This is a genomic window from Flavobacterium sp. FlaQc-49, assembly GCF_044005985.1.
Lineage (GTDB): Bacteria > Bacteroidota > Bacteroidia > Flavobacteriales > Flavobacteriaceae > Flavobacterium > Flavobacterium cupriresistens.
Window position 1 is genome coordinate 57,672 of record NZ_JBIPCS010000004.1, and the last position, 56,275, is coordinate 113,946.

The 56,275-nt window shown below is 34.6% G+C and carries 66 protein-coding genes (2 of these 66 only partly in view); 56 read left to right on the top strand and 10 right to left on the bottom strand.

Features of this window, described 5'->3' with window-relative positions:
- Positions 1-536, bottom strand: the 5' portion of a protein-coding gene (locus ACHRV3_RS09720) for a carboxypeptidase-like regulatory domain-containing protein (RefSeq protein WP_395434491.1). 5,965 nt of this gene lie to the left of the window's left edge; only the first 536 of its 6,501 coding nucleotides appear in the window; the start codon lies at positions 534-536; the stop codon falls past the left edge of the window.
- 130 nt (positions 537-666) lie between these two features.
- Here ACHRV3_RS09720 and ACHRV3_RS09725 point away from each other — a divergent pair, with 130 nt between their 5' ends.
- Together ACHRV3_RS09725 and murC are read left to right on the top strand one after the other, a co-directional pair.
- Entirely contained in the window at positions 667-1,353 is a 687-nt protein-coding gene (locus tag ACHRV3_RS09725; protein WP_395434493.1) for a tetratricopeptide repeat protein, read from the top strand.
- A 56-nt stretch (positions 1,354-1,409) separates the two neighbouring features.
- Positions 1,410-2,765: a UDP-N-acetylmuramate--L-alanine ligase gene (gene murC / locus ACHRV3_RS09730; RefSeq protein WP_395434494.1), complete on the top strand. Its 1,356-nt coding sequence runs from the start codon at positions 1,410-1,412 to the stop codon at positions 2,763-2,765.
- A 53-nt stretch (positions 2,766-2,818) separates the two neighbouring features.
- On the opposite strand, the gene ACHRV3_RS09735 is transcribed toward murC, so the two are convergent.
- On the bottom strand, positions 2,819-3,445 hold the full coding sequence (locus tag ACHRV3_RS09735) for a DUF1287 domain-containing protein (protein ID WP_395434495.1): 627 nt from the start codon (positions 3,443-3,445) through the stop codon (positions 2,819-2,821).
- A gap of 115 nt (positions 3,446-3,560) precedes the next feature.
- Between ACHRV3_RS09735 and radC the strand changes: the two genes are divergently transcribed.
- The 3 genes from radC to ACHRV3_RS09750 are packed head-to-tail and all read left to right on the top strand — an operon-like array spanning position 3,561 to position 5,710.
- The gene (gene radC, locus ACHRV3_RS09740; RefSeq protein WP_047774337.1) at positions 3,561-4,250 is read left to right on the top strand and encodes a DNA repair protein RadC; all 690 of its coding nucleotides are present in this window, start codon (positions 3,561-3,563) and stop codon (positions 4,248-4,250) included.
- A gap of 3 nt (positions 4,251-4,253) precedes the next feature.
- Positions 4,254-4,940, top strand: a complete 687-nt coding sequence (locus ACHRV3_RS09745; RefSeq protein WP_230003397.1) for a YjjG family noncanonical pyrimidine nucleotidase — start codon at positions 4,254-4,256, stop codon at positions 4,938-4,940.
- A 2-nt stretch (positions 4,941-4,942) separates the two neighbouring features.
- Positions 4,943-5,710 carry a hypothetical protein gene (locus ACHRV3_RS09750; protein WP_395434496.1) on the top strand — a complete coding sequence of 256 codons (768 nt, stop codon included), beginning with the start codon at positions 4,943-4,945 and terminating at the stop codon, positions 5,708-5,710.
- A 15-nt stretch (positions 5,711-5,725) separates the two neighbouring features.
- Here ACHRV3_RS09750 and ACHRV3_RS09755 read toward each other — a convergent pair whose 3' ends face one another.
- Positions 5,726-7,003, bottom strand: coding sequence for a replication-associated recombination protein A (locus ACHRV3_RS09755; protein WP_395434497.1), 1,278 nt, complete (start codon positions 7,001-7,003; stop codon positions 5,726-5,728).
- Positions 7,004-7,174: 171 nt separating this feature from the next.
- Here ACHRV3_RS09755 and ACHRV3_RS09760 point away from each other — a divergent pair, with 171 nt between their 5' ends.
- Together ACHRV3_RS09760 and ACHRV3_RS09765 are read left to right on the top strand one after the other, a co-directional pair.
- Complete coding sequence (locus ACHRV3_RS09760) at positions 7,175-7,936, top strand: rhomboid family intramembrane serine protease (protein WP_395434498.1); 762 nt, start codon at positions 7,175-7,177, stop codon at positions 7,934-7,936.
- 74 nt (positions 7,937-8,010) lie between these two features.
- Positions 8,011-8,508 (top strand): hypothetical protein, encoded by a 498-nt coding sequence (locus ACHRV3_RS09765; protein ID WP_230003391.1) that lies wholly within the window; start codon positions 8,011-8,013, stop codon positions 8,506-8,508.
- A gap of 4 nt (positions 8,509-8,512) precedes the next feature.
- Here ACHRV3_RS09765 and ACHRV3_RS09770 read toward each other — a convergent pair whose 3' ends face one another.
- From ACHRV3_RS09770 to ACHRV3_RS09790, 5 genes are all read right to left on the bottom strand, one after another.
- A complete protein-coding gene (locus tag ACHRV3_RS09770) occupies positions 8,513-9,322 on the bottom strand; it encodes a DUF2490 domain-containing protein (RefSeq protein WP_395434499.1) in 810 nt (269 codons plus the stop codon).
- Positions 9,323-9,378: 56 nt separating this feature from the next.
- A complete protein-coding gene (gene rlmB, locus ACHRV3_RS09775) occupies positions 9,379-10,113 on the bottom strand; it encodes a 23S rRNA (guanosine(2251)-2'-O)-methyltransferase RlmB (RefSeq protein WP_047774328.1) in 735 nt (244 codons plus the stop codon).
- 85 nt (positions 10,114-10,198) lie between these two features.
- Complete coding sequence (locus ACHRV3_RS09780; protein ID WP_395427732.1) at positions 10,199-11,650, bottom strand: SusD/RagB family nutrient-binding outer membrane lipoprotein; 1,452 nt, start codon at positions 11,648-11,650, stop codon at positions 10,199-10,201.
- An 11-nt stretch (positions 11,651-11,661) separates the two neighbouring features.
- Positions 11,662-14,907 (bottom strand): SusC/RagA family TonB-linked outer membrane protein, encoded by a 3,246-nt coding sequence (locus tag ACHRV3_RS09785; RefSeq protein ID WP_395434500.1) that lies wholly within the window; start codon positions 14,905-14,907, stop codon positions 11,662-11,664.
- Positions 14,908-14,991: 84 nt separating this feature from the next.
- Positions 14,992-16,692, bottom strand: coding sequence for a hypothetical protein (locus ACHRV3_RS09790; protein ID WP_395434501.1), 1,701 nt, complete (start codon positions 16,690-16,692; stop codon positions 14,992-14,994).
- A 182-nt stretch (positions 16,693-16,874) separates the two neighbouring features.
- Here ACHRV3_RS09790 and rpsL point away from each other — a divergent pair, with 182 nt between their 5' ends.
- The 37 genes from rpsL to ctlX all read left to right on the top strand — a co-directional run bounded on the left by rpsL (position 16,875) and on the right by ctlX (position 40,533).
- Positions 16,875-17,258 carry a 30S ribosomal protein S12 gene (gene rpsL / locus ACHRV3_RS09795; RefSeq protein WP_007136570.1) on the top strand — a complete coding sequence of 128 codons (384 nt, stop codon included), beginning with the start codon at positions 16,875-16,877 and terminating at the stop codon, positions 17,256-17,258.
- Between the two features lie 117 nt (positions 17,259-17,375).
- A complete protein-coding gene (gene rpsG, locus ACHRV3_RS09800) occupies positions 17,376-17,852 on the top strand; it encodes a 30S ribosomal protein S7 (protein WP_007803600.1) in 477 nt (158 codons plus the stop codon).
- A gap of 11 nt (positions 17,853-17,863) precedes the next feature.
- Complete coding sequence (gene fusA / locus ACHRV3_RS09805; RefSeq protein WP_047774322.1) at positions 17,864-20,020, top strand: elongation factor G; 2,157 nt, start codon at positions 17,864-17,866, stop codon at positions 20,018-20,020.
- An 11-nt stretch (positions 20,021-20,031) separates the two neighbouring features.
- A complete protein-coding gene (rpsJ, locus tag ACHRV3_RS09810) occupies positions 20,032-20,337 on the top strand; it encodes a 30S ribosomal protein S10 (protein WP_007803605.1) in 306 nt (101 codons plus the stop codon).
- Between the two features lie 404 nt (positions 20,338-20,741).
- A complete protein-coding gene (gene rplC / locus ACHRV3_RS09815; protein WP_007803612.1) occupies positions 20,742-21,359 on the top strand; it encodes a 50S ribosomal protein L3 in 618 nt (205 codons plus the stop codon).
- Complete coding sequence (rplD, locus tag ACHRV3_RS09820) at positions 21,359-21,988, top strand: 50S ribosomal protein L4 (protein ID WP_047774320.1); 630 nt, start codon at positions 21,359-21,361, stop codon at positions 21,986-21,988. Before rplC ends, rplD begins: the two co-directional genes overlap by 1 nt.
- A gap of 7 nt (positions 21,989-21,995) precedes the next feature.
- Positions 21,996-22,286 carry a 50S ribosomal protein L23 gene (gene rplW, locus ACHRV3_RS09825; protein ID WP_007803621.1) on the top strand — a complete coding sequence of 97 codons (291 nt, stop codon included), beginning with the start codon at positions 21,996-21,998 and terminating at the stop codon, positions 22,284-22,286.
- A gap of 9 nt (positions 22,287-22,295) precedes the next feature.
- Positions 22,296-23,120 carry a 50S ribosomal protein L2 gene (gene rplB / locus ACHRV3_RS09830; RefSeq protein WP_007803623.1) on the top strand — a complete coding sequence of 275 codons (825 nt, stop codon included), beginning with the start codon at positions 22,296-22,298 and terminating at the stop codon, positions 23,118-23,120.
- A gap of 6 nt (positions 23,121-23,126) precedes the next feature.
- Positions 23,127-23,405, top strand: a complete 279-nt coding sequence (rpsS, locus tag ACHRV3_RS09835; protein ID WP_031456039.1) for a 30S ribosomal protein S19 — start codon at positions 23,127-23,129, stop codon at positions 23,403-23,405.
- Positions 23,406-23,411: 6 nt separating this feature from the next.
- Positions 23,412-23,825: a 50S ribosomal protein L22 gene (gene rplV / locus ACHRV3_RS09840; protein ID WP_007803631.1), complete on the top strand. Its 414-nt coding sequence runs from the start codon at positions 23,412-23,414 to the stop codon at positions 23,823-23,825.
- A gap of 5 nt (positions 23,826-23,830) precedes the next feature.
- On the top strand, positions 23,831-24,592 hold the full coding sequence (gene rpsC, locus ACHRV3_RS09845) for a 30S ribosomal protein S3 (protein ID WP_007803635.1): 762 nt from the start codon (positions 23,831-23,833) through the stop codon (positions 24,590-24,592).
- 19 nt (positions 24,593-24,611) lie between these two features.
- Entirely contained in the window at positions 24,612-25,037 is a 426-nt protein-coding gene (gene rplP, locus ACHRV3_RS09850; protein WP_007803637.1) for a 50S ribosomal protein L16, read from the top strand.
- A gap of 13 nt (positions 25,038-25,050) precedes the next feature.
- The gene (gene rpmC, locus ACHRV3_RS09855) at positions 25,051-25,242 is read left to right on the top strand and encodes a 50S ribosomal protein L29 (RefSeq protein WP_047774317.1); all 192 of its coding nucleotides are present in this window, start codon (positions 25,051-25,053) and stop codon (positions 25,240-25,242) included.
- Between the two features lie 17 nt (positions 25,243-25,259).
- Positions 25,260-25,520, top strand: coding sequence for a 30S ribosomal protein S17 (gene rpsQ / locus ACHRV3_RS09860; protein ID WP_047774311.1), 261 nt, complete (start codon positions 25,260-25,262; stop codon positions 25,518-25,520).
- A gap of 2 nt (positions 25,521-25,522) precedes the next feature.
- A complete protein-coding gene (gene rplN, locus ACHRV3_RS09865) occupies positions 25,523-25,891 on the top strand; it encodes a 50S ribosomal protein L14 (protein WP_007803649.1) in 369 nt (122 codons plus the stop codon).
- 11 nt (positions 25,892-25,902) lie between these two features.
- On the top strand, positions 25,903-26,217 hold the full coding sequence (gene rplX / locus ACHRV3_RS09870) for a 50S ribosomal protein L24 (protein WP_047774310.1): 315 nt from the start codon (positions 25,903-25,905) through the stop codon (positions 26,215-26,217).
- 2 nt (positions 26,218-26,219) lie between these two features.
- Positions 26,220-26,771: a 50S ribosomal protein L5 gene (rplE, locus tag ACHRV3_RS09875; protein ID WP_047774308.1), complete on the top strand. Its 552-nt coding sequence runs from the start codon at positions 26,220-26,222 to the stop codon at positions 26,769-26,771.
- A 3-nt stretch (positions 26,772-26,774) separates the two neighbouring features.
- Positions 26,775-27,044: a 30S ribosomal protein S14 gene (gene rpsN, locus ACHRV3_RS09880; RefSeq protein WP_007803655.1), complete on the top strand. Its 270-nt coding sequence runs from the start codon at positions 26,775-26,777 to the stop codon at positions 27,042-27,044.
- A 77-nt stretch (positions 27,045-27,121) separates the two neighbouring features.
- Positions 27,122-27,520 (top strand): 30S ribosomal protein S8, encoded by a 399-nt coding sequence (rpsH, locus tag ACHRV3_RS09885; protein ID WP_017495014.1) that lies wholly within the window; start codon positions 27,122-27,124, stop codon positions 27,518-27,520.
- 19 nt (positions 27,521-27,539) lie between these two features.
- Positions 27,540-28,082: a 50S ribosomal protein L6 gene (rplF, locus tag ACHRV3_RS09890; RefSeq protein WP_395427729.1), complete on the top strand. Its 543-nt coding sequence runs from the start codon at positions 27,540-27,542 to the stop codon at positions 28,080-28,082.
- An 11-nt stretch (positions 28,083-28,093) separates the two neighbouring features.
- Positions 28,094-28,444: a 50S ribosomal protein L18 gene (rplR, locus tag ACHRV3_RS09895; RefSeq protein WP_047774303.1), complete on the top strand. Its 351-nt coding sequence runs from the start codon at positions 28,094-28,096 to the stop codon at positions 28,442-28,444.
- 3 nt (positions 28,445-28,447) lie between these two features.
- Entirely contained in the window at positions 28,448-28,972 is a 525-nt protein-coding gene (gene rpsE, locus ACHRV3_RS09900; protein WP_085950271.1) for a 30S ribosomal protein S5, read from the top strand.
- A 12-nt stretch (positions 28,973-28,984) separates the two neighbouring features.
- Positions 28,985-29,167, top strand: a complete 183-nt coding sequence (gene rpmD / locus ACHRV3_RS09905) for a 50S ribosomal protein L30 (protein WP_017495010.1) — start codon at positions 28,985-28,987, stop codon at positions 29,165-29,167.
- Between the two features lie 11 nt (positions 29,168-29,178).
- The gene (gene rplO / locus ACHRV3_RS09910) at positions 29,179-29,631 is read left to right on the top strand and encodes a 50S ribosomal protein L15 (protein ID WP_047774299.1); all 453 of its coding nucleotides are present in this window, start codon (positions 29,179-29,181) and stop codon (positions 29,629-29,631) included.
- A gap of 13 nt (positions 29,632-29,644) precedes the next feature.
- Positions 29,645-30,991: a preprotein translocase subunit SecY gene (secY, locus tag ACHRV3_RS09915; RefSeq protein ID WP_047774297.1), complete on the top strand. Its 1,347-nt coding sequence runs from the start codon at positions 29,645-29,647 to the stop codon at positions 30,989-30,991.
- A 7-nt stretch (positions 30,992-30,998) separates the two neighbouring features.
- The gene (gene infA, locus ACHRV3_RS09920) at positions 30,999-31,214 is read left to right on the top strand and encodes a translation initiation factor IF-1 (protein ID WP_007136545.1); all 216 of its coding nucleotides are present in this window, start codon (positions 30,999-31,001) and stop codon (positions 31,212-31,214) included.
- 12 nt (positions 31,215-31,226) lie between these two features.
- Positions 31,227-31,343 (top strand): type B 50S ribosomal protein L36, encoded by a 117-nt coding sequence (ykgO, locus tag ACHRV3_RS09925; RefSeq protein WP_072945378.1) that lies wholly within the window; start codon positions 31,227-31,229, stop codon positions 31,341-31,343.
- A 2-nt stretch (positions 31,344-31,345) separates the two neighbouring features.
- Positions 31,346-31,720, top strand: coding sequence for a 30S ribosomal protein S13 (gene rpsM / locus ACHRV3_RS09930; protein ID WP_012022478.1), 375 nt, complete (start codon positions 31,346-31,348; stop codon positions 31,718-31,720).
- Positions 31,721-31,728: 8 nt separating this feature from the next.
- Positions 31,729-32,112: a 30S ribosomal protein S11 gene (gene rpsK, locus ACHRV3_RS09935; protein ID WP_007803677.1), complete on the top strand. Its 384-nt coding sequence runs from the start codon at positions 31,729-31,731 to the stop codon at positions 32,110-32,112.
- Positions 32,113-32,205: 93 nt separating this feature from the next.
- A complete protein-coding gene (rpsD, locus tag ACHRV3_RS09940) occupies positions 32,206-32,811 on the top strand; it encodes a 30S ribosomal protein S4 (RefSeq protein WP_035619621.1) in 606 nt (201 codons plus the stop codon).
- Positions 32,812-32,832: 21 nt separating this feature from the next.
- Entirely contained in the window at positions 32,833-33,825 is a 993-nt protein-coding gene (locus tag ACHRV3_RS09945) for a DNA-directed RNA polymerase subunit alpha (RefSeq protein ID WP_026109818.1), read from the top strand.
- Between the two features lie 36 nt (positions 33,826-33,861).
- The gene (gene rplQ, locus ACHRV3_RS09950; protein ID WP_047774292.1) at positions 33,862-34,350 is read left to right on the top strand and encodes a 50S ribosomal protein L17; all 489 of its coding nucleotides are present in this window, start codon (positions 33,862-33,864) and stop codon (positions 34,348-34,350) included.
- 242 nt (positions 34,351-34,592) lie between these two features.
- Positions 34,593-35,711: a glutamine-hydrolyzing carbamoyl-phosphate synthase small subunit gene (gene carA, locus ACHRV3_RS09955; protein WP_395434502.1), complete on the top strand. Its 1,119-nt coding sequence runs from the start codon at positions 34,593-34,595 to the stop codon at positions 35,709-35,711.
- A 102-nt stretch (positions 35,712-35,813) separates the two neighbouring features.
- Positions 35,814-37,106, top strand: a complete 1,293-nt coding sequence (eno, locus tag ACHRV3_RS09960; RefSeq protein WP_047774288.1) for a phosphopyruvate hydratase — start codon at positions 35,814-35,816, stop codon at positions 37,104-37,106.
- A 156-nt stretch (positions 37,107-37,262) separates the two neighbouring features.
- The gene (locus ACHRV3_RS09965) at positions 37,263-38,540 is read left to right on the top strand and encodes a citrate synthase (RefSeq protein WP_047774286.1); all 1,278 of its coding nucleotides are present in this window, start codon (positions 37,263-37,265) and stop codon (positions 38,538-38,540) included.
- Positions 38,541-38,605: 65 nt separating this feature from the next.
- Positions 38,606-39,520, top strand: a complete 915-nt coding sequence (locus ACHRV3_RS09970) for a dimethylarginine dimethylaminohydrolase family protein (protein WP_395434503.1) — start codon at positions 38,606-38,608, stop codon at positions 39,518-39,520.
- 77 nt (positions 39,521-39,597) lie between these two features.
- Positions 39,598-40,533, top strand: coding sequence for a citrulline utilization hydrolase CtlX (gene ctlX, locus ACHRV3_RS09975; protein WP_395434504.1), 936 nt, complete (start codon positions 39,598-39,600; stop codon positions 40,531-40,533).
- Between the two features lie 95 nt (positions 40,534-40,628).
- On the opposite strand, the gene ACHRV3_RS09980 is transcribed toward ctlX, so the two are convergent.
- Together ACHRV3_RS09980 and ACHRV3_RS09985 are read right to left on the bottom strand one after the other, a co-directional pair.
- A complete protein-coding gene (locus ACHRV3_RS09980; protein ID WP_395434505.1) occupies positions 40,629-41,078 on the bottom strand; it encodes a GNAT family N-acetyltransferase in 450 nt (149 codons plus the stop codon).
- A 34-nt stretch (positions 41,079-41,112) separates the two neighbouring features.
- Positions 41,113-41,742 carry a MarC family NAAT transporter gene (locus ACHRV3_RS09985; RefSeq protein ID WP_047774278.1) on the bottom strand — a complete coding sequence of 210 codons (630 nt, stop codon included), beginning with the start codon at positions 41,740-41,742 and terminating at the stop codon, positions 41,113-41,115.
- A gap of 154 nt (positions 41,743-41,896) precedes the next feature.
- On the opposite strand from ACHRV3_RS09985, the gene ACHRV3_RS09990 reads away from it, so the two are divergent.
- From ACHRV3_RS09990 to ACHRV3_RS10045, 12 genes are all read left to right on the top strand, one after another.
- Positions 41,897-42,262, top strand: coding sequence for a CoA-binding protein (locus tag ACHRV3_RS09990; protein WP_047774276.1), 366 nt, complete (start codon positions 41,897-41,899; stop codon positions 42,260-42,262).
- 74 nt (positions 42,263-42,336) lie between these two features.
- Positions 42,337-42,957: a recombination mediator RecR gene (gene recR, locus ACHRV3_RS09995; RefSeq protein WP_395434506.1), complete on the top strand. Its 621-nt coding sequence runs from the start codon at positions 42,337-42,339 to the stop codon at positions 42,955-42,957.
- Positions 42,958-43,028: 71 nt separating this feature from the next.
- On the top strand, positions 43,029-43,823 hold the full coding sequence (locus ACHRV3_RS10000) for a polysaccharide biosynthesis/export family protein (RefSeq protein WP_395434508.1): 795 nt from the start codon (positions 43,029-43,031) through the stop codon (positions 43,821-43,823).
- A gap of 15 nt (positions 43,824-43,838) precedes the next feature.
- Positions 43,839-46,274, top strand: coding sequence for a polysaccharide biosynthesis tyrosine autokinase (locus ACHRV3_RS10005; RefSeq protein WP_395434509.1), 2,436 nt, complete (start codon positions 43,839-43,841; stop codon positions 46,272-46,274).
- Positions 46,275-46,284: 10 nt separating this feature from the next.
- Complete coding sequence (locus ACHRV3_RS10010) at positions 46,285-47,268, top strand: SDR family oxidoreductase (protein ID WP_395434510.1); 984 nt, start codon at positions 46,285-46,287, stop codon at positions 47,266-47,268.
- Positions 47,269-47,299: 31 nt separating this feature from the next.
- The gene (locus tag ACHRV3_RS10015) at positions 47,300-48,691 is read left to right on the top strand and encodes a UDP-glucose 6-dehydrogenase (protein ID WP_395434512.1); all 1,392 of its coding nucleotides are present in this window, start codon (positions 47,300-47,302) and stop codon (positions 48,689-48,691) included.
- Positions 48,692-48,774: 83 nt separating this feature from the next.
- The gene (locus tag ACHRV3_RS10020) at positions 48,775-49,239 is read left to right on the top strand and encodes a UpxY family transcription antiterminator (RefSeq protein WP_395427721.1); all 465 of its coding nucleotides are present in this window, start codon (positions 48,775-48,777) and stop codon (positions 49,237-49,239) included.
- A 286-nt stretch (positions 49,240-49,525) separates the two neighbouring features.
- Positions 49,526-50,809, top strand: coding sequence for a nucleotide sugar dehydrogenase (locus ACHRV3_RS10025; RefSeq protein ID WP_230003367.1), 1,284 nt, complete (start codon positions 49,526-49,528; stop codon positions 50,807-50,809).
- A gap of 31 nt (positions 50,810-50,840) precedes the next feature.
- Complete coding sequence (locus ACHRV3_RS10030) at positions 50,841-51,848, top strand: mannose-1-phosphate guanylyltransferase (RefSeq protein WP_395434514.1); 1,008 nt, start codon at positions 50,841-50,843, stop codon at positions 51,846-51,848.
- A 12-nt stretch (positions 51,849-51,860) separates the two neighbouring features.
- Positions 51,861-52,907, top strand: a complete 1,047-nt coding sequence (rfbB, locus tag ACHRV3_RS10035; protein WP_395434516.1) for a dTDP-glucose 4,6-dehydratase — start codon at positions 51,861-51,863, stop codon at positions 52,905-52,907.
- Between the two features lie 40 nt (positions 52,908-52,947).
- Positions 52,948-55,374: an SLBB domain-containing protein gene (locus ACHRV3_RS10040; protein WP_395427718.1), complete on the top strand. Its 2,427-nt coding sequence runs from the start codon at positions 52,948-52,950 to the stop codon at positions 55,372-55,374.
- 16 nt (positions 55,375-55,390) lie between these two features.
- On the top strand, positions 55,391-56,275 hold the 5' portion of the coding sequence (locus ACHRV3_RS10045; protein ID WP_395434517.1) for a Wzz/FepE/Etk N-terminal domain-containing protein. Its footprint extends 195 nt past the window's final position; only the first 885 of its 1,080 coding nucleotides appear in the window; it begins with the start codon at positions 55,391-55,393; its stop codon lies off the right edge, out of view.

Consider the following 56,275-nt stretch of genomic DNA (forward strand, 5'->3'; position numbering starts at 1 on the left):
TTAAAATTTTCTTCCGTGGAGTAGTCAAAAATCGATTCGTATTTTGTTAAAGTGACTTTTTTTAGTAAAGATTCATTTTCAAGCGTCTCTTTCATCGCTTTATCGATTTGATCATCAAAGTTTTTCTGAGTCCAAGTCAGAAAATCATCATCGAGTGTTTTAATGGTGGTTCGCTGTCTTATTTTATACTCGTTTCGTACAGCATAGTCAATCAAACATTTAGCATAAACTAAATTCAGAATAGCTTTAGAAGATGCTGTACTCTGATTGATTTCTGTTTTTAGATTGTTTATAATCTTTGTCTGCGCATTTTCTTCGAGAATCTGGAGGTATTTGGATTGATAAAAGAAACATCTTATTATTTGTACTTCATCTTTGTTGTCTACCGCTTTTTTATAGAGTTTAGCAACTTTTTCATTGGCTGATTTTATTTTGCTTTCATTTTCATAAGTTATCACATCATCCCAATCTTTCTCTGTTTGTTGTGCAAAAAGCGTTGTTGAAAACAATAAGAATACAAATAATATATTTTTCATAAGAGAGTTTTAATAGAGAGATGCTGATTTTGATGAATAGGTTGGGAGACTATTAAAATATTTTTCTCACAAATTAGTAATTTATATCTAAAAGCAAATGATACATTTTATATTTCCTTATTTTTGAAACATGAAACAACTGCTACTTCTATTTTTGCTTTCGCCATTAGTAATGTGCTCGCAATCTAATTTCGAAAAGGGAGAAAAATTGTTTCACGCAAAAAAATACGATGAAGCGCAAAATCTGTTCGAAGAGGTTTTGAAAAGTAAACCATCAGATACAAAAGTTATAGAGTATTTAGGTGACATTGCTTCTTATAATAAATCATGGGAAGAAGCAGTTGGATATTACAAAAAACTGAAAGAGTTAAAACCAACGGAAGCTAATTATTATTTTAAATATGGCGGTGCTCTTGGAATGCGGGCTTCAGAAGTAAATAAATTTAAGGCTTTAGGAATGGCAACCGAAGTGCGGGAATCATTTGAAAAAGCGATAGAACTTAATCCAAAACACCTTCAGGCTCGTTGGGGGTTAATCGAATATTATTTGCATTTGCCCGGTATTTTTGGAGGAAGTGAGACTAAGGCAATTTCTTATTCAGTAGAATTAATGCAATTGTCTGCGGTAGACGGATACTTGTCAAAAGGAAGGATTGAAGAATATTTTAAACGCTATAACTCGGCCGAAAAATATTATATGAAAGCGAATGAAATTGGTAAATCAAAAACTACGTTTCAAAAATTATATAATTTATATTTGAACAAATTAAAAGACCCAAAAAAAGCACGGGAATTAAAACAAAAATTTGAGGCCTAATAAATAGATCTTTAAAGTATTAGGATTCGGAATTTAAGATAAAATTGGAATTTAAAATGAAAACACATTTCATCGCTATAGGCGGAAGTGCCATGCATAATCTGGCATTAGCATTGCATAACAAAGGATATCAGGTGACGGGAAGCGATGATGCTATCTTTGAACCGTCAAAATCAAGGTTAGAGAACAAAGGAATTCTTCCTGCTGAATTAGGATGGTTCCCTGAAAAAATCACGGCGGATCTTGATGCGATAATTTTAGGAATGCATGCAAAGGCAGATAATCCGGAATTGCTAAAAGCACAGGAATTGGGTTTGAAAATATATTCTTATCCGGAATTTTTATACGAACAATCTAAAAATAAAACCCGTGTTGTAATCGGTGGTTCGCACGGAAAAACGACTATAACTTCGATGATTTTGCATGTTATGCATTATCATAATATAGAAGTGGATTATATGGTCGGAGCACAATTGGAAGGTTTTGACACCATGGTGCATCTTACTGAAGAGAATGATTTTGTGGTTTTAGAAGGTGATGAGTATTTGTCCTCTCCAATCGATAGAAGACCAAAATTTCATTTGTACCAACCTAATATCGCTTTGATTTCTGGAATTGCATGGGATCATATTAATGTTTTTCCAACCTATGAGAATTATGTGGAGCAATTTGAAATCTTCATTGGTAAAATTACAAATGGTGGAATTTTAGTTTACAACGAAAATGATCCTGAAGTAAAACGTGTTGCCGAAGCAGCAACAAATCCAATTCGTAAATTAGCTTATGAAACTCCCGAATATACCGTTAGTGATGGGGTTACTTTGCTAAAAACTCCCGAAGGAGATATGCCTATTGAAGTTTTTGGTGCGCATAATTTAAATAACCTTGCCGGAGCTAAATGGATTTGCCAGAATATGGGGGTTGATGAAGCCGATTTCTACGAAGCCATTGCCAGTTTTAAAGGGGCGTCTAAACGTCTGGAGAAAATTGCAGAAGGAAAAGGAAAGGTAGCTTACAAAGATTTTGCTCATTCGCCAAGTAAGGTAGCTGCAACTACCAAAGCGGTAAAAGAACAATATCCGAACAGAACTTTGGTGGCCTGCTTGGAATTGCATACCTACAGTAGCTTGAATGCTGAGTTTCTAAAGGAATATGAAGGAGCATTGGAATATGCCGATGTGGCAGTGGTGTTTTATTCTCCCGATGCTGTTAAGATTAAACAGCTTGAAGAAGTTACTTATGAGCAAATTGCAAGTTCATTCAATAGAAAAGATTTAATTATTTATACTAATCCTGTTGAATTTAAGGAATACCTGTTCAATTTAAATCTCGAGAATTCTGCATTGCTTTTGATGAGTTCAGGGAATTACGGAGGATTAAATTTTGATGATGTTAAAGGACTAATCGAATAGCCTTTATCCAAATATTTTTTAAGAGCCAATTGACAGTTTGTTAGTTGGCTTTTTTATTTTACATATTTATAATGTCCTACAATTTCATAATCAAATAAACAATCTTCCAAAACCTGGCCCCCGCCAACATTGTGTACAATCAGATTTCGTTTCCCGTCTTTTGATTTTTTGTTGGTAACAATTCCAATATGAGGAAGTTTGCCATTGATCATCCAGGTTACTATTTCACCTGTTTTATAAGCAGACGGATCTTGGTTTATGGCAAGTTTCTGCCCCTTTCGTTCAAAGAAAACCTCTAGATTTGGGACCCTTCTATGATCTATATTAGGGTCTGTTTTTGTCATTCCCCATTTTTCTAAATTGGGATAGGCAGAGAAGTTTGCAATCATATCTTCGTGTACTTCTTTTTGTAAATCGATACCCAGTTTTCTGTAGGAACGGATGATAACATCTGTACAGACGCCTTTATTTTTAGGAACATCTCCATTGGGATAGGGTATAGAAAAATAAGCAGGGTCATATTCTATTGTGGGATCAATGATCGAAATTGCGGCATCAGATAGTTTTTCTTCAAATGTTTTTATCGCCTGATTTGAAGTCAATGAAATTATTTTACTCTCTTTTTTTTGTTGACAGGAATAGGATATAATTAAAAGGAAAAGAATAGAAAAGTATTTCATTGTTTTTTATTTAAATGTAGGAATAATTTAAATGATAATTTATGTTTATTTTGAATGAATTTTCTTAGTTTTTACTTAAATTTGAAGGATAAGATATTTACCTAAATTTTTACAGATGGAAGCGATACATTTCCCTATAAGAAACTGGTCAGAAGACGACAGACCACGTGAAAAGTTAATGCTAAAAGGCAAAAGTGCTTTGAGCGATTCAGAATTAATTGCAATTTTAATTGGATCCGGTAACAGAAACGAATCGGCCGTTGATTTAAGTAAAAGAATCTTGACCACTGCTGATAATCTCAGTACTTTGGGTAAAATGTCGATTCCTCAATTGATGAATTTTAAAGGAATAGGTGAGGCGAAAGCAATCAGTATTGTCGCTGCTTTAGAATTGGGGCGTCGCCGTAGAAGTGAGGATTCTGTAGAATTGATTAAAATTACATCCAGCAAGTTGGTCTTTGAGATTATGCAACCCATAATTGGCGATTTACCACATGAAGAATTTTGGGTTCTTTTTCTAAATAATTCGAATAAAGTAATTTTTAAATCACAACTAAGTAAAGGAGGAATAGCAGGTACAATTGTTGATGTACGCCTAGTTTTTAAATTAGCTTTAGAAAAAGGCGCTACAGGCTTGATTTTGTGTCATAATCATCCTTCGGGGGCATTATCTCCAAGTGATGCAGATAAGAAAATTACAAAGACATTAAAATTGGCAGGAGACAGCTTAGATGTTAAAGTTTTAGACCATTTGATTATTACTGAAACAAAATATTATAGTTTTGTAGATGAAGGAATTTTTTAATATATGAACACTACTATTACCGATATCTTTTTTGATTTAGACCATACACTTTGGGATTTTGATAAAAACTCTGAGATGACTTTTAATCGTATTTTTAAAGAGAAATCTCTAAACATAAACACAGCCGATTTTATTGATAAATATGTGCCGATAAACCAAGCGTGCTGGAAACTGTACCAACATGATAAAATCACACATCAGGAATTGCGATATAATAGACTGAAATTTTCTTTTGATGAATTAAACTATGAAATTTCGGATGAAGATATCGATTTGATTGCAAATGAGTATATCGAGCTCTTAACAGAGAATAATCACCTTTTTGATGGTGCTATTGAAGTATTGGAATATTTGAAGCCAAAATACAAATTGCACATTATTACCAATGGTTTTGCCCAGGTTCAGGATAAAAAAATAAATAATGCAGCTCTTGGGGGGTATTTTAGCACGATCACTAATTCGGAATTGGCAGGTGTAAAAAAGCCAAATAGTATTATCTTTGATTATGCACTCAATTTAGCTCAAACGACCAGGGAAAATAGTATTATGATAGGTGATGATCTTGACGCAGATGTTAATGGTGCTTTAAATGCAGGTTTAGATGCTATTTTTTTTAATGATAAAAAGATTGAAGCCCCGACAAATTTTAAACAAATAAATCATTTATTAGAACTTAAAAAATATTTATAATTATGAAAATTAAATTTTTACTGACAGCACTTTTATTTTCGGTTATTGGATTTTCACAATCCGTTAATGATTATAAGGCTGTCATTATTCCGTTGCGATATGATTTTATTAAAACAGATAATCAGTACAGATTGGCAACTAGAACTAAATCAAATTTGCTTAAAGCCGGTTTTAATGCATTTTATATCAATGAAGAAATCCCTGCAGAATTAAACGATCGTTGTCAGCTTTTATATGTTGATGTAAAGAAGGAGGGAGGCTTTTTAGTAACGAAGCTTTTTGTTGAATTAAAAGATTGTTATGGGAAAGTGATTTACACTTCGGAGATTGGAAAAAGCAAAGAGAAGGATTATGAAATTGCGTATAGAGAAGCACTTGATGGCGCTTTTGTTTCGGTAAATAGTTTACATTATAAATATAGTGGAAATCCGGTTGCAGCTCCTGCAACGAGGGTGAACACTGTTGCGTCTTTACCTGTTGTTGCTACCGCTGCTGTTGCAACTACTGCAGCTGTAAATACTGTTGCAGCTCCGGTTGCAGATGTTTCAGATCCAAATTTACTATACGCACAGCCAACAGAAAACGGATATCAGTTAATTGATAAGACTCCAAAAGTAGTGATGAAATTGTTTAAAACGTCTCGCTCAGATTCCTTTATAGCAATAAAAGATACTGTTCAGGGTACATTAAATGCTAAAGACAATCAATGGTATTTTGAGTACTATCAAAACGATAAACTGGTATCTGAAAAAGTTACGGTTAAATTCTAAATATAAGATTTGGTTTTAATAACCATATTTGTCTTTCCAACGGTTCTTTAAAAATTCGCGGTTGCTATTCTCTCGAGAATTGCTTCCCGGATTGTAAAGAACCGTTTCTTTTACGGCGTCCGGCAAAAATTCCTGTTCGGCAAAATTATTGGCATAATCATGAGAGTATTTGTAATCTTCACCATACCCCAGTTCTTTCATAAGCTTAGTTGGGGCATTGCGTAAGTGAATAGGTACTGGTAAATCTCCGGTTTGCTTGACCAATTGTTGTGCAGTTCCGATAGCCATATAAGAGGCATTGCTTTTTGGCGAGGTTGCCAGATAAATGGCGCATTGACTTAGTATGATACGACTTTCAGGATACCCAATGGTTGATACAGCCTGAAAAGTACTGTTTGCCATGATAAAGGCTGTAGGGTTGGCATTTCCAATATCTTCGCTCGATAAAATAAGCATTCTTCGTGCTATAAATTTTACATCTTCACCACCTTCGATCATTCGTGCTAACCAGTAAACAGCTCCATTTGGATCACTGCCTCTAATTGATTTTATAAATGCAGAAACAATGTCATAATGTTGCTCTCCCGTTTTGTCATACAAAACCGTATTTTGCTGTACCAGTTCAAATACACGATCATTTGTAATGATAATTTCTCCGTCTGGCGAGGCATTTATCACTAACTCAAAAATATTAAGTAGTTTCCTGCCATCTCCGCCAGAAAGTCGTAATAGTGCTTCTGTTTCCTTGAGCGTTATGTTTTTTGAAGCTAATTCGGTGTCCGTTTTCATGGCACGGTGTAATAAAGCTTCCAGATCATGTTTGCTAAAAGCATTCAGGATGTAGACTTGACAGCGTGATAGTAATGCGGGGATAACTTCAAAACTCGGATTTTCTGTAGTGGCACCAATTAATGTAATCCAGCCTTTCTCTACAGCTGCCAAAAGTGAATCCTGTTGTGATTTGCTAAACCTGTGAATCTCATCAATAAAAAGAATTGGATTTTTGGCCGTAAACAATCCGCCACTTTGTTTTGCTTTTTCGATGACGTCCCGAATATCTTTTACCCCCGAGTTTATGGCACTTAAAATATAAAATGGACGTTTTGATTCTTGTGCAATAATCTGGGCTAAGGTTGTTTTTCCTGTACCCGGTGGACCCCAAAAGATTAACGAAGGAATTGCTCCTCTTGAAATTTGCTGTGTCAAGGAACCATTTGGTCCAACCAAGTGAGCTTGACTAATATAATCTTCTAATTTCTGTGGACGAATTCGTTCGGCTAAAGGTGCTTCCATTCTGTAAAATTACTATTTTCAATTTTAATTTTATATTTTTAGGAGTATATTCCTGTTGTACAATTCTATTTTGTTGCTACTGATAACAATATTTTTGATAGCTGACAAATTAACAGTAAATTGTAATTGGATAGTTTTTTGATGGTTATCAATCGAACGGAATATTATATTATGAACGACAATCACTTTAAATTTTCAACCACCGTAATTGGTCTGCCTTTGTTTTTTGTCCTTTTTCTTTGGATTGTCTATTGGTTTCAAATTCGTTTTGATTTGGATTTTTATCGAAATGGTATTTATCCACGGGATTTTTCGGGTTTGCAAGGAGTTTTGTTTAGCCCTTTTATACATGAAAATTTAGGTCATTTGTATAATAACTCCATTCCGTTGTTTGTGTTATTGGCTGCGCTGCAATTTTTTTATCCCAAACAGACTTTAGGTGTTATTGGTTTTGGGATTTTATTTTCAGGATTTATTACCTGGGTTATTGGTCGGGAGAACTATCATATCGGAGCTAGTGGTTTGATTTATGTTTTGGTTAGTTTTATTTTTTTCAAAGGAATTCAGACACGTTATTACCGTTTAGTAGCTCTTTCTTTTTCTGTTGTTTTACTTTATGGTGGTATGATTTGGTATGTTTTTCCGGATGTAGATCAGTCCATTTCCTGGGAAGGGCATTTAGCGGGATTTGTCACCGGTTTTGTTTTGAGTTTATTTTATAAAGCGTCTGAATATGCAAAACCAATTGTTTACGATTGGCAGAAGCCGGATTTTGATCCTCAAGACGATGCATTTATGAAGCATTTTGATGAGAATGGAAATTTTGTTAATACCGAGATCGAAGAAGAAGAGGTGATTTCGAGTTATTTTAGCTCTGATGTTTTGGTTAATTATACCATTAGAAAAAGTGATGAAATCGACGAAATTGAATAGTTTTAATATGATGAAATTTGCTTTTATAAAATGAGTACTTTTGTTTTAATGATTTAATTTCTAAATGTTTAATTATGAAAAGTGTCGTCTTTGTAGTTCTTTCGGTTTTCTTTTCTGTATCGGTTGTTGCTCAATGTGAAATTCATAATAAAGTGCAGGCTGACGGATCGATGTCCTATTTTTTGGAACCGGCAACTTTTTACACTACAAAATCAAAGTCATTAAAGATTGGAATTGTTACGGATAAAGAGAGCTATTTTATTGCCTTACAGCCGATTCCATTTCCTTCTAAGGGAACTGGACAAAAGATAAAAGAAGATTTGATTATTGAGTTGTCAAATACTAATAAGTATAAACTACAGCATTTCGATACCCGTTATATAAAACATGATTCTGTTATGCAGGTGCTGTATCTGATTGACAAAAAAGATTTAAAAGACTTTTCTGTTTTTGAAGCAGTTTCAGCTGATATAAATATGGAAGGAACAGAGTTTGTGAGAAACTATGCTTTTAAATTACATAAAAAGGCAATAATGCAGCAGTTAAATTGCTTTTTGAAAGAAGAGGAATGATGTGTTACTCGTCCTCTTTAGTAACTGGGGGATCATTTTTGTGAGATAGTTTCTTTCTAACGTTTTTGTACAGATTGTTAAAAGTTAGGGTTAACGAAGCTGCATTTACTATTTGATCACCATTGTTTCTTGGGAGGTATTCATTGGCATAAGTAAGTTCAAGCTGTATGTCATCATTAAATAAATAACCGGCTCCGATATTAAATCTATTTCGATCGAAGAAACTTTCTCCGGTCACTTTTGTGCCGGATTTTAAGAATATTTCATCAGAGGCTATTGCGTAAATGACTCCTTTTCGTAGTACTTTACTATTTAATGGTTTTAGGTATTTAATTTGTTGCCGATACCGTAAAACGTTTTCATATTCTAGATTTTCATCTCTAATGTGTCGCAGCTCTAAACGCATTCTCGTGGTTAAACTATAACCTATTTTGTGAAAATAGTAGGTGCCCTGAAGCGCAAATCTCCATTCCGGGGATTTAAATTGTCCAATTTCTGGTACATCCTTATTGTCGTAATAAGCTACGAAAGCTGAAGTCTTCCATCTCGGAGTTAGGTAGTAATTTCCCCAAAATCTAAAAGAGCGCTGTACATTATTTTCGAAAAGATTGGGAGAGGATTCTGTACTGCTAAAAGAGTTTGCGAGATCTAATTCTGCAGACCATTTTTCGTTTAAAGTACGTGTAAATTGAATCTCATTCCAGAATTGATTATAGGTAGTCTTTTGTCCATAACAGTAATCTGAAAGTACTGTTATGGATAAAAGTATGAAAAGTTTTTGTAAGGATCGTTTTAACGGCAAGTATGAATGCATTCGATTTTAAGTTAAAATTATTCATTACCAATCTAAAATCTAAACTTCTGATCTATTTAGCTTCTTTGACGTACAGCCTCATATAAGAATGCTCCACAAGCAACAGAAACATTTAAAGAACCAATGGTTCCAAACATTGGAAGTTTTGCTTTTTCATCTACAATTTTAAGTACAGACGGGTTTATTCCGCGATCTTCAGATCCCATTATTATTGCAACAGGTTCGTTTAAAGATAAATCATAAATAGTTTGCTCTGTTTTTTCAGTAGCGGCAACGGTTTTGATTCCTGAACCTTGTAAATAAAAGATCGCATCTTTAATATGTTCAACTTTGCAGATAGGCACATTAAAAACGGCCCCGGCTGATGTTTTAACAGTATCTCCATTCACAGGAGCAGATCCTGCTTTCTGAACGATGATTCCGTTTACACCTGTACATTCAGCAGTACGAATAATAGCGCCAAAATTTCTTGCATCTGAAATCTGATCCAGTATAAGAAATAAAGGTTTGGTGCCTGACTCGATTGTTGATTCAACCAAATGTTCTAAATCGATAAAACCAATAGGGGAGATTGTTGCTACAGCACCCTGGTGATTGTTAGGTGTTAGTCGATTTAGTTTTTCTACAGGAACATAGGAAAAATTTATGTTGGCGCGTTTCATCACCTTCATCAAATCTTTCATTAGCTCACCGGAAATCTCTTTTTGGATGAATACTTTATCTACTTCTTTACCTGCCTGAATTGCTTCTATAATGGCTCTAATTCCAAATATTTGATGTTCTTTTTCCATAGGGCAAATATAGGGATAATGTTTATATAAAAAAAAACCACTCTGAATGAACAGAGTGGTTTAATATATTTATTTGAGAATAAAATTAGAATTTATCCCAGAATAATTTTGTTGTCAATAAATCTCCACCGATTGCTGTAGATGCAGCTTTCCAGTTTGAGTTATTTACTTGTTGTTCAAGAGCAGGATAAGCCATTCTCACAGGAACTTTACCACCTGCATTGATAATAGCAGTAGTTGGAGCTGTTAAAACAGGGAAATCTAATCTTCTCCAGAAATTCCAAGAAGTTAATCCTTGATTAAACATCGCTACCCAAGCTTGCTCTCCAATTGATTTTTTCCAATTAGCAGCATCATATGGTTTTGTTAGAAGATATGCTGTAGCCTGTGCCGGAGTACCACCCCATTCTACGATAGATGCAGTTACGGCTGTAGTGTAAGCTGTTGCTGCTGCTGCTGGAGTCCAACGTGCATTAGCCTCAGCAATATAAAAAGCAACTTCTGTGTAGTTTAAAATAACACCTGGTGTTGTTGCGGTGTAAGCAAATTCGCCAATATTAGAAAAAGTTCCAAATTCACCACCTTGACCAATTACTTGACCAACATAAGTTCCACCAGTTATTGGATCATAATAATGGCTTATTCTTGGATCATTAGTTGTGTTCATGTAGTCAACTAATGTTTTTCCAGCGAAGAAATCATCTCTTCCACTTGCAGAAAGGTTCTCAAACAAAGGATTGTAGTTTGGCGATGCAGCTAAATACGGTAATTGAGCATTATCAGCAGGAGAAGTCATTACTCCAGCAGCAATAGCTGCATTTGCAGTAGTTTGTGCTAAAGTTGGATTTGAATCTGCTATTCCTATTGCTAGTTTTAATTTTAAGGAATTTGCAAATATTCTCCACTTTTGAATAGATCCAGCGTAATATTTGTCACCATCAGTAAAAGTGTCAAAGTCAGTGGTTGATGTAGTGTTTACTAATTTAGCAGTGGCTGCATCAACTCTTTTAATCAAATCTACGTAGATAGTAGCTCCGTCATCATATACAGGTAATGGATAAGCATTAAGATTTGCTGCCTGAGTATAAGGAACGTTTCCAAAAGTATCTACTAAAAGCTGATAAGTGTAAACTTGCATTAAGTCAACTATTGCTAATTGATTTTGTTTGTTAACAGGCCAGTTTGGTGCCTCGGTTGGTGTTGGATCATATACATTGATAATTTCTTTTGCCTTACCAAGGTTGTTTAGGATGTTTACATAATTAAGCAAAAAGATGTTATTAGAAACATTTCTGTTTGTAAAATCATAATTACTCTCGTTTACGTAAGTTGTTTCCTGCCAATACTGCATCGTCAGTCTAAAGTTGTTTTCGTTTACACTTGGTGTATTTACGTAATCACTTAATTCCTTTTGCGTGTAAGTAACTAGTGATCCCGGTACAGTGGTATATGCACTGTGTGGGTCTGTATTTATGTCCTCATTAACACAAGCTGTCATCGACAGACCAATGGTTAATATTGCTATGATTTTTTTCATTTCCATTTTTTTTAAAAATTAACTTTGACATTAAAAGAAATATTTCTTGTTGTCGGCATAGGTCCTGATTGGTATCCTTGTGTGTTACCTGAAGATAATCCAGCTTCCGGATCAGCATATGGTAAGCTTTTGTCAATTATCCAAAGATTGTTACCTATTAAGCTAAATGAAGCTCCTTTTATAGATTTTCCGATTATACTTTCTGGAAGATTATAAGTAAAAACAACTTCTCTTAATTTTACAAATCCAGCATCATAAATAAATGCTTCAGCAGGTGGATCTGTACCTAAAACTTGGCTAGATTGAGATCTGTCTAATCTGGTTGTGTTTGTGATGTATTGTGGTTGGTTACCTCCTGGCGTGTAAGCAGGGTTAGCCATTACACCTTTTAGAATTTCACCTCCACCATTTGCTAATGTATTTCTTATTGGATTACCTAAGTCATTGTTTCCAACTGAGTTAGCGTAAATACCAGTTCCGTATCCATAATATTGATCAAGAGAGAACATCTCTCCACCTTTCTTGATGTCAATTAAGAAGCTGAAAGAAAGATTTTTGTAAGTGAATTTATTATTGATACCACCAGTCCAGTCAGCTTGGTAGGTTCCTAATTTGTTGTCAGTTGTAGTAGAAACTACATAAGCACCATTGTCTCCGATGATTCTGTTTCCGGAATTATCTAACACATAAGTTGTTCCCCAAATTTGACCGTAATCTTGGTTAAGAGGAGCATTGATACTGATACCACCTTGTAGTGAGTTGATATTGATGTTTTCGATACCAGGAGCTAGTTTTGTAACTTTAGTATTTGGGTTTGACCAGTTAATGTTTACATCCCAAGCAAAGTTTTCTGTTTTAAAAGGAGTAGCATTAAGGGTAACCTCAAATCCTTTTGTTGTCAATGTACCAGCATTTACTGTGTTAAATGAAGATCCGGTAGCTGTTGATACAGGTAATGGTAAAATTTGATCGTATGCTTTGTTTTGGAACCAAGCAACATCAAATCCAAGTCTGTTTTTTGCGAATTGCATGTTTAAACCTAACTCGACATTGTCTAACTGTTGTGGTTTTAGGTTTGCATTTTTCTTAGTAGTGTTGAACGAATAAACAGGTGTTCCGAATGGATTTCTTGCTGTATAAGTGTCCATTAATTGGTTAGGATCAGTGTCAGAACCTACTTGAGCGTAAGCTGCTCTGAATTTACCAAAATTAATGAATTCAACATCTTTTAACCAGTTTGAGAAAACAACACTTGCTGATACTGCAGAGTACCAATATGCATTGTTGTCTTGAGGTAATGCAGATGACTCATCTCTTCTTACAGAACCTTCAAAGTAGTAAGTTCCTTTGTATCCTAATGTTGCCTGTGCAAATAAACCAAGTACTTCTTTTCTTGTGTCTATGATTCTAGGTAAAGCAGGAGCTGATACTGAATTCGAAATAGTATACAATCCTGGGATGTATAATCCTCCTGATGTCATTTGTTGGTTGATAAATCTGCTTTGTACGTTATAGTTTGTTCCTAAAACAACATTAAGATTTAATTCTTCAGCTAAGTCTTTTTTGTAAGTAGCTAAGAAGTCATAGTTTTGCTCACTAAAATCATAGATGTCCAATGCATAACCAGATGGTTGAACAGGTAAGTTTTGACCGTTTGAGTTTGATCCAAGAGTTGCAGGAATTGAACCAGCAGCTATTCTGTCTTCAGTTCTCATTGTGAAACCGTCAGTACCCATTCTACCAGTAAAGCTTAAGCTTTTAGATACATCATAAGTAATACTAGCATTGGCAGCAAATCTTTTTCTGCTGTCATTGTTGTAATTTTGGTATCTTGTGAAATAAGGGTTGTCCCAGTATTGAGGAGCAATGTTTGTTGGACTTTTAATGTTCCATGTGTAATTTTGGTGACCTAATTCGTAAAGGTATTTTTGCTCTTTAATGTCAACGTTTGTTGCCCACCATTGTCTGAAACCAGCCACGTTGTTTCCACCGTAACCAGTAGTATTTCTGTTTCTGGTGTTTTGCGATACGTAAGTAGCGTTAAAAGTTGAACTTAATTTGTCGTTAAACTTGTAAGTAGCACTAGCATTAAAGTTGTTTTTGCTTAATAAAGCATTTGGCATAATATCATCACTGTTGGTGTTAGCATAAGTCAATCTGTAAGTTGCCTTTTCAGTTCCACCGTTTAACGAGATGTTGTTGATTGTAGATGTCGCAGTGTCAAAAAATTCGATTGGACCATTTTTAGCAGCTTCCCATGGAGTTCTTTGTCCGTATGTCGGTGAACCAGGAATAAAGGCGTCGTATTGCCAAATTAGTGCACCATCAAATTTTGGTCCGTAAGAAGCATCATGTGTAGTACTAGGTCTTGGTTGTCCTTGGTAGCTTCCAAATGATTGTCCTAAATATCCTTGTCCGTATTGACTTTGATATTCAGGGAAAGTTTTTTTGTCTACAGAAGACATAGTGTAAGAAGATGAAAATTCTACAGCTAAGTCAGTTCTTGCTTTTCCTTTTTTAGTAGTAATGATAATCGCTCCATTTTGTGCTCTAGATCCGTAAAGAGCTGTTGCAGCTGCACCTTTCAGTACGTTAATATCTGCAATGTTATTTGGGTTGATATCTGAAGCAGCGTTACCATAATCGTAACCACCTCTACCACTTTTTTGATCAGCACTGTTTACGTTGCTGTTCAAAATTGGCACCCCATCAACTACGAATAAAGCCTGGTTGTCTCCCAAAAGTGATTTGAAACCTCTAAGAACTACGTTTGTAGATCCTCCAAAGTTAGTACCATTGGTTACACTAAGACCAGCAACTTTTCCTGTTAAGTTGTTTACGAAGTTTCCTGTAGGAACTGTTGATACTTGCTCAGCAGTTACTTGTTGTGCAGAGTATCCAAGAGATTTTTTCTCTCTTTTAATACCTAAAGCTGTTGTTACAACAACTGCTTCAAGTTCGTTTGCATCTGCGCCTAATTTTACATTAAGTGAGGATGAGCTTGCTGCTACTTCCTGAGTTTTCATCCCAATGTAGCTGAATACCAAAACTTGGCTTGTTGATGCTTTGATAGAGAATTTACCATCAAAATCAGTTTGTGTTCCAGATTTTGTTCCTTTGATCAATACACTTACCCCTGGAAGAGGCATTCCTGTATTGTCAGAAACCATTCCTGAAACAACTCTTTCTTGCGCGAAAGTTAGTTGCGCCACTAGTACTAGCAATAGTACTAAGAATCCATTGAACTTTAGTTTCATTTTTAAATATTTTGAATTAGTATCGCAAAACTCTTAATAATTTGTTAACTTTCCTAATAAATAAAAATCTTTTTTTGATAAACGCTAAAATTTAACATTATAACATATGTTTATGATACTGTTATATAATTGCATTTCCTGAATATTCTCGCCTCCGTTCGTTAGTGTGATTTTTAATAAACCATTTTTGGTTTGTATCGCAGTTCCAATTCCGATTCCTATTAATTTTTTGATTTCGCTTTTGTTTGAGGTGTTGGTTAAGTCTTGGTATAAGCCATAATCGACGATAGAATTTAGATATAAGTTTTTAGAGACGATATATCTGTATTCTGTAAGAATTAACGAATTGAAATTGGCTTGTAAACTGTTTTCTAAAAAACCTCTGATGGAATTAATTCCGCCAAAACGATATAGTTCATTCGAAATATAACTTTTGCTTTTTAAATAGAAATTCTGTGAATTAATACTAATAAAATTCTTTTCATTTAGTTCAAAATTGTAGGAAATGTCCAGATTGATGAAAAATTGTTTACTTGATCCTGCGGTATCCGGATCATTGTTTGTGTCTCTTTTTCCATAGCCAATTACGAAGTTTGCAAAGGCTTTTTTAGGGAAGAGATTGTTGATAGGATCTACTTTTTTGTATTCAAAAGTTGTAGTAGTGTAGGAGTTGTTGTAGTCGCTAATAGTAGAATTGTTTGTGTTTTGAATATCGCTTGATTCGGTAGATTGATAGCCCAGATATATTTTGAAATTGTAGTTGATGTAGTATCCTAAATCAATTGCTGTTTTTGTGTTTTGAAAGGTGCTGTCTTGCTTAAATATGTTGAGTTGCGCTTTTATTCCCAATGAAGTTTTGAAAATGTATGGGATTTCTAGTTTTGTGTTAAAAGTTTTTTGCTGGTTTCCATCGCTCTTCCAGTACAAGGAGAATTTTTCCCCGGAATGAAGAATGTTTTGCAAGGTAACATCGAGGTATCCGTTAAGGTTGATTTTTTTGTTTTCGTCATTAGAGAAGCCGATGTATCCGTCAAAAGTGTTTGCTTTTCTTTTTTCTATGTAGGTGTAGATTTTGGTTGAATCGTTGGTGAATAATATTTCAGGATATTTTGTTTGGGTAATGAATTCAAAACGGTTTATATCGTCGTATAATTCTTTTGTTATTTCCTGATTAAAAGTTTTGTTGATGTATTTTTTATTAAGTTGCTTTAAGTGTCCTTTTGGAAAAAAATCTTTTCCATTACTGTTTGTGTAATTGAGAATAATTGAATTTAGGACACGTTTTTTTTCGGATTTAAAGTTTAAGTCGGCGTAAATTATTGAATTCTTTCTGGTGATATTTTCAAGTTTTATCTTGCTTAATGCGTAACCAAGCTTTTCGGCTTCAATTGTTTTTTGGTTCAGATAGTTTTCTATCTCAACATAGTTGATGACGATAGTGTCGTTTTGGTTTTTTGATTTTTTGAAAAAAGAATTATTTCTACCTATATATATACGGGCCTGTTTTATTCTGTTTTTAAGATTTATGACCGATATATAAGTGCTGTCGTTTAGTTTGCTGGTTTCTACTGTTTTGTTGTCCGGGTATCCTTTTTTAGAAAGCTTTTTTGAGGTGCTGTTGATTTCGTCAAACAATGATTTTATGTTGTTGTGTTTTGTTGTGTAATTTAGCGAATCGATAGTTTTGTTTTCAATTTGATTGGTTCCATTTATTTTTAAATAAAAGTTTTGGGCATGGCAGCTAAGTCCAAAAATGAAAATCAATATGTTTAGTAGCTGTTTCAAGTGTTAAATTAAGTTTAATAATTGTATTGCAAATATCTATTGTTTGTTTGTAAAATCATAAGTATAAATAATGTTATTGAAAATTAATGAATTAACGTTTGTATAGTGAAAAATATTTTATACATTTGCAACCCCGTAAAAAGCGGGAATTTAATATACATAATAAATTTTTAGTATTAATTATGCCAACAATTCAACAATTAGTAAGAACAGGAAGAACTCAGATAACTAAGAAGAGTAAATCGGTTGCTTTAGATTCTTGTCCTCAAAGAAGAGGGGTTTGTACGCGTGTTTACACTACTACACCAAAAAAACCAAACTCTGCAATGCGTAAAGTTGCGCGTGTACGTTTGACAAATGGTAATGAGGTGAATGCTTACATCCCTGGAGAAGGACACAATTTACAAGAGCACTCGATAGTATTAGTTAGAGGTGGAAGGGTAAAAGATTTACCAGGTGTTAGATATCATATCGTTCGTGGAGCGCTTGACACGTCAGGAGTTGCAGGAAGAACGCAAAGAAGATCTAAGTACGGTGCTAAACGCCCAAAAGAAGCAAAAAAGTAATTTAAAACGTTAAGAGTTGGAGGTTAGGAGTTAAGGGTTTGAAATTAAGGCGTAAGCTAAAATGGATGACACATAACATTTAACGGATAACCTATAACTTTTTATTAAAAAAAAGACATGAGAAAAAGAGCGGCAAAGAAAAGACCACTTTTACCAGATCCAAGGTTTAATGACCAATTGGTAACGCGTTTTGTGAACAACTTAATGTGGGATGGTAAGAAATCTACAGCTTTCAAAGTATTTTATGATGCAATTGACATCATTGAGTCTAAAAAGCAAGATTCAGAAAAATCTTCATTAGAAATTTGGAAAGATGCTTTAACAAACGTTATGCCTCACGTAGAAGTACGTAGTCGTAGAGTTGGTGGAGCTACATTTCAAATTCCAATGCAAATTAGACCAGACAGAAAAATTTCTATGGCAATGAAGTGGTTAATACTTTATTCAAGAAGAAGAAATGAAAAATCTATGGCACAACGTTTAGCGTCAGAATGTTTAGCTGCTGCTAAAGAAGAAGGTGCTGCTGTTAAGAAAAGAATGGATACTCACAAAATGGCAGAAGCTAATAAAGCTTTCTCTCACTTTAGATTTTAATTCGTAAAGAAATGGCTAGAGATTTAAAATATACAAGAAATATCGGAATTGCTGCTCACATTGATGCTGGTAAAACAACAACAACTGAGCGTATTCTTTTTTATACTGGAAAGTCACACAAAATTGGTGAAGTACACGATGGTGCTGCAACAATGGACTGGATGGCTCAAGAGCAAGAAAGAGGTATTACAATTACTTCAGCAGCTACAACTTGTGAGTGGAATTTTCCAACTGAGCAAGGTAAAACGTTGCCTGAAACATTGCCTTACCACTTTAATATTATTGATACTCCTGGACACGTTGATTTTACTGTAGAGGTGAACCGTTCTTTACGTGTACTTGATGGTTTAGTATTCTTGTTTAGTGCTGTTGATGGTGTTGAGCCTCAATCAGAAACTAACTGGAGACTTGCTGATCAATATAGAGTTCCACGTATGGGGTTTGTTAATAAAATGGACCGTCAAGGATCTAACTTTTTGGCAGTTTGTCAACAAGTTCGTGATATGTTGAAATCTAATGCTGTTGCGATCACTTTACCTATTGGTGAAGAGAATGATTTTAAAGGTGTTGTTGATTTAGTAAAAAACCAAGCAATCGTTTGGCATGATGCTACTCAAGGAGCTACTTTTGATATTGTGCCTATCCCTGAGGATATGGTTGCAGAAGTAAAAGAATACAGATCAATTCTTATCGAGGCAGTTGCTGATTACGATGAGAACTTGTTGGAGAAATTCATGGAAGATGAAAACTCTATTACTGAAGAAGAAATTAATGTTGCTTTAAGAGCTGCTACAATTGACATGGCTATCATTCCTATGATCGCTGGTTCTTCTTTCAAAAATAAAGGTGTTCAGTTCATGTTAGATGCAGTATGTAAATATTTGCCATCTCCAATGGATAAAGAAGGTATCGAAGGAATTCACCCTGATGATGCTGAATTATTAGAAGAAGATCAAGTTAAAATTTTACGTAAGCCAGATGTTAAAGAGCCATTCGCAGCTTTAGCATTTAAAATTGCTACTGACCCATTCGTAGGTCGTTTAGCTTTCTTCCGTGCTTATTCTGGTCGTTTGGACGCAGGTTCTTACGTTTTGAATACACGTTCTGGTAGTAAAGAAAGAATTTCTCGTATTTACCAAATGCACGCTAACAAACAAAATCCAATCGAATATATTGAGGCTGGAGATATTGGAGCTGCTGTTGGATTTAAAGATATTAAAACTGGAGATACATTGTGTGATGAAAAACACCCAATTATTCTTGAGTCTATGAAATTCCCTGCACCGGTAATTGGTATTGCTATTGAGCCTAAAACAAAAGCTGACGTAGATAAAATGGGTATGGCTTTGGCTAAATTAGCTGAAGAGGATCCAACGTTTACAGTTAGAACTGATGAGGCTTCTGGTCAAACAATTATCTCAGGTATGGGTGAGCTTCACTTAGATATCTTAGTAGATCGTATGAAACGTGAATTTAAAGTTGAAGTGAACCAAGGTGAGCCTCAAGTTGAATATAAAGAAGCGTTTACAAGAACTGCAACACACAGAGAAACTTACAAGAAACAATCTGGAGGTCGTGGTAAATTCGGTGATATCGTATTTACACTTGAGCCTGCTGATGAAGTTGATGGTAAAGTTCCAAAAGGATTACAGTTTATTAATGCTGTAAAAGGTGGTAACGTTCCTAAGGAATATATTCCATCTGTAGAAAAAGGTTTCCGTGAAGCTATGAAAACTGGTCCTTTGGCTGGTTATCAAGTGGATAGTTTGAAAGTAACTTTGACAGACGGATCTTTCCACCCTGTCGATTCTGATGCACTTTCTTTTGAGTTAGCTGCTAGAATGGGTTATAGAGAAGTAGCTAAAGCTGCTGGTGCAATTGTTCTTGAGCCAATCATGAAAATGGAAGTTATTACTCCTGAAGAAAACATGGGAGATATCGTAGGTGATATCAACCGTCGTAGAGGTCAGGTTAATGATATGGGTGACAGAAATGGTGCTAAAACTATTAAAGCTGATGTGCCATTATCAGAGATGTTTGGATATGTTACTACATTGAGAACATTATCTTCTGGTAGAGCTACTTCAACAATGGAGTTTTCTCACTATGCAGAAACGCCTTCTAATATTTCAGAAGCGGTAATTAAAAAAGCAAAAGGTAACGCTTAATTCTTAAGAAAATGAGTCAAAAAATCAGAATAAAACTAAAATCTTACGATCACATGTTGGTAGATAAATCTGCTGAAAAGATCGTAAAAACAGTAAAAACTACTGGAGCGGTTGTAACAGGTCCAATCCCGTTGCCAACTCACAAAAAACTTTTCACCGTATTACGTTCTCCGCACGTTAACAAAAAAGCGAGAGAGCAATTCGAAGTAATGTCGTACAAAAGATTGATCGATATTTACTCGTCTTCATCTAAAACAATTGATGCTTTAATGAAACTTGAATTGCCAAGTGGGGTTGAAGTAGAGATCAAAGTATAATTTTTTATTATATTTTATAAATAAAAAGCGGAACAGAAATGTTCCGCTTTTTTTATGCTTTTAAGTTTTTTCTTCCGGGTGAATTGTTGTGTTTCATTTTTGTAAAAATAATGTTTGTTTTAGCGAAAGGTCTTTATTTTAGGCTGTTGGCAACGTTTTTTATTTTTAATTATGATGTAATTGTTAAGTATTTTGTTGTTTTTGGTTAAGGAAAATATTTTTATTTTTTCTATAATTATGCGGTAGATGAAGTTTGATTTCGGGCTTGGATTTTGATTATGAGCGATTTAATTTTTGTAACTGTTTGGTATATTCAATTTTAATAGCTACTTTTGCACTCCCTGTTTGGAAATTTCTGTTATTTTCAAATTGAAGGGAATTTTAGTAATTAATAATTAATATTTATGTCTGGGTTAATTGGTAAAAAAATCGGCATGACTAGTATTTTCGACGAAAACGGGAAAAACATTCCTTGTACAGTAATCGAGGCTGGGCCGTGTGTTGTTACCCAAGTCAGAACCAAAGGTGTTGACGGGTACGAAGCGTTGCAACTTGGTTTCGATGACAAAAACGAGAAACATTCTACTAAAGCGGCTTTAGGTCACTTTAAAAAAGCTGGAACTGTTGCTAAGAAAAAAGTCGTTGAATTCCAAGATTTCGCAACTGAACAAAAATTAGGAGATCTTATTGATGTTTCTATTTTTGCTGAAGGAGAATTTGTAGATGTACAAGGTGTATCTAAAGGTAAAGGTTTTCAAGGTGTTGTAAAACGTCACGGTTTTGGTGGTGTTGGTCAAGCAACTCATGGTCAACATAACCGTTTAAGAGCGCCAGGTTCTGTGGGAGCTTCTTCTTATCCATCTAGAGTATTCAAAGGAATGCGTATGGCTGGAAGAATGGGAGGAGATAATGTAAAAGTACAAAACCTTAGAGTTTTAAAAGTAGTGGCTGAAAAGAACCTACTTGTTATTAAAGGATGTGTTCCTGGACATAAAAACTCTTATGTAATCATTCAGAAGTAATGGAAGTAAAAGTATTAGATTTCAACGGAAAAGATACTGGAAGAAAAGTTCAACTTTCTGATTCAGTATTCGCAATTGAACCAAACAATCACGCTGTATATCTTGATGTTAAGCAATATCTTGCTAATCAAAGACAAGGTACTCATAAGGCTAAAGAAAGAGCTGAAGTTACTGGTAGTACACGTAAGATTAAAAAACAAAAAGGAACTGGTACAGCTCGTGCGGGTAGTATCAAAAATCCATTGTTTAAAGGTGGTGGAACAATTTTTGGACCAAGACCAAGAAGTTATTCATTTAAATTGAATAAAAGCTTGAAGAGATTGGCTAGAAAATCAGCTTTCTCAATCAAAGCAAAAGAGTCGAATATCATCGTTCTTGAAGACTTTAATTTTGAAACACCAAACACTAAAAATTTCATTAACGTTTTGAAAGCTTTAGGGTTAGAAGATAAAAAATCTTTATTTGTGTTGGGAGAGACGAATAAAAATGTATATTTGTCGTCACGCAATTTAAAGGCTTCAAATGTTGTAAAGAGCTCAGAATTAAGCACTTACGCTATTTTAAACACTAATAATTTAGTGCTTTTAGAAGGTTCTTTGGAGTTAATTGAAGAAAATTTAAGCAAATAATAGGAATATGAGCATCATAATTAGACCTATAGTAACGGAAAAAGTAACCAAAGAAAGTGAAGTTTTAAACCGCTTCGGATTCGTTGTTGACAAAAAAGCAAACAAAGTTCAAATTAAGAAAGCTATCGAAGCTGCTTATGGAGTAACTATTGTTAGTGTTAACACGATGAACGTTAGACCGGATAGAACTACAAAATACACTAAAAGTGGTTTGATCAGTGGAAAGACAAATGCAATTAAGAAAGCGATTGTTCAAGTACAAGAAGGAGAAACAATTGATTTTTACAACAATATCTAAGATAGAAAAATGTCAGTAAGAAAATTAAAACCTATTACCCCAGGTCAGCGATTTAGAGTTGTGAATGGTTATGACGCCATTACAACTGATAAGCCGGAACGCTCTTTGATAGCGCCGATAAAAAACTCTGGAGGTAGAAATAGTCAAGGAAAGATGACCATGCGTTATACGGGTGGTGGTCACAAGCAGAGATATCGTATTATTGATTTCAAAAGAACTAAGGACGGAATTCCGGCTACTGTGAAATCAATCGAATACGATCCAAATCGTACTGCATTTATCGCTTTATTAGCTTATGCTGATGGTGAGAAAACTTATGTTATTGCTCAAAACGGATTGAAAGTTGGTCAGAAATTAGTTTCTGGTCCAGAGTCTCAACCTGAAATTGGTAATACATTACCTTTAAGCAGAATTCCTTTAGGAACTGTAATCTCTTGTATTGAGTTACGTCCAGGTCAAGGAGCAGTAATTGCTCGTTCAGCTGGTACATTTGCTCAGTTAATGGCAAGAGATGGAAAATATGCTACAATTAAAATGCCATCTGGTGAAACAAGATTGATCTTGTTAACTTGTTCGGCTACAATTGGAGCTGTTTCTAATTCAGATCACCAATTAGTTGTATCAGGAAAAGCTGGTAGAACAAGATGGTTAGGAAGAAGACCTAGAACAAGACCTGTTGCAATGAACCCTGTTGATCACCCAATGGGTGGTGGAGAAGGACGTTCTTCTGGTGGACATCCACGTTCAAGAAATGGAATACCAGCAAAAGGTTATAGAACTCGTTCTAAGAAAAACCCGAGTAACAAGTATATCGTAGAACGTAGAAAGAAATAATAAGATATGGCACGTTCATTAAAAAAAGGACCTTTCGTTCATTATAAGTTAGACAAGAAAGTTCAAGAAAACATTGAAAGCGGAAAAAATGGAGTAGTAAAGACTTGGTCTAGAGCTTCCATGATTACTCCAGACTTTGTTGGACAAACTATCGCTGTTCATAACGGTCGTCAATTTGTACCAGTTTACGTAACAGAAAACATGGTAGGTCACAAATTAGGAGAGTTTTCACCAACTAGATCTTTTAGAGGTCATGCTGGAGCAAAAAATAAAGGTAAAAAATAAGAAGCAATGGGAGTTCGTAAAAGAGAAACAGCAGATGCGAGAAAAGAGGCTAATAAGTCTATTGCTTTCGCAAAATTGAATAACTGCCCTACTTCACCTAGAAAAATGCGCTTAGTAGCGGACTTGGTAAGAGGTCAGAAGGTAGAAAGAGCACTTAACATCTTAAGATTCAGTTCTAAAGAAGCTTCGAGAAAACTAGAAAAACTATTATTATCTGCAATCAACAACTGGGAGCAAAAAAATAGTGAAGGTAATTTAGAAGAGGCTGGATTATTTGTTAAAGAGATCAGAGTAGATGGTGGAATGATGTTGAAAAGACTTCGTCCAGCTCCACAAGGTCGCGCACACAGAATAAGAAAACGTTCTAACCACGTAACAATCGTGCTTGGAGCTATCAATAACACACAAAGCAATTCTTAAGCAGCATGGGACAAAAGACAAATCCAATTGGAAATAGACTTGGTATCATCAGAGGATGGGACTCAAACTGGTATGGTGGAAATGATTACGGTGATAAACTTGCCGAAGATCACAAAATCAGAAAGTATATCCATGCTCGTTTATCAAAAGCTAGTGTATCAAAAGTAATCATCGAGAGAACTTTAAAACTTGTAACCGTTACTATCACTACTGCTAGACCTGGTATCATTATCGGAAAAGGTGGACAAGAGGTAGACAAGTTAAAAGAAGAACTTAAGAAAGTTACTGACAAAGAGGTTCAAATCAACATCTTTGAAATCAAAAGACCTGAGTTAGATGCGTATCTTGTGGCTACAAGCATCGCTCGTCAAATCGAAAGCCGTATTTCTTACAGACGTGCAATCAAAATGGCTATTGCTGCTTCTATGCGTATGAACGCTGAAGGTATCAAAGTTTTGATTTCTGGTCGTTTGAATGGTGCTGAGATGGCACGTTCAGAAGGTTTCAAAGAAGGTAGAATTCCTCTATCAACTTTCAGAGCTGACATCGATTATGCACTTGCTGAAGCTCATACTACTTATGGTAGAATGGGAATCAAAGTGTGGATCATGAAAGGTGAAGTTTATGGAAAGAGAGATCTTTCTCCACTTGCAGGAATGGATAAAAAACAATCCGGAACTGGTGGTGGTAAAGGTGGCGATTCTCCAAGAGGAGACAGAAAGCCCTTTAATAAAGGTGGTAAACCAGACGCTCGTAAAAGAAAGTAAATTTTTAAACTAAAGAAAAATGTTACAGCCTAAAAGAACAAAATACCGTAAGGTACAAAAAGGTAAGATGAAAGGAAACTCTCAAAGAGGGCATGAACTTTCTAATGGAATGTTTGGTATTAAATCTGTACATGAAGATGGAATGTTCTTAACTTCTCGTCAAATCGAAGCTGCACGTATTGCTGCAACTCGTTTCATGAAGAGAGAGGGACAATTATGGATCAAAATATTTCCAGACAAACCTATAACTAAGAAGCCTCTTGAAGTACGTATGGGTAAAGGTAAAGGAGCAGTTGAGTATTGGGCTGCTGTTGTTAAACCAGGAAGAATTATGTTTGAAGTTGGAGGAGTTCCTTTGTCAGTTGCAAAAGAGGCGTTACGTCTTGCAGCTCAAAAGCTTCCAGTAAAAACTAAGTTCGTCGTTGCTAGAGATTTCGAAGCATAATTTATATTATATTATGAAACAATCAGAAATAAAAGATCTTTCTGCAGCGGAGTTGCAAGAAAAACTTAGTCAAACTAAGAAAACATATGCTGACCTAAAAATGGCTCACGCTATTTCTCCAATTGAGAACCCACTTCAAATTAGAAGTGTAAGAAGAACAGTTGCAAGATTGGCTACAGAGTTAACTAAAAGAGAGTTACAATAATTGTATTCTGCTGAAAGATGGAAGAAAAAAGAAATTTAAGAAAAGAAAGAATTGGTGTTGTCACTTCAAATAAGATGGATAAATCTATCGTTATTGCTGAAGTAAGAAGAGTAAAACACCCATTATACGGTAAGTTCGTGTTGAAAACTAAGAAATACGTTGCACACGACGAAACAAACGACTGTAACATTGGAGATACTGTAAGAATTAGCGAAACGCGTCCTTTAAGTAAATCAAAATGTTGGAGATTAGTTGAAATCTTAGAAAGAGCTAAATAATTATGGTACAACAAGAATCAAGACTAAAAGTAGCAGATAACACGGGAGCAAAAGAAGTTTTAACTATCCGTGTTTTAGGAGGTACCAAAAGAAGGTATGCCTCTGTTGGTGACAAGATTGTAGTTTCTATCAAAGATGCAACTCCAAACGGAAACGTGAAAAAAGGAGCTGTTTCAACTGCAGTTGTTGTACGTACCAAAAAAGAAGTGAGAAGAGCCGATGGTTCTTATATCCGTTTCGATGACAATGCATGTGTTCTTTTGAACGCTGCAGGGGAAATGAGAGGAACTCGTGTTTTTGGTCCGGTAGCAAGAGAACTTCGTGAAAAACAATTCATGAAAATTGTATCATTAGCACCAGAAGTGCTTTAATTCGTTTTAAGATGATAAAGCTAAAAATAAAAACAGGAGACATCGTAAGAGTAATTGCCGGAGACCATAAAGGTGCTGAAGGTAAAGTTGTACGTGTTTACCGTGAGAAAAATAAAGCGATAGTTGAAGGTGTAAACATGGTTTCGAAACATACAAAACCAAGTGCTAAAAACCCTCAAGGTGGTATCGTTAAGAAAGAAGCTTCTATACAAATATCTAACATTTCACTAATTGATCCTAAAACTAAGGAAACAACTAGAGTTGGTATTAGAGTAGAAGGAGATAAGAAAGTAAGATTTTCAAAAAAATCTAATCAAGTACTATAGTAATGGCATATACACCTAGACTAAAAGAAGAATATAAGAGTAGAGTAATCGCTGCTCTTAAAGAGGAATTCGGATATACAAACGTAATGCAAGTTCCTAAATTGGAAAAAATCGTTTTGAGCCGTGGAGTTGGTGCAGCTGTATCTGATAAAAAACTTATTGACTATGCAGTTGATGAGTTAACAAAGATCACTGGACAAAAAGCAGTATCTACTATTTCAAAGAAAGACGTTGCGTCATTCAAATTGAGAAAAGGGATGCCGATTGGAGCAAAAGTTACTTTGCGTGGAGAAAGAATGTATGAGTTTTTAGATAGACTTATCACTTCTGCTTTACCACGTGTAAGAGACTTTAGTGGTATTAAAGCTACTGGATTTGATGGTAGAGGTAATTATAACCTTGGAGTTTTAGAGCAAATCATTTTCCCAGAAATTGATATTGATAAAGTAAACAAAATTTCAGGAATGGATATTACTTTTGTTACTACTGCTCAAACTGACAAAGAAGCAAAGTCATTATTGGCTGAATTAGGTTTACCTTTTAAAAAGAATTAAGACATGGCTAAAGAATCAATGAAAGCCCGCGAGGTTAAAAGAGAAAAAACGGTAGCAAAGTATGCTGAGAAAAGAAAAGCTTTGAAAGAAGCTGGAGATTTTGAAGGATTACAAAAATTACCTAAAAATGCTTCGCCAGTTCGTTTACACAATCGTTGTAAATTAACAGGTAGACCAAGAGGGTATATCCGTCAATTCGGTATTTCACGTGTAACTTTCCGTGAAATGGCTAACAATGGATTAATTCCAGGTGTTAAAAAAGCCAGCTGGTAATATAAAAAGTTTATAAATTGATTAAAGGTTCAGGAGGCATAGTGCTTCCTGAAAACCATAATCGCAATCAAATACATATGTATACAGATCCTATTGCAGATTATTTGACTAGAGTTCGTAACGCTGTGGCTGCAAACCACAAAGTTGTTGAAATTCCAGCTTCTAATCTAAAAAAAGAAATAACTAAGATCTTATTTGATCAAGGTTATATCTTGAGTTACAAATTTGAGGACAACTCTGTTCAGGGTTCAATCAAAATTGCTTTGAAGTATGATAAAGATACTAAAGAGCCTGTAATTAAAGATATCCAAAGAATTAGTAAACCTGGTTTACGTAAGTACGCAGGTGCTGCCAAATTACCTAGAATCCTTAACGGATTAGGAATTGCTATTGTTTCTACATCAAAAGGTTTGATGACTGGAAAACAAGCTAAGCAATTAAATGTAGGTGGTGAAGTAATTTGTTACGTATACTAATTTTAAACACTAGATAAAGATGTCAAGAATAGGTAAAAGCCCAATTGTAATCACTGCTGGTGTAACTGTAGAAGTTAAAGACGGTATTATTACAGTAAAAGGAAAAAAAGGTCAACTTACTCAGGAGTTTTCGGACGTAACTGTAAAAGTTGAAGGCGATCAGGTTTTAGTAGAAAGATCGTCTGATCATAAAGATCAAAGAGCAAAACACGGATTATACAGATCATTAATCAATAACATGATTATTGGTGTATCTGAAGGTTTTACAAAAGAACTTGAATTAGTTGGAGTTGGTTATAGAGCTTCAAACCAAGGTCAAAAGTTAGATTTAGCTCTTGGATATTCTCACAATATTGTTTTAGAAATTGCTCCAGAAGTAGCTTTAGAAACAATATCTGAAAAAGGTAAAAACCCTATCGTAAAATTAACATCATTCGATAAACAACTTTTAGGTCAAGTAGCTGCGAAAATCAGAGGTTTCCGTAAGCCTGAGCCATATAAAGGAAAAGGTGTTAAATTTGTGGGTGAAGTATTAAGAAGAAAAGCAGGTAAATCAGCTTAAAAAATAAGATTATGTCATTAACAAAATCTGATAGAAGACAGAGAATTAGATTCAGAATTAGAAAATCGATCAGTGGTACAACCTCTAATCCTAGACTATCTGTATTTAGAAGTAACAAAGAAATTTACGCTCAACTTATTGATGATGTAAATGGAGTTACTATATTAGCTGCATCTTCAAGAGAAAAAGAAATAGGAAAAGGTACTAACGTTGAAATCGCTGCTGCTGTTGGAAAACTAGTTGCTGAGAAAGCGTTAAAAGCCGGGATTGATACCATCACTTTTGATAGAGGTGGATATTTATATCACGGTCGTATTAAATCATTAGCAGAAGGCGCAAGAGCGGCTGGACTTAAATTCTAATATATTATGTCTAAATACAAAAATGTAGAATTGGTAAAACCAAGTGGTCTTGAACTTAAAGATCGTCTGGTAAGTGTTAATCGTGTTACTAAAGTTACAAAAGGGGGTAGAGCTTTCGGTTTTTCTGCTATTGTAGTTGTAGGTGATGAAAATGGAGTAGTTGGTCACGGATTAGGAAAATCTAAAGACGTTTCTGAAGCAATTGCGAAAGCAGTAGAAGATGCTAAGAAAAATTTAGTAAAAATTCCTTTGAATGGACAATCTGTTCCTCACGAACAAAAAGGTAAATTTGGTGGTGCACGTGTATTCTTAATTCCTGCGTCTCATGGTACAGGAGTTATTGCTGGTGGAGCTGTTCGTTCAGTTCTTGAATCAGTAGGTATTCACGATGTATTATCTAAATCTCAAGGATCATCAAATCCTCATAACGTAGTGAAAGCAACTTTTGATGCTTTATTACAAATGAGAAGCGCTTACACTGTTGCAAAACAAAGAGGTGTTTCTTTAGAAAAAGTTTTTAAAGGTTAATTCAAGGAAATTATGGCTAAATTATTAGTAAAACAAGTAAGAAGCAAAATCAACTGTCCTCTTTCTCAAAAGAGAGGTTTGGAAGCTTTAGGTCTACGTAAAATGGGACAAGTTGTAGAGCATGATTCAAACCCTGCTATCCTTGGTATGATAAACAAAGTTAAACACTTAGTTTCTGTCGAAGAAGCTAAATAACAAATACTGTTATGAATTTAAGTAACTTACAACCAGCTGAAGGGTCAACACACAATCAAAATAAAAGATTAGGTAGAGGAGAAGGTTCTGGAAAAGGTGGTACTTCTGCAAGAGGTCACAAAGGAGCAAAATCTCGTTCTGGTTATTCTAAAAAGATTGGTTTTGAGGGAGGGCAAATGCCACTTCAAAGACGTGTGCCTAAGTTTGGTTTCACAAACATCAATCGTAAAGAATACGAAGGTGTTAATTTAGATACGCTTCAATTATTAGTAGACAATGGTGTGATTACTGATTCTGTTAACATGACAGATTACGTAGCAAACCGTCTAGCTACCAAAAATGAAATCGTTAAGATTTTAGGTAGAGGAGAATTGAAAGCAAAATTAAAAGTAACTGCCCACAAATTTACTGCTACTGCAAAAGCTGCTATTGAAGCTGCTGGTGGAGAAGCTGTAACTATATAACTTATCTACTAAGATGAAGAAATTTATTGAATCAATAAGTAATGTTTGGAAAATCGAAGAACTGAAAAATAGAATCTTAATTACATTAGGATTACTTTTAGTATATCGTTTTGGTGCACACGTAACGCTTCCTGGTATTGACGCAACTCAATTAACAGGTTTAGCGGGACAGACTAAAAATGGTTTAGGATCTATCCTAGACATGTTTACAGGAGGTGCTTTCTCTAAAGCTTCAGTTTTTGCTTTAGGTATTATGCCTTATATTTCTGCATCTATTGTTGTTCAGTTAATGGGAATTGCTATTCCTTATTTGCAAAAACTTCAAAACGATGGAGAAAGTGGTAGAAAAAAGATTAATCAAATCACTCGTTGGTTGACTATAGCTATTACACTGGTTCAAGGTCCAACTTATATCTATAATCTGTACAGAACATTGCCTGGTAGTGCATTCTTACTAGGCTTTAATTCTCCTGAATTTTTGTTCTCATCAGTTATCATTTTAGTTACAGGTACAATTTTTGCTATGTGGCTTGGTGAGAAAATTACAGATAAAGGTATTGGAAATGGAATTTCATTATTGATTATGGTTGGTATCTTAGCTCGTTTACCGCAAGCTTTTATTCAAGAGTTTACAACGAGAGTTACCAACAACAATGGAGGTCCAATGTTGTTAGTTATTGAAATTATTGTGTGGTTATTAGTTATTATTTCTTGTGTATTGCTTACAATGGCAGTACGTAGAATCCCGGTTCAATACGCTCGTCGTACGACAACTGGTGACTATGAGCAAGATTTAGCAGGTGGTAATAGACAATGGATTCCTCTTAAGCTTAATGCTTCTGGGGTTATGCCAATCATTTTTGCTCAGGCAATTATGTTTATACCTGCGGCTGTAGCTGGATTGTCTAAATCAGATACATCACAATCAATCGTTGGAGCATTTAGCGATATGTTTGGTTTCTGGTATAACTTGGTATTTGCAACTTTAATTATTGTATTTACATTCTTTTATACTGCGATCACCGTACCGACTAACAAGATGGCTGATGATTTGAAAAGAAGTGGTGGTTTTATTCCTGGCGTTCGTCCGGGAGCTGAAACTTCAGACTTCCTTGATAAAGTGATGTCTTTGATAACTTTCCCAGGATCTTTATTCCTTGCTTTGATTGCTGTGTTCCCAGCTATTGTTGTAAGTATTATGGATGTACAACCATCTTGGGCAATGTTTTTTGGAGGTACCTCATTAATAATTATGGTTGGTGTTGCAATAGATACTATTCAACAAATCAACTCGTACTTGTTAAACAAACATTATGATGGTTTAATGAAGACTGGTAAAAATAGAAAAGCGGTAGCTTAATATATTTATGGCAAAACAATCAGCAATAGAACAAGACGGATCAATCATTGAAGCATTATCAAATGCGATGTTCCGTGTGGAGTTAGAAAATGGACATATCGTGATTGCTCATATTTCCGGAAAGATGCGTATGCATTACATCAAATTATTACCTGGTGATAAAGTGAAACTGGAAATGAGCCCTTATGATTTGTCAAAAGCAAGAATTACTTATCGATATTAAAGGATATTCACTATGAAAGTTAGAGCATCAGTAAAAAAGAGAAGTCCCGAGTGCATCATTGTGCGTAGAAAAGGGAGATTGTACGTAATAAACAAAAAGAATCCTAGATTTAAACAAAGACAAGGATAATTATGGCAAGAATAGCAGGGGTAGATATCCCAAAAAATAAGAGAGGTGTTATAGCACTTACCTACATCTTTGGATTAGGAAAAAGTAGAGCTATTGAGATTTTAGAGAAAGCTCAAGTAAGCCAAGATAAAAAAGTTCAAGATTGGAATGATGATGAAATCGGAGCGATTCGTGACGCAGTTTCATTTTACAAAATTGAAGGAGAATTACGTTCTGAAGTTTCTTTAAACATCAAACGTTTAATGGATATTGGTTGTTATAGAGGTATCCGTCATAGATCTGGTCTTCCATTAAGAGGACAAAGAACTAAAAACAACTCTAGAACTAGAAAAGGTAAAAGAAAAACTGTTGCGAACAAGAAAAAAGCAACTAAATAATAAGTAATATGGCTAAAGCAACTGCAAAAAAACGTAAAGTTATCGTTGAATCAACGGGTGAAGCTCATATTTCTGCCACTTTCAACAACATTATCATTTCTTTGACTAATAAGAAAGGTGAAGTTATTTCTTGGTCTTCAGCTGGTAAAATGGGTTTCAGAGGTTCTAAAAAGAACACTCCGTACGCAGCTCAAATGGCAGCAGAAGATTGTAGTAAAGTAGCTCTTGAGGCAGGACTTAAAAAAGTAAAAGTTTATGTAAAAGGACCAGGAAACGGACGTGAGTCTGCTATCCGTTCTATTCATAACGGTGGAATTGAAGTTACTGAGATTATCGATGTTACTCCAATGCCTCACAACGGATGTCGTCCTCCAAAAAGACGTAGAGTTTAATACTCAAATTTAATTATAGTATAACCTAGATAGAATATACGATTATCGAAGGATAAGACCTGAATTCATAATCTCTATCTTAAACAATTTAAAATGGCAAGATATACTGGTCCTAGCACAAGAATCGCTCGTAAATTTGGCGAAGCAATTTTCGGAGATGATAAATCTTTCGAGAAAAGAAATTACCCACCTGGACAACACGGGATGGCTAAAAAAAGAGGAAAAAAATCTGAGTACGCTGTTCAGTTAATGGAAAAGCAAAAAGCTAAATATTCTTACGGAATTTTAGAAAAACAATTCAGAAATTTATTCGAAAAAGCATCAGCTACTAAAGGAGTTACTGGTGAAGTTTTATTACAATTATGTGAAGCAAGATTAGATAACGTTGTTTTCAGAATGGGTATTGCTCCTTCTAGAAGAGGTGCTCGTCAAATCGTATCTCACAGACACGTTACTGTTAATGGTGAAGTTGTAAATATTCCTTCTTACCACCTTAAGCCTGGTGATAAAGTTGCAGTTCGTGAAAAATCTAAATCTTTAGAAGCTATCGAACGTTCTTTATCAAATTCAAGTCATGTTTACGAATGGATTACTTGGAACAATGATCTTAAAGAAGGAACTTTCGTTTCTGTACCTGCGAGACTTCAAATTCCAGAAAACATTAAAGAACAATTAATCGTAGAGTTGTACAACAAATAATAATTGACTTAGTCGAAATTTATGGCAATATTTAATTTTCAAAAGCCCGATAAAGTTATCATGATCGATTCAACCGATTTTGAAGGTAAATTCGAATTTAGACCTTTAGAACCTGGTTATGGATTGACTGTTGGTAATGCACTTAGAAGAGTTTTGCTTTCAGCATTAGAAGGTTATGCAATTACATCTGTTCGTATCGAAGGTGTAGATCATGAGTTTTCTACTATTTCAGGTGTTGTTGAGGACGTTACCGAAATTATCCTTAATCTAAAGCAAGTACGTTTCAAACGTCAGATTGAAGATATCGATAATGAAGCAGTTACAATTTCTGTTTCTGGTAAAGATCAATTAACAGCAGGTGATTTTCAAAAATTTATTTCAGGTTTTCAAGTTCTGAATCCAGACCTTGTTATCTGTAATTTAGATTCAAAGATCAAATTGAACTTCGATTTAACAATCGAAAAAGGTAGAGGATATGTTCCTGCTGAGGAGAACAAAAAACAGAATGCAGCAATTGGTACTATTTTTACAGATTCTATTTTTACTCCGGTAAAAAACGTAAAATATGCTATTGAAAACTTCCGTGTGGAACAAAAAACAGATTACGAAAAATTAGTTTTTGAAATTAAAACTGATGGTTCTATTAATCCAAAAGATGCCCTTACTGAAGCTGCTAAAGTTTTAATTCACCACTTCATGTTATTTTCTGACGAAAGAATTACACTCGAGGCTGACGAAATTGCACAAACAGAATCGTATGATGAAGAGTCATTGCATATGAGACAATTGCTTAAAACTAAGCTTGTTGATATGGATTTATCTGTGAGAGCATTAAATTGCTTGAAAGCGGCTGAAGTTGATACACTTGGTGATTTAGTATCGTTCAATAAAAATGACCTAATGAAATTCCGTAATTTTGGTAAAAAATCTTTAACTGAACTTGATGAACTTGTTGCAGTTAAAAATCTAACCTTCGGAATGGATTTAGCTAAATACAAATTAGATAAAGAATAATTCAATCCGCTGCGGCGGATTAAATTTAAAATAGCAATGAGACACGGAAAAAAATTCAATCACTTAAGCAGACAGACTGGACATAGAAAAGCTATGTTGGCTAATATGGCTTGTTCTCTTATCGAGCACAAACGTATTAACACTACTGTTGCTAAAGCTAAAGCGCTTAAACAATTCGTTGAGCCTTTAATCACTAAATCAAAAGAAGATACGACTCACAACCGTCGTATTGTTTTTGCTTACCTACGTAGTAAATATGCGGTAACTGACTTGTTCAGAGACGTAGCTGCTAAAGTTGGTGACCGTCCAGGTGGATACACTCGTATCATTAAAGTTGGAAATCGTTTGGGAGATAATGCTGATATGGCAATGATCGAACTTGTAGATTTCAATGAACTTTACAATGGTGGTAAAAAGGAAGTTAAAAAAGCAAAAAGCCGTCGTGGTGGTAAAGCAAAAAAAGCTGAGGATACTCCAGAAGCTCCAGCTGCTGAATCAGAATCGACTACTGAAGCTTCTGAATAATTATGAAAGTAATGATTCTATAGAAATCAAGGATAAACTAATTTTTAGTTTATCCTTTTTTTTTGATTTTTTTTAAAAGGAAATCTAACTTATTTGAATTTTTAGGTTTCATTTTTATGAATGAAATTTTTAAAAAATCTTGGAGACACTCTTTTAAAGAAGTAAATTTGCAAAATATCTAATTACAATTGAAACAGGCTTCGCCGGTTTTATAGGACGATTAAAAACAATACAATTAAAGAATGAAATACACTACACGTCAAAGCGCCATTTTATTACTAAGTGATGGAACTATTTTTCATGGAAAATCTATCGGAATTAGCGGTAAAACTTTTGGAGAAGTTTGTTTTAATACTGGAATGACCGGATACCAGGAGATCTTTACTGATCCTTCTTATTTTGGACAAATTATGGTGGCTACTAACACGCACATCGGAAATTATGGGGTTAATGATTCAGAAGTTGAATCAGATTCTATAAAAATTGCCGGTTTAGTTTGTAAAAACTTTAGTTTTAATTATTCCAGAGAAGATGCTTCCGGTAGTTTGGAAGATTATTTTACAAAACAAAATCTAATTTGTATTTCTGATGTTGATACACGTGCATTAGTAAGTTACATTCGTGATAATGGAGCTATGAATGCTGTTATTTGTACAGATGGTACTGCTGTGGAAGATTTAAAGAAAGAGTTGGCAAATGTACCCAACATGGAAGGTTTAGAATTGGCATCGAAAGTTTCCACTACTGAGCCTTATTTTTTTGGTGATGAAAACGCTACTTATAAAATCTCTGCCTTAGATCTTGGTATTAAAACAAATATCCTTAGAAATCTGGCTAAGAGAGATTGTTACATAAAAGTATTCCCATACAATTCAACTTATAAAGATTTGGCTGCGTTTAATCCGGATGGATACTTCTTGTCAAACGGGCCTGGTGATCCGGATCCGCTTTTCGGGGCGATTGAAGTAGCAAAAGAAATTCTGGCGAATGATAAACCCTTATTTGGGATTTGTTTAGGGCACCAGGTAATTGCTTTGGCTAATGGAGTTCAGACTTATAAAATGTTTAACGGGCACCGAGGAATAAATCACCCTGTAAAAAATGTCATTACAGGAAAAGGTGAAATTACGTCTCAAAATCATGGTTTTGCTGTTAATAAAGAACAATTAGATAACCACCCGGATTTAGAAATTACACACCTGCATTTGAATGACGGAACTGTGGCAGGGATGCGTATGAAAAACAAAAATTGTTTTTCAGTACAATATCACCCGGAAGCAAGTCCTGGTCCTCATGATTCTTCTTATTTGTTCGATCAATTTGTAGAGAACATCAAAGAGGCTTCTGCTAAAACGATATAGTTAATAAATAAAGGTTTTTAATAGTTAAAATGCGTATTTTCTATTGGATATTTTTATAATTTCGAAAAAAATATATAATTTATTAATAAAAAAGTAAAAATAATGAGTATTATAATTAAAATTCACGCAAGACAAATTCTTGATTCCAGAGGTAATCCTACTATTGAAGTTGATGTAATAACTGAAAACGGAGTTTTAGGTAGAGCAGCTGTTCCTTCTGGAGCGTCAACTGGAGAGCACGAAGCGGTTGAATTACGTGATGGTGGTAAAGCTTACCTTGGAAAAGGTGTTTTGAATGCAGTGAATAATGTAAATACTGTTATTGCTGAAGAGTTAGTTGGAATTTCTGTTTTTGAACAAAATGTGATCGATCAAACCATGATTGATTTAGACGGAACTCCAAACAAATCTAAATTAGGAGCTAATGCAATTTTAGGAGTTTCTTTGGCTGCTGCAAAAGCGGCTGCTAATGAGCTTGGATTGCCTTTATACAGATATGTAGGTGGTGTTTCTGCTAATACATTACCTGTACCGATGATGAACATCATTAACGGTGGTTCTCACTCTGATGCGCCAATCGCATTTCAGGAATTTATGATTTTCCCTGTAAAAGCAACTTCTTTTACACATGCGATGCAAATGGGAACTGAGATTTTTCACAGTTTGAAAAAAGTATTACATGATAGAGGTTTAAGTACTGCTGTTGGTGATGAAGGAGGTTTTGCTCCAAACTTAGCCGGTGGAACTGAAGATGCTTTAGATACCATCAAAAAAGCGGTTGAAAATGCAGGATATTCTTTCGGAGACGAAATTATGATTGCACTTGACTGTGCTGCTTCTGAGTTTTATGTAAACGGTAAATACGATTATACTAAATTTGAAGGAGAGACTGGAAAAATCAGAACTTCTGAAGAGCAAGCGGATTATTTAGCGGAACTTGCTGCTAAATATCCAATTATCTCTATCGAGGATGGTATGTACGAAGATGACTGGAATGGATGGAAATACTTAACAGAAAAAATCGGTGATAAAGTGCAATTAGTTGGTGATGATTTATTTGTTACTAATGTAGAGCGTTTGTCTACAGGAATTCAAAAAGGTATTGCCAATTCAATCTTAGTAAAAGTAAACCAAATTGGAACTTTAACAGAGACTATTGCAGCTGTAAATATGGCTAAAAATGCAGGGTATACTTCAGTAATGTCTCACCGTTCAGGAGAAACAGAAGATACTACAATTGCAGATTTAGCAGTGGCTTTAAACTGTGGTCAGATTAAAACAGGTTCAGCTTCTCGTTCTGATCGTATGGCAAAATACAATCAATTATTGAGAATTGAAGAAGAATTGGGAAGTACTGCTTATTTCCCTGGCTTAAATGCTTTCAAAATCAAATAATTGTAAACAATTATAGACTATATTTAAACCATCCGTTTTTACGGATGGTTTTTTTTTGGAGTTTTAACAAATTCATAGCAGGATTCTTTTTTTAATTAGTCTTAAATTCCTTAGATTTGGTAAATTATTATTTTAAAGATTTATTTCCGATATATTATGTCAAAAACAGCTACATTAGAAGTAGATGGTAAGAAAATTGAACTTCCGGTAATCACTGGGAGTGAAAATGAGTCTGCTGTCGATATTAACAAATTACGTGATTTAACTGGCTTCATTACGCTTGACCCAGGATATAAAAATTCAGGATCTTGTACAAGTGAGATTACTTTCTTGGATGGAGAACTTGGGATTTTGCGTTACAGAGGATATTCAATCGAAGATTTAGCTGAAAAAGCAAGTTTCCCTGAAGTATCTTATCTTTTAATTTTTGGTGAATTACCAACAGCCCAACAATTAGCTCAATTTGATGCTGATATTAAAAAGCATACTTTGGTTAACGAAGAAATGAAGAACATCATTGACGGTTTTCCAAAAACGGCTCACCCAATGGGAGTTTTGTCTGCTTTGACAAGTGCTTTAACCGCCTTTAATCCAAAAGCTGTAAATGTAGAGAACGAAAAAGAAATGTACGAAGCTATCTGTAAAACTATAGCTAAGTTTCTTGTAATCGCTACATGGACGTATAGAAAAACAATGGGGTATCCATTGAACTATTATGACAATACACAAGGGTATGTAGAGAACTTTATGCAATTAATGTTTAAATTGCCTACAGGACCTTACGCTGCAAATCCTATTATTGTTAATGCATTAGACAAATTATTTATCTTACACGGAGATCACGAGCAAAACTGTTCAACCTCTACGGTAAGAATGGTTGGTTCGTCTCATGCCGGATTGTTTGCTTCAATCTCTGCAGGTGTTTCTGCACTTTGGGGGCCACTTCACGGTGGCGCTAACCAGGCAGTTCTTGAGATGCTGGAAGAAATTAACAAAGATGGTGGAGACACTGATAAATTCATGGCGAAAGCCAAAGATAAAAATGATCCTTTCCGTTTAATGGGATTTGGTCATAGAGTTTATAAAAACTTTGATCCAAGAGCAAGAATCATCAAAAAAGCAGCTAAAGAAGTATTAGAAACTTTAGGTGTTGAAGATCCGATTTTAGAGATCGCTAAAAAGTTAGAGGCAGCAGCTTTAGAAGATGAATACTTCAAATCAAGAAATTTATATCCAAACGTTGATTTCTACTCTGGAATTATATACAGAGCCTTAGGGATTCCAACAGATATGTTTACGGTGATGTTTGCTATTGGTAGATTACCGGGCTGGATTGCGCAATGGAAAGAAATGCGTGAGAATAAAGAGCCAATCGGAAGACCAAGACAAATATACACTGGACATCCGTTGAGAGACTTTAAGTCAAATAAATAAAAACATTTTAAAGCTTCACCTAACTGTGAAGCTTTTTTTATCTTTGTTCAAAATACAATAAAGTTATGTTGCAATTAAATGTAAAGAACGAAACGTCAAGATTACGTGCTGTAGTTTTGGGTTCAGCGGTTCATAATGGGCCAACTCCATCCTTAGAAGAGGCTTATGATCCTAAATCATTGGAACATATTAAAGCAGGAACCTACCCTCTTGAAAAAGATATGGTTGTTGAAATGGATGCTTTTAATGCTGTTTTTCAAAAATATAATGTAACGGTTTATCGTCCTGAGATGATAGAAAATTACAATCAAATTTTTGCGAGAGATATAGGGTTTGTTATTGATGATACTTTCGTGAAATCTAATATTTTACCGGATAGAGAGCGAGAATTAGATGCGATTCAATATGTAATCGACCAAATGAATACTTTAAAGGTGGTTCGTCCACCGGAAGAAGTTCATATCGAAGGTGGTGATGTGATGCTTTGGAACGATCATATTTTTATAGGAACCTATAAAGGCAGTGATTACAAAGATTATATTACAGCTCGTACCAATATGGAGGGTGTAAATTATATTAAAGAATTATTTCCAAACAAAATTGTTAAAGAGTTTGATCTGGTTAAATCTAAATTAGAAGCCAGAGATAATGCTTTGCATTTGGACTGTTGCTTTCAACCTGTTGGAAAAGACAAAGGGATTATTTACAAACGAGGCTTTCGTGAAGAAGCAGATTATTTGTATTTGGTAAACCTTTTTGGAAAAGAGAATTTATTTCATATCGAAAGAGACGAAATGTATCATATGTTTTCTAACGTATTTTCTATTGATGCCGATGTAGTGGTTTCAGAAAAAAACTTTACCCGCTTAAACAATTGGTTGCGTGCAAATGGTTTTACAGTTGAGGAAATTCCATATGCTGAAATTGCAAAACAAGAGGGATTGTTAAGATGTTCGACTTTACCATTAATTAGAGATTAAAAAGTAGTTTCAAGTTTCAGGTTTCAAGTTCACAATAATTTGAAACCTGAAACTTGAAACAAAAAAAATATTAAAACATGAAACAAACAACGAATGCAATTGTAATGATTCGCCCTGTTGCTTTTAGAATGAATGAGCAAACGGCTGTCAATAATTATTATCAAAAAGTTTTGGACGGACTTTTACCGAGTACAGTAAATGCAAAAGCACAACAGGAATTTGATGTTTTTGTTGAGAAATTGAGAGCTGTAGGGGTTGATGTTACCGTTATAGAAGATACTTTAGAAACAGATACTCCGGATAGTATTTTTCCAAATAACTGGGTTTCGTTTCACGAAAACGGAGACGTGGCTTTATATCCAATGTTTGCAGAAAATCGTCGTCAGGAGCGTCGTGAAGATATTTTAGATACACTTGAAGACAAAGGTTTTGAAATTGCCAATATAATGGATTATACCTCGGCAGAAGAAGACGGTATTTTTCTTGAAGGTACCGGAAGTTTGCTTTTAGATCGTGCCAACGGAAAAGCCTATTGCGCTTTGTCGCCTAGAGCAGATGAAGAATTGTTTATCGAATTCTGTGAAGATTTTGATTATGCTCCGGTGATTTTTGAAGCTTTTCAGACCGTTGACGGGGAACGTAAATTAATTTATCACACCAACGTAATGATGTGTTTGGGTGAGACTTTCGCTGTTATTTGTGCCGATTGCATCGATGATAAAAAAGAACGTAAAATGGTTCTGGAGAATCTAAAAGCAGATAACAAAGAAGTTATTTTGATTACGGAAGCTCAGGTAAATAATTTTGCAGGTAATATGCTGGAAGTTAGAGGAACTGATGATAAGAAATATCTTGTCATGAGTGCTTCAGCTCATCAGAGTTTAACACCAAAACAAATTGCACAGTTAGAAGCTCATGCTGAAATTTTAAGTTCAAGCTTAGATACAATCGAAGCGTGCGGTGGTGGAAGTGCAAGATGTATGATGGCAGAGGTGTTCTTGCCAAGAAGTTAAATTTTATAATTTTCAATAAAAAAATTCCAAATTCCAAAAGCTGAATAGTACAGTTTGGAATTTGGAATTTTGTGTTTTTGGATTAATCGTTAAGCTTAATTTGACTTGTAAACTTCAGGATTATATAATTCCATGTAGAATTCAGGATTGGGTAATTTTGTAAAATTGTATTTTTCGTAAAGCCATTCAGCTGTAGACGTCAATAAAATCCAACGGCGTAAACCTTGTAAATTAGGATGGTTCATTACTTGTTCCATCAAGGCTTTAGAAAGTCCTTTTCCTCGATATTCTTCCAATACATAAATGTCGCCCAAATATCCAATAGTAGCAAAATCTGAAATTACCCTTGCAAAACCAATTTGTGTGTTTTTATAGAACAATCCAAAATTTAGAGAATTTTCAATAGAAGTTTTCATGGTCTCAAAAGGAATACCATCACTCCACCCGGATTTTTTTGATAAGAAATCATGAATGGCATCAAGATCCAATTTGTTTTTATCGGTTGTAATAGTGAAATCTCCAAAAGAGAAATTAATTTCTTTCATTTTTTTTCGGCTAGAATTAAAGTAAACAACAGATTTACATCAAATTTCCTTTTACAATATTGATAATCGAACTCACGATATATTGAATTCCGATAGAGATTACAATAAAACCAACAATTCTAGAAATAGCAACAATTCCCGAAGCACCTAAAATTCTGGCAAGATAATGAGCACTTTTTAATATCGCAAAAATCGCTATTGCAATGGCTGCAATAGCCAAAGTCGAAATAATAATTTCATTCATTTCGTGATGCTCCTGATAAAAAGCAATTAATAATGACATAGAACCCGGACCGGCGAGCATCGGAATTGCCAAAGGAGTCAAGGCAATGTCGTTTCGTTGTTGCGCTTCGTTTTCAATCTTTTTGTTAATACCTCTTTTCTTGTTGAATTTTCCGGAGAGCAAAGAGAAACCTGAATTTACGATTACAATTCCACCGGCAATTCGTAGCGCATCAATACTAATTCCGAAGAAAGTCAATACGTATTGACCAATGAAATAGGAAACTAATAAAATGATAAAAACGTTGATCGCCGTCCAAAGTGAAATCCTGGAACGTTCTTTTTGAGAATCGTGCTGTGTCAGTCCAACAAAAATCGGCACGGTACCGATTGGGTTTAGAACCGAGAAAAGAGCAGCAAATAAATAAATGAATAAATCCATATTGTTTGGGTTAGTAGGGTAAAAATAGTCTTTTTTTAATATTTGAGTGTAAATTTATGGTGAGATATTGCTTTTTTATTGTTGTTAAGTCTCTGCTAAATTACCTGAATTTAGCTCGTACTTTTTGATTACTTTTGTACGATATTTAAAAATGATGAAAAATAAAAAAACTTTAGTTCTGGGAGCAACTACAAAACCGGAGCGTTATGCTTTTAGAGCTATAAATGCATTAGTTGAAAAAGGACACACCGTTTTGGCAATAGGTCAAAATACAGGCGAAGTTGCCGGGGTGAAAATTTATACAAAAGCGATTCCTGTTAAAAATATTGATACTATTACCTTGTATTTGAATCCGGCACGTCAGCGTGATTATTATAATTATATTGTTGAAGCACAGCCAAAGAGGGTGATTTTCAACCCTGGTTCTGAGAATCCGGAGTTGTATCAATTATTGGAACTGAATAATATTAAAGCAGAAGTTGCTTGTACATTGGTTTTATTAGCTACAAATCAATATTAATTCACTTTTTCGATACCGATTGATTTTTGGTGCCTCAAGGCCGCTAAATTATTAAAAACAGTATTTTTGTCGTCATGGAATTTTCATCAAAACTAATAGAAAAAGCAGTCAACGAAATGTCGCAATTGCCAGGGATTGGTAAACGTACGGCATTGCGCTTGGTCTTGCATTTATTAAAACAGCCTAAAGAACAAACCGGTTTTTTATCTCAGGCATTGTTAAACATGCGAGAGGATATTAAATTTTGTAAAAGCTGTCATAATATTTCAGATACTAAAGTTTGTGAAATTTGTGCTAATGTGGCAAGAAACCATGAGTTGATTTGTGTCGTTGAAGATATTCGTGACGTAATGGCTATTGAGAATACGGGTCAGTACAAAGGTATTTATCATGTTTTAGGAGGGAAAATTTCCCCGATTGAAGGTGTTGGACCCAGTCAGCTAAATATTACAACTTTGGTCGAAAAAGTAAAATCCGGAAAAGTAACAGAGCTTATTTTTGCACTAAGTTCAACGATGGAGGGTGATACAACGAATTTTTATATCTACAAGCAAATTGCGGGGTTTGATATCATAGTTTCTACAATTGCTAGGGGGATTTCTGTTGGAGACGAATTAGAATACGCAGACGAAGTTACACTTGGAAGAAGTATTTTACACCGTGTCCCGTTCGAAAAAACTTTCAAAAACAACTAAATAGAGTCAATAAAAAGCTAGATTTCCTGAAGATTAAAGGAAAAGCTATATTTGCGGATAAAATATTAATAATGACAAAGAAAAGTTTTTATATATTACTATTAATTAGCACAGTATTTACATCTTGTATTCCTGTAAAAGATCTGGTGTATTTGCAGGATAAAAATACTTCGGGAGAACAAAATACAGTTGCTGCCGTTGAATCTAAACCTTACAGATTGCAGGTAAATGATGTTATAAGTGTTGATATTAAAGCAATAGATCCCAAATTAGTTTCCATTTTTAATAAAAATGATGGTGCTGCAGCGGCGTCCGGGAAATCAGAAGGAGCTTTGTATTTTGATGGTTTTACAGTTGATGATCATGGAAATATAAGAATGCCAATTTTAGGAGAGCTAAATGTTATTGGATATACACTTGAAGAAGTACGAGTGATGATTGAAAAAAAATTACTTGAAGAATATTTTAAAAGTGAGGCCAATATTTTTGTAACAGTAAAATTGGCAGGTTTCAGATATACGATAAATGGTGAAGTAGGAAATGTAGGGACTAAAACATTGTTTCAGCCACATGTAAATATAATGGAAGCGATTGCAAATGCAGGAGATATTACAACAGTTGGAGACAGAAAAGCAGTAACAGTAATTCGTCAAACCCCGACAGGAGTTCAGATGCATGATATTGATCTTACCGATGTCAATGTGATGAAATCTCCTTATTATTACTTACAGCCTAACGATTATATTTATGTGAAGCCTCTAAGGCAAAAAACATGGGGGACTGGGCAGACAGGAATACAGTCTATAGGTACTGTTATTACTTTGTTGTCATTGGCAACAACAGTTTATTTGATTCTTAAAAATTAAAACTCAGTTCAAAAGATGTTAGATATAAAAGATTTTTCGATTTTTGAGAATCATTCGAATTTTGATTTTAAAGGACTTTTATTAAAAATTATAAGTTATTGGAAGTGGTTTCTGGTGAGTTTAATAATTGCGTTTGCAATAGCCCATCAGGTAAATATTCGTAAAGAAAAAATTTACGCCATGCAAACCATGATTTCTATTAAAGAAGAAAGTAATCCGTTTTTTACTTCAAATACCAGTTTGGTTTTTAATTGGGGTGGGATTTCTGATCAGGTAAATGGAATTTCTACCATCTTGAAGTCAAGATCACATAATGAATTGGTGGTTGACAAATTGCAGTTTTATATCGATTATCTTTCGCAAGGGAAATACAATTTGGTCGATTCTTATGGTGAAGTGCCTTTTTATTTGAATATTGATAAATCAAAAGGGCAGCTTGCCAATACTCTTATCGGGGTTAAATTTATAAGTGAAAATGTATATGAAATCAGAATTTTATTTGAAAATAATTCTGTTTCGGTATTAAATTATTCGACTAATTCTTATGCTAATACGGCGGTTCAGCCTGTGGAGTTTGTTAAAAGATATAAAGTCGGAGAACAAGTTTCGCTTCCTTTCCTAAATTGGAAATTGCAAATAAATGATAATCCGGGGCTCTATAAAGGAAATGAGTACTTCGTTAGATTTAATGATTTTGACGGTACAGTGTCTAATTACAGAGGTATAAATGTTAGTTCTGATGATAAAGGAGGTTCGTTGTTAACTTTGTCATTACAAGGTACGAACAAAGCCAGGATGGTTGATTATTTGAACTCAACAGTAAGGATGTTGATTAAAATTCAGCTTGATGGTAAAAATCAATTTGCAAACAACACGATCCGATTTATAGATAGTACTCTTGTTGCGATGGAGTCTCAGTTGAAAGAAAACGGCAACGAGCTAAAAACGTTCAGAAAGGACAAGAATATCTACGAAATTGAGGGTGGAGGTGTTAAGTTTTCGGATAAAATAATGGATTTCGATGTTGAGAGAGATTTGATTTCCAGAAAAATAGCCTATTATAATTCTTTAAAAACATATCTAAATAATAGTGTAGACTACTCTCGTTTGCCTGCTCCTTCTGTTGCAGGAATTGAGGACCCGAATATTATTACGAATGTTTCAAAACTTATCGCGCTCTCTGCACAAAGGTCAGAAATGGCATATGCGGTAAAAAGTGATAAGATTTTCAAGGATTTTGATAATCAAATGAATGCTGTTAAAGGTGTTTTGTTGGAAAATATTACAAGTGCAAAATCATCTTTGTTGTATGACCTGTCAATGATAAATGCTAAAATTGGTCAGGCAGAAAGTACGGTTAAACGACTTCCCGAAGAACAGCAGGAGTTGTTGAAGATTAAGAGAAAGTATGATTTAAATGACAATATTTATACGGAGTTTTTGCAGAAACGAAATGAAGCGGAAATTGTAAAAGCATCTAATTTATCAGATATTCATTTTATTGATCCCGCAAAAGATATAGGTGGAGATTTGGTAGGTCCTAAAACTTCTGCCAATTATGTTTTGGCTTTGTTTCTGGGGATGTTGGTTCCTTTGTTGTTTGTTTTTGTGATTTTCTTCGTTAATAATTCAATTCAGAATGTTGAGGACATAAGTAAATTAACGCAGATTCCTCTTATTGGGGTAATTGGGGTTGATAAAGAAAATATGAGCTTGGCGGTTTTTGACAGACCAAAATCGGCGCTTTCAGAATCTTTTAGGGCTGTTCGTTCTTCGCTACAGTTTTTGTATAAAAAGCAACGTGTTAGCGGCGCAAAAACATTAATGATTACTTCGTCGGTAAGTGGTGAAGGAAAAACTTTTTGCTCCATAAACATTGCGACAGTTTTTGCTTTAAGTGAAAAGAAAACGGTGATTGTCGGTTTGGATTTGAGAAAACCGAGGTTGGCTGATGAATTTAATTTGACTAAGAATGTGGGTGTAGTTAATTATTTGATTAAACAAAAAAGTTTAAGTGAAATAACAAATCCAACACAGATACCAAATCTTGATGTTATTTTGTCAGGCCCAATCCCTCCTAATCCTTCCGAACTTATTTTAAGTGAAGCGATGAAAGAGTTAATAGATGAGTTAAAGCAAGAATACGATTATATTATTTTAGATACGCCTCCCGTTGGTTTAGTTTCTGATGCTTTAGAATTAGCTCAGTATGCAGATGTTACTTTATATATTGTAAGGCAGAATTATACCAAAAAAGATATGATCACGTTGTTGAATAACAGAGTGAAAAGAGGAGAGCTTAACAATGCAAGTATCGTTTTAAATGGATATGAAAATAAAGCCAAGTATGGTTCCGGGTACGGATATGGTGCCTATTCTAACGGCTATTATGAAGAAAGAGAAAAGGAAGGTGTTGTGAAATCTCTTTTAAATAAATTCAATAAAAAATAATTTGAAGCATATGGAAGTATCGGTTCAATACAAAATTTTAATTACAGGAGGTGCTGGTTTTATTGGTTCAAATTTATGTGAGCACTTTTTAAAATCAGGTCACAAGGTGGTTTGTTTGGATAATTTTGCAACGGGACATCGCCACAACCTGAAAGATTGTATGGAGAGCCCCAATTTTAAATTGATTGAGGGTGATATTCGCACCATAGCCGATTGCATAGCTGCAGTTGATGGAGTTGATTATGTTTTGCATCAGGCCGCTCTGGGTTCTGTCCCAAGATCTATAAACGATCCGATAACTACTAACGATGTTAATGTGTCGGGTTTTTTAAATATGTTGACAGCATCCCGCGATGCTAAAGTAAAGCGGTTTATATATGCGGCAAGTTCCTCTACCTATGGAGATTCTGAAGGATTGCCAAAAGTAGAAGAGGTTATCGGTAAACCATTGTCTCCATACGCTATTACAAAATATGTAAACGAATTATATGCTGAAATTTTCAGTAAAACCTATGGTTTGGAAACGATTGGATTGCGCTATTTTAATGTTTTTGGACGAAAACAAGACCCAAATGGTGCCTATGCAGCCGTAATTCCTAAGTTTGTGATGCAGTTTATGAATTATGAAAGTCCGGTTATAAATGGTGACGGAAATTATTCACGTGATTTCACTTATATTGACAATGTGATTCAGATGAACGAATTGGCGATGTTAAGTCAAAATCCGGAAGCAGTAAATACAGTTTACAATACGGCATTTGGAGATCGGAATACTTTGAATGACTTGACAGGATATTTGAAAAAATACTTAAGTGAATTGGATTCAAAAATTGCTGATGTAGAAGTTGTTTACGGTCAAAATAGAGCAGGAGATATTCCGCATTCGTTAGCAAGTATTGCTAAAGCCAAAAAAATGCTGGGATACGATCCGAAATATTCATTACAAGAAGGATTAAAAGAAGCTGTCAGCTGGTACTGGAGCAATTTGAAATAAAGTCAAAGATTAAGATATTAAATTAAATTAAATGGAAGTAACAAAAATTTGTTGCATTGGTGCAGGTTATGTTGGAGGTCCGACGATGGCAGTAATTGCTCAAAAATGTCCACATATTCAAGTGACTGTTGTTGATTTGAACGAACAAAGAATTAAAGATTGGAACGATCCAAATACCGATAATATTCCGATTTACGAACCGGGACTTTCCGAAATTGTAGCGGAGGCAAGAGGAAGAAACCTTTTCTTTTCAACCGAAGTAGAAAAAGCAATTGATGAAGCTCAGGTGATTTTTATATCAGTAAATACGCCAACAAAAACCTACGGAAAAGGAAAAGGGATGGCAGCTGATTTGAAATATATTGAATTATGCGCCAGACAGATTGCAAAAGTGGCAAAAGAAAATAAAATCGTAGTTGAGAAATCGACTTTACCAGTACGTACTGCAGAAGCCATAAAAAGTATTTTAGATAATACCGGAAACGGAGTTCAATTTCAGATCTTATCTAATCCTGAATTTTTAGCAGAAGGAACTGCTGTTACAGATTTATTAAATCCGGACCGAATTTTAATTGGTGGCGATACTACTCCTGAAGGGGAAGTGGCTATTAAAGCTTTGGTAGATGTGTATGCCAACTGGGTTAGTGAGGATAAAATTCTGACTACAAATGTTTGGTCTTCAGAATTGTCTAAACTTACAGCGAATGCCTTTTTAGCGCAACGTATTTCATCTATAAACGCAATGTCTGAACTTTGTGAAAAAACAGGTGCTGATGTAAACGAGGTGGCAAGAGCGATAGGAATGGACAGCAGAATTGGATCAAAATTTTTAAAAGCTTCCGTTGGATTTGGTGGATCTTGCTTTCAAAAAGATATTTTGAATTTAGTTTATATTGCAAAAACATACGGATTGAATGAAGTTGCGGACTACTGGGAACAGGTTATTATTATGAATGATCATCAGAAACGAAGATTTTCAAATAAGATCGTTCAGACTTTATACAATACGGTTGCTGATAAGAAAATTACCTTTTTGGGCTGGGCATTCAAAAAAGATACCAACGATACCCGTGAGTCGGCAGCAATATATGTAGCTGATGATTTGATTAACGAACAGGCAAAAATTGCTGTTTACGATCCTAAAGTTTCAAGAACTAAAATGCTGGCGGATTTAAATTATTTAGAAACAAGAACAGTTGAAGAAAATAATAAGGCTGTTTTAACGTTTGATAATCCTTATGATGCCTGCAAAGACGCCCATGCGATTGCAATTCTTACCGAATGGGATGAATTTACAACATACGATTGGCAAAAAATTTATGATGCAATGCACAAACCAGCATTTATCTTTGATGGTAGAAATATATTAAATGCACAAGAGTTAGAGTCTATTGGGTTTGTTTATAACGGAATTGGTTCATAGTCGATTATTAGTCTTGATTTAAAATTTGGCAGAAAGCGAATAAAGCGATAGAATTAAAAATTTTATTTCATTATAAAAGAGATATGAATTGGTACGTAGTTTATACTAAGCCCAAATGGGAAAAGAAGGTTGCAGAGCGGCTAAATCAAATCGGAATCGAATGTTATTGTCCGGTAATTACTCAGATAAAGCAATGGTCGGATAGAAAGAAAAAAATTGAAGTACCTCTTTTTAATTCCTATGTATTTGTTCAATTACCCGATATGGATCGAAATGCTGTTTTTCAGGTCGCTGGTGTAATTCGCTATTTGTTTTGGCTTGGAAAACCGGCAATTGTTAAAGACGAAGAAATAGCTATAATAAAAAAGGGTCTTTCGGATTCAAATGTAAGCGATGTTTCGGTAACGGCATTTCAAGTTGGAGATCGCATAAAACTGGAATCCGGGGTTTTTAGTAGTCAAAATGCAATTGTTCAGGAAATTTCTAATACCCATTATATTTTGGTATTGGAATCTTTAGGTTGTGTTTTGAAAATTAAGTACAAGTAGTATATTTTGTGTACGAAATAAAAATATAAATTAATTGAGAGTGAAATTCGTTTTTGGTGTTTTTCATTCTCTTTTTTTTGCAAATAAAATGGCACAGCTTTGATTTGTAAAGGTTTGTGTTTATAGGTTTTTTTGTTTTTAAGTCTGCAAAAAAACGTATTGAATTAATTGACTTAATGTGTTATATTTGCCAAAAATGATTTTTCCAAATTCTGTGTCGATTACTGTGACAGGGAACGGCGTAGCCGTGAATTTTACGGACTAAATCGTATAAAAAGAAAACAATTTGAATGAGAATATAAAAATAGCGGTTATCGGTCTGGGCTATGTCGGACTACCTTTAGCAAGGTTGTTTGCCACCAAGTATGCTGTTATCGGTTTTGATATTAATACATCAAGAGTAGATTCTTTAAAATCAGGATTTGATACTACACTGGAAGTGGATGATGTTACTTTGCAGAAAGTACTGGTAGATAATCCTAATGTTGAAATTGGACTGTACTGCACCACCTCTCTGACAGACATCGCAGATTGTAATTACTTTATAATTACAGTTCCAACACCAGTTGATAAAAATAACCGTCCGGATTTAACCCCATTGTATAAATCGAGTGAATCTGTTGGTAAAATACTGAAAAAAGGAGATATTGTTATTTATGAATCGACGGTTTATCCAGGCGTGACAGAAGAACAATGCGTGCCAGTGCTGGAAAATGTTTCAGGTTTGAAATTTAATGAGGATTTTTTTGCAGGATATTCACCTGAAAGAATAAATCCCGGAGATAAAGAACACACGGTCGAGAAGATTCTGAAAGTAACTTCAGGATCAACTCCTGAAATTGGATTAAAAGTTGATGCACTATATAAATCTGTTATTACAGCAGGAACTCATTTAGCCCCTAGCATAAAAGTGGCAGAAGCCGCAAAAGTGATAGAGAATTCACAACGAGACATAAATATTGCTTTTGTTAATGAATTGGCTAAAATATTCAACTTAATGAATATTGATACACAAGAAGTTCTGACTGCCGCTGCGACAAAATGGAATTTTTTACCGTTTAAACCAGGTTTGGTCGGAGGTCATTGCATAGGTGTTGATCCTTATTATCTGGCACAACGAGCACAGGAATTTGGATACCATCCTGAAATAATTTTAGCCGGACGACGTTTAAATGACAGCATGGGAGAGTATATTGCTTCTCAAGTGGTTAAATTAATGATTAAAAAAGGGATTTCTGTAAATGGTGCCAATCTGTTAATGCTTGGAATTACATTTAAAGAAAATTGCCCTGACGTTCGAAATACTAAAATTGTAGATGTTATAAAAGCATTGAAAGAGTATGGAATAGCGGTAACGATATACGACCCGTTAGCAAGTATTGACGAGGTTAGAAAAGAATACAAGCTGACAACAGTTGATTCAATTCCAAAGGAGAAATTTGATGCTATTGTTTTAGGTGTCGCACACAAAGAATTTTTGAAACTGGATTTTTCCGGTTTGCAAAAATCAAATAGTTTAGTATATGATGTAAAAGGAGTTTTAGGTACTGTAGCCGATAATAGGTTGTAGTAAATAAAGTTTCTTTTTTAGTTTTAAAAAAATGGAAATAAGCAGTTCAATCATACATGTAATTTTGACTGGCGGAGTTGGGAGCAGATTATGGCCTTTGTCACGAAAAAGCCAACCCAAACAATATCTGGAGATATTTGAAGGGAAGTCTTTATTTGAAATGACAGTAGAAAGAAACAGTCATTTGGCTAATAAAGTTATGGTGGTAGGTAATGTTGATAATCACCACTTAAGCAGTAAGGTGATGGATAAGACCCAGACTGAATTTCTAAATATTGTAGAAGCTACCCCAAGAAATACGGCTGCAGCTATTGCTTTTGCGGCATTTGCATCTCATCCTGATGATGTATTAATTGTGACGCCTTCAGATCATATCATTGATAAGATGGAAGAGTATAATAAAGCCATACATGAAGCTATTTTAAAAGCAAATGAAGGGTATATCGTAACATTCGGAATTATTCCAACCAAACCGGAAACGGGATATGGTTATATTGAATCTAATGGAGATAAAGTAATTTCATTTCGTGAAAAACCAAATGAAACAACAGCTAAAAACTTTATAGCTAGAGGTAATTTTTTATGGAACAGTGGTATGTTCTGTTTTAAAGCAGGGGTTCTTTTAGATGAGCTAAAACAATTTCAACCTGATGTTTATGAAAAAGCAAAGATAGTTTGGGAATCGGGTAAGAATGGAGTACTTGATTTGGATTTGTCTTTAGAAATTCCATCCATTAGTATCGATTATGCTGTAATGGAACGAAGTAAAAAAATTAAAGTGGTTCCCGCTTCATTTTCCTGGTCCGATTTAGGATCATTTGAATCTGTTTATGACTATTTGGTATCTAAAGGGCATGCTGTAGATAAAAATGGAAATATGGTTATAGGAAGCGAAAAATATACAGCATTCTTAGGATTGAAAAACACTATTTTTGTTTGTACGGATACTGCAAATCTACTATTACAAAAAGAGAATTCACAAGATGTAAAAGACTTATACGGTGAATTAGAAAAAGCAAATTCACATTTATTAAATTAATTGAAAGCTAAAATGAAAAAAATTCTTATAACCGGTGGTGCTGGTTTCATTGGGTCACATGTTGTAAGACGTTTTGTAAATAAATATCCGGAATATCAGATTTATAATTTAGACGCATTGACTTATGCCGGCAATCTTGAAAATATTAAGGATGTTGAAAATCAATCTAATTATACTTTTATAAAAGGTGATATTGTTGACGAAATTTTTATAAAAGAACTTTTTTCTGCACATAATTTTGATGGTATTTTGCATTTGGCAGCCGAATCCCATGTGGATCGTTCTATTGAAGATCCTTTAGCTTTTGTGAAAACAAATGTTATTGGAACGATGAATTTGTTAAACGCTGCAAAGAATCAATGGAAGGATGATTTTCAAGAGAAACGTTTCTACCATATTAGTACAGATGAAGTTTATGGCTCTTTAGGCAGCGACGGACTTTTTACAGAAACTACTCCCTATGCGCCTAATTCTCCTTATTCAGCTTCAAAAGCAAGCTCAGATCACTTTGTCAGAGCATATGGAGAAACGTATGGATTGCCTTATGTTTTAACAAATTGTTCAAATAATTACGGATCCTATCATTTTCCTGAAAAATTAATCCCACTTTTTATCAATAATATTATAAATAATAAGCCTTTGCCAGTTTATGGTGATGGGAATTATACCCGTGATTGGTTGTTTGTAGAAGATCATGCAATTGCGATAGATTTAGTTTTTCATGAAGGAAAAAATCATGAAACTTATAATATTGGTGGCTTCAACGAATGGAAGAATATAGATTTGGTCAAATTATTATGCCAGATTATGGATCAAAAGTTAGGAAGGGACGAAGGGACTTCTCAGAAATTGATTACTTATGTTAAAGACAGACCGGGGCATGATTTGCGTTATGCAATAGATGCCTCAAAAATTAACCAAGAACTTGGTTGGAAACCATCTGTAACTTTTGAAGAAGGTTTAGAGAGAACAATTAATTGGTACCTTAACAATGGAGAATGGTTGCAAAATGTAACTTCAGGTTCCTACAAAGAGTATTATAAGAAACAATATTCCTAAATTTTACAGATAAATTATTTAGGTCAAAATTATATTCAATATGAAAAAGCTAACATATATACTTTCTCTTTTTTTTGTTCTTTTAATGTCTTTTAGTGCAAATGCTCAGGATATTTTTAAATCTAGAGATTTAAGCACTATAAAAGTAGATTATTTGTCTGATGATGACTTAGGTAAGATCAGTGCACAATTAAAAAGCAACAATATGACTATCGATCAGGCTGAATCTATGGCACTATCGAGAGGTATGAGTCAAGAAGAGTTTGATAAGTTAAAAATCAGATTAAATAATTTCTCAAAGACATCTGATACTGCCGACAATAAATCCAATCAAAGTAAGAATAATAAAACGCAATTCGGAAGAAATCAGGAAGTGATTACAAATGTTAAAGTTAAAGACTCGATAAATGCTTTAATTTTTGGTTCTGAATTATTTGATAATCCGACTTTAAATTTTGAGCCTGATTTAAAATTAGCAACTCCAATGAATTATATCCTAGGACCTGGAGATGAATTGCAAATTAGCGTTTATGGTGTTCAGGAGTTTAATGCCAGTATACCAGTAAGTGTTGAAGGGAAAGTTAGTATCCAGTATGTAGGTCAAATTGCGGTTTCCGGTATATCAGTTGAAGCAGCAACACAAAAAATCAAATCGGCAATTGCAAAAGTCTATAGTACAGTTCGATCAGGACAGTCAAAAGTTAGTGTTAGTTTAGATAAAATACGTACTATAAAGATAACGGTTGTTGGAGGTAAGCAACCGGGTAATTACTCTATTTCATCCTTAGCAACTGTTTATAATGCCCTACATTTAGCAGGAGGTCCAGGTAAAAACGGCAGCTATAGAAATATCGAATTGATTAGAAATAATAAAGTTTTTAGAAATATTGATATTTATAGATTTTTAGTAAAAGGAGATCAATCTGATAATGTAAGTTTAAAGGATAATGATGTTATTAGAATTCCGGCTTATAGTCAAAGGGTAACAGTTCAGGGAGAGGTCAAGCGTCCAGGGATTTTTGAAATAAAAAAGGGAGAAACTTTTTCAGACTTATTGAATTTTGCTTCAGGATTTAATGAATATGCTTATACGGCTTCAGTAAATGTGGTGCAGAAAACAGGGAAAGAGTTCAAAGTTCATGATATAAATGAAAGCGAATTTGGTAGCTACAATCCTAAATCAGGAGATGTTTTCAGAGTAACGAAAATTTTAGGTCGATTTGAAAACCGTATTAAAATAGAAGGTGCAGTTTTTAGACCAGATTATTATTCCTTTAATGAAGGGATGAGAATTTCGGATTTGATTACTAGAGCTGAAGGACTAAAAGAGGATGCTTATAGTAAAAGAGCCAGAATCATACGTTTAAAACCTGATTTGACTACAGAGATTGTTAATGTAGATATAAGTGCTGCTTTGTCAGGTGATTTAAAAGCGGATTTAGAATTAAAAAGAGAAGATGTATTAACTGTCTATTCTATTTTGGATTTCAGAGAAGAGTATAAAGTTACTATAGATGGAGAAGTGAAAAATCCAGGCGTATATGATTATTTTGAAAATCTAACGTTGAATGATTTAATTGTTCAGGTTGGAGGTTTGACCGGTTCGGCCTCTAAGAGAGTAGAGATTGCAAGAATGATAAAATCGGACACGATAAAGGATACGGATATGAAGCGTATCGAATTAATGCAGCTTGATATAACAGAAGATAATAATGAGCAAGTCAAAAATTTTCTTTTAAGGCCTTTTGATGTAGTTAATATTCGAAGAGTGGCTGTTTATGAAAAGCCTCAAATGATTACTATTAGCGGTGCTGTAACATATCCTGGTAAGTACGTTTTGGCTAATAAAAAAGAAAAAGTGTATAATTTAATCATGAGAGCTGGAGGATTAACATCTATTGCTAATATAGAAGGTATGAAAATCAGAAGGCCGATTAAGCAGGATGAAATAGCTAAGATAGAAAGCGTAGATTTAAATTTATCTAAAACGGATACGATAAATGAAGATTTAGTAGAAAAGTTGAAAAATGAGGTGAAGTTTTCTACAATTCCTATCGACTGGGAAAAAATTATTAAAAATACGGATCATTATTCTAATGTGACCTTATTCCCAGATGATGAAATCATAGTAACGGATTATAATGAAGGAGTAAAAGTGACAGGAAATGTCTTGTTGACTTCTGAGATTCCTTATAGAAGTGGGAAAGGGTTTAAATATTATATAAATTCTGTTGGTGGAGTAGATAATAAAGGTTGGAAGAAGAAGGCCTATATAATTTATCCTAATGGTAAAGCCGATGTTACAAAATCATTTTTATTTTTTAGATCATATCCAAAAGTTTTGCCAGACTCACAGATTATTGTTCCAGAAAAACCTGAAGGAAATAAAATGTCTACCGGGGAGTGGGTGAGTATTGGTAGTGTAATAACAAGCTTGGCTTTGTTGATTGTAACAGCTTTTAAATAAATAATAGAATTTTAGCATGGATAATAAACCTGAAATTAATGATGAAATTTCATTACAAGAGATACTTGAAAAAGCTAGAGATTGGTATTTTTATTTATTGTCAAAATGGAAAATAATCGCATTGGCCGGAGTTTTGGGGGCAATTGGAGGACTGACATATTCAGTTGTTAAAAAGCCAATATATACTGCTAGTTTATCCTTTGCTTTGGAAGATGAAAAGTCTGGCGGAGGAGGTTTAGGTGGAGCATTGGGACTTGCAAGTTCATTAGGAATAGATGTTGGCGGCGGCGGTGGAAGCATTTTTACAGGAGCAAATTTAACAGAACTGTTGAAATCAAGGACGATGGTGGAGCAGACCTTGCTAACACCTGTCTCAACGCCAAAAGGTAAGGTTATTTCTTTGGCGGAAATGTATGTTCAGAACAATGGTTGGCGAGACAAATGGGCAGACAATCCCAAGTTAGCTTCCGTAGAGTTTCTGCCTAATAGCAAACGAAAGTATTTTTCGCGGGTACATGATAGTATCTTAGGAGCAATTTATGAAAATTTATCTGGTAAAGGATTAGTAATAGGACAGAAAGACAAGAAAATTGCAATTGTTACAATAGATATGTCATCTACAAATGAATTGTTTTCTAAATATTTTGCGGAAGCCTTAGCTAAAGAAGTTTCAGATTTTTATATCAGTACAAAGAGTAAGAAAGCGCGTATAAATATGGCTGTTTTAAACAAACAAACAGATTCAATACGAGCAGAACTCAACGGTGCAATTACCGGAGTAGCAGTAGCAGAGGATAATACATTTAATTTAAATCCTGCATTAAATGTTCGTCGTACTCCTTCGGCAAGAAGACAGGTAGATGTACAGGCAAATACCGCTATTTTGACAGAACTTGTTAAA

Excerpts from the sequence above, each read along its gene's own strand:
- ACHRV3_RS09725 (WP_395434493.1), top strand. The coding sequence starts at position 667 with ATGAAACAACTGCTACTTCTATTTTTGCTTTCGCCATTAGTAATGTGC.
- murC (WP_395434494.1), top strand. The coding sequence starts at position 1,410 with ATGAAAACACATTTCATCGCTATAGGCGGAAGTGCCATGCATAATCTG.
- ACHRV3_RS09735 (WP_395434495.1), bottom strand. The coding sequence starts at position 3,445 with ATGAAATACTTTTCTATTCTTTTCCTTTTAATTATATCCTATTCCTGT.
- radC (WP_047774337.1), top strand. The coding sequence starts at position 3,561 with ATGGAAGCGATACATTTCCCTATAAGAAACTGGTCAGAAGACGACAGA.
- ACHRV3_RS09745 (WP_230003397.1), top strand. The coding sequence starts at position 4,254 with ATGAACACTACTATTACCGATATCTTTTTTGATTTAGACCATACACTT.
- ACHRV3_RS09750 (WP_395434496.1), top strand. The coding sequence starts at position 4,943 with ATGAAAATTAAATTTTTACTGACAGCACTTTTATTTTCGGTTATTGGA.
- ACHRV3_RS09755 (WP_395434497.1), bottom strand. The coding sequence starts at position 7,003 with ATGGAAGCACCTTTAGCCGAACGAATTCGTCCACAGAAATTAGAAGAT.
- ACHRV3_RS09760 (WP_395434498.1), top strand. The coding sequence starts at position 7,175 with ATGAACGACAATCACTTTAAATTTTCAACCACCGTAATTGGTCTGCCT.
- ACHRV3_RS09765 (WP_230003391.1), top strand. The coding sequence starts at position 8,011 with ATGAAAAGTGTCGTCTTTGTAGTTCTTTCGGTTTTCTTTTCTGTATCG.
- ACHRV3_RS09770 (WP_395434499.1), bottom strand. The coding sequence starts at position 9,322 with ATGCATTCATACTTGCCGTTAAAACGATCCTTACAAAAACTTTTCATA.
- rlmB (WP_047774328.1), bottom strand. The coding sequence starts at position 10,113 with ATGGAAAAAGAACATCAAATATTTGGAATTAGAGCCATTATAGAAGCA.
- ACHRV3_RS09780 (WP_395427732.1), bottom strand. The coding sequence starts at position 11,650 with ATGAAAAAAATCATAGCAATATTAACCATTGGTCTGTCGATGACAGCT.
- ACHRV3_RS09785 (WP_395434500.1), bottom strand. The coding sequence starts at position 14,907 with ATGAAACTAAAGTTCAATGGATTCTTAGTACTATTGCTAGTACTAGTG.
- rpsL (WP_007136570.1), top strand. The coding sequence starts at position 16,875 with ATGCCAACAATTCAACAATTAGTAAGAACAGGAAGAACTCAGATAACT.
- rpsG (WP_007803600.1), top strand. The coding sequence starts at position 17,376 with ATGAGAAAAAGAGCGGCAAAGAAAAGACCACTTTTACCAGATCCAAGG.
- fusA (WP_047774322.1), top strand. The coding sequence starts at position 17,864 with ATGGCTAGAGATTTAAAATATACAAGAAATATCGGAATTGCTGCTCAC.
- rpsJ (WP_007803605.1), top strand. The coding sequence starts at position 20,032 with ATGAGTCAAAAAATCAGAATAAAACTAAAATCTTACGATCACATGTTG.
- rplC (WP_007803612.1), top strand. The coding sequence starts at position 20,742 with ATGTCTGGGTTAATTGGTAAAAAAATCGGCATGACTAGTATTTTCGAC.
- rplD (WP_047774320.1), top strand. The coding sequence starts at position 21,359 with ATGGAAGTAAAAGTATTAGATTTCAACGGAAAAGATACTGGAAGAAAA.
- rplW (WP_007803621.1), top strand. The coding sequence starts at position 21,996 with ATGAGCATCATAATTAGACCTATAGTAACGGAAAAAGTAACCAAAGAA.
- rplB (WP_007803623.1), top strand. The coding sequence starts at position 22,296 with ATGTCAGTAAGAAAATTAAAACCTATTACCCCAGGTCAGCGATTTAGA.
- rpsS (WP_031456039.1), top strand. The coding sequence starts at position 23,127 with ATGGCACGTTCATTAAAAAAAGGACCTTTCGTTCATTATAAGTTAGAC.
- rplV (WP_007803631.1), top strand. The coding sequence starts at position 23,412 with ATGGGAGTTCGTAAAAGAGAAACAGCAGATGCGAGAAAAGAGGCTAAT.
- rpsC (WP_007803635.1), top strand. The coding sequence starts at position 23,831 with ATGGGACAAAAGACAAATCCAATTGGAAATAGACTTGGTATCATCAGA.
- rplP (WP_007803637.1), top strand. The coding sequence starts at position 24,612 with ATGTTACAGCCTAAAAGAACAAAATACCGTAAGGTACAAAAAGGTAAG.
- rpmC (WP_047774317.1), top strand. The coding sequence starts at position 25,051 with ATGAAACAATCAGAAATAAAAGATCTTTCTGCAGCGGAGTTGCAAGAA.
- rpsQ (WP_047774311.1), top strand. The coding sequence starts at position 25,260 with ATGGAAGAAAAAAGAAATTTAAGAAAAGAAAGAATTGGTGTTGTCACT.
- rplN (WP_007803649.1), top strand. The coding sequence starts at position 25,523 with ATGGTACAACAAGAATCAAGACTAAAAGTAGCAGATAACACGGGAGCA.
- rplX (WP_047774310.1), top strand. The coding sequence starts at position 25,903 with ATGATAAAGCTAAAAATAAAAACAGGAGACATCGTAAGAGTAATTGCC.
- rplE (WP_047774308.1), top strand. The coding sequence starts at position 26,220 with ATGGCATATACACCTAGACTAAAAGAAGAATATAAGAGTAGAGTAATC.
- rpsN (WP_007803655.1), top strand. The coding sequence starts at position 26,775 with ATGGCTAAAGAATCAATGAAAGCCCGCGAGGTTAAAAGAGAAAAAACG.
- rpsH (WP_017495014.1), top strand. The coding sequence starts at position 27,122 with ATGTATACAGATCCTATTGCAGATTATTTGACTAGAGTTCGTAACGCT.
- rplF (WP_395427729.1), top strand. The coding sequence starts at position 27,540 with ATGTCAAGAATAGGTAAAAGCCCAATTGTAATCACTGCTGGTGTAACT.
- rplR (WP_047774303.1), top strand. The coding sequence starts at position 28,094 with ATGTCATTAACAAAATCTGATAGAAGACAGAGAATTAGATTCAGAATT.
- rpmD (WP_017495010.1), top strand. The coding sequence starts at position 28,985 with ATGGCTAAATTATTAGTAAAACAAGTAAGAAGCAAAATCAACTGTCCT.
- rplO (WP_047774299.1), top strand. The coding sequence starts at position 29,179 with ATGAATTTAAGTAACTTACAACCAGCTGAAGGGTCAACACACAATCAA.
- secY (WP_047774297.1), top strand. The coding sequence starts at position 29,645 with ATGAAGAAATTTATTGAATCAATAAGTAATGTTTGGAAAATCGAAGAA.
- infA (WP_007136545.1), top strand. The coding sequence starts at position 30,999 with ATGGCAAAACAATCAGCAATAGAACAAGACGGATCAATCATTGAAGCA.
- ykgO (WP_072945378.1), top strand. The coding sequence starts at position 31,227 with ATGAAAGTTAGAGCATCAGTAAAAAAGAGAAGTCCCGAGTGCATCATT.
- rpsM (WP_012022478.1), top strand. The coding sequence starts at position 31,346 with ATGGCAAGAATAGCAGGGGTAGATATCCCAAAAAATAAGAGAGGTGTT.
- rpsK (WP_007803677.1), top strand. The coding sequence starts at position 31,729 with ATGGCTAAAGCAACTGCAAAAAAACGTAAAGTTATCGTTGAATCAACG.
- rpsD (WP_035619621.1), top strand. The coding sequence starts at position 32,206 with ATGGCAAGATATACTGGTCCTAGCACAAGAATCGCTCGTAAATTTGGC.
- ACHRV3_RS09945 (WP_026109818.1), top strand. The coding sequence starts at position 32,833 with ATGGCAATATTTAATTTTCAAAAGCCCGATAAAGTTATCATGATCGAT.
- rplQ (WP_047774292.1), top strand. The coding sequence starts at position 33,862 with ATGAGACACGGAAAAAAATTCAATCACTTAAGCAGACAGACTGGACAT.
- carA (WP_395434502.1), top strand. The coding sequence starts at position 34,593 with ATGAAATACACTACACGTCAAAGCGCCATTTTATTACTAAGTGATGGA.
- eno (WP_047774288.1), top strand. The coding sequence starts at position 35,814 with ATGAGTATTATAATTAAAATTCACGCAAGACAAATTCTTGATTCCAGA.
- ACHRV3_RS09965 (WP_047774286.1), top strand. The coding sequence starts at position 37,263 with ATGTCAAAAACAGCTACATTAGAAGTAGATGGTAAGAAAATTGAACTT.
- ACHRV3_RS09970 (WP_395434503.1), top strand. The coding sequence starts at position 38,606 with ATGTTGCAATTAAATGTAAAGAACGAAACGTCAAGATTACGTGCTGTA.
- ctlX (WP_395434504.1), top strand. The coding sequence starts at position 39,598 with ATGAAACAAACAACGAATGCAATTGTAATGATTCGCCCTGTTGCTTTT.
- ACHRV3_RS09980 (WP_395434505.1), bottom strand. The coding sequence starts at position 41,078 with ATGAAAGAAATTAATTTCTCTTTTGGAGATTTCACTATTACAACCGAT.
- ACHRV3_RS09985 (WP_047774278.1), bottom strand. The coding sequence starts at position 41,742 with ATGGATTTATTCATTTATTTATTTGCTGCTCTTTTCTCGGTTCTAAAC.
- ACHRV3_RS09990 (WP_047774276.1), top strand. The coding sequence starts at position 41,897 with ATGAAAAATAAAAAAACTTTAGTTCTGGGAGCAACTACAAAACCGGAG.
- recR (WP_395434506.1), top strand. The coding sequence starts at position 42,337 with ATGGAATTTTCATCAAAACTAATAGAAAAAGCAGTCAACGAAATGTCG.
- ACHRV3_RS10000 (WP_395434508.1), top strand. The coding sequence starts at position 43,029 with ATGACAAAGAAAAGTTTTTATATATTACTATTAATTAGCACAGTATTT.
- ACHRV3_RS10005 (WP_395434509.1), top strand. The coding sequence starts at position 43,839 with ATGTTAGATATAAAAGATTTTTCGATTTTTGAGAATCATTCGAATTTT.
- ACHRV3_RS10010 (WP_395434510.1), top strand. The coding sequence starts at position 46,285 with ATGGAAGTATCGGTTCAATACAAAATTTTAATTACAGGAGGTGCTGGT.
- ACHRV3_RS10015 (WP_395434512.1), top strand. The coding sequence starts at position 47,300 with ATGGAAGTAACAAAAATTTGTTGCATTGGTGCAGGTTATGTTGGAGGT.
- ACHRV3_RS10020 (WP_395427721.1), top strand. The coding sequence starts at position 48,775 with ATGAATTGGTACGTAGTTTATACTAAGCCCAAATGGGAAAAGAAGGTT.
- ACHRV3_RS10030 (WP_395434514.1), top strand. The coding sequence starts at position 50,841 with ATGGAAATAAGCAGTTCAATCATACATGTAATTTTGACTGGCGGAGTT.
- rfbB (WP_395434516.1), top strand. The coding sequence starts at position 51,861 with ATGAAAAAAATTCTTATAACCGGTGGTGCTGGTTTCATTGGGTCACAT.
- ACHRV3_RS10040 (WP_395427718.1), top strand. The coding sequence starts at position 52,948 with ATGAAAAAGCTAACATATATACTTTCTCTTTTTTTTGTTCTTTTAATG.